Origin of the sequence: Burkholderia sp. MSHR3999 (genome assembly GCF_000833595.1) — a bacterium.
Taxonomy (GTDB): Bacteria; Pseudomonadota; Gammaproteobacteria; order Burkholderiales; family Burkholderiaceae; genus Burkholderia; species Burkholderia ubonensis.
In genome coordinates this window covers 622,550-677,597 of the sequence record NZ_JRFO01000006.1, presented here as the reverse complement: position 1 = coordinate 677,597, position 55,048 = coordinate 622,550, and the positions used below count along the sequence as shown (strand labels likewise).

The window sequence follows — 55,048 nt, the reverse complement described above, 5'->3', positions numbered from 1 at the left end:
GGATGCCGACGGCGAAGTGCTCGACGCGCTGCTGTCGGACAATGTGTTCTACGTGCACACCAACGGCAAACGGGAAACCAAGCAGCAGTTCATCGACGCCATCGCCGCCGGCCGCCGCCGCTATCGCCAGATCGAAATCCAGTCGCAGGACGTGCTGCCCGTGGGCGACGATACCTGCCTCGTCACCGGGCGCGCGCTGATCGAGATGGAAACGAACAACGGCGGCCTCGTGTTTCCGATTGCGTACACCGCGGTGCAGACGCAGGAGCAGGGGCGCTGGCGCCTGCTCGCGTGGCAGGCGACGCGGTGCGCGACCGAGACATGAACGCGCGTCGCGTTCCTTTTCGTGTCCCGTCCGAAGCGCCCTTCTGGGCCGCTTCCTGCTGGCCCGCGCAGCGCGGATCGCACGCTGCGCGGGCGGTTTCGCACCGCTCGCTGGCCTACTTCAAACCCTGATTCAAACCCTTATGCCGCCGCACGGCGGTCGGCGCAGTGCCACGCCGAGCGGTTGATCGCGCTGACGACCGCGTCGAGCGCGGCGCTCGCCGCATCGGCGTGTACGCCGACGCCGTGCCGCGGCGGCGCGTCGCCGACCCGGCAGCCGACCGATACCGCGATTCGTCCGTCGACCGTGCGCGCGTGTTCGCACGATGCGACGTCGATCGTGACGCCGGCCGCGGCCGCGAAGGCTGCCGCCGCGCGCCGCGCCGCCTCGTCGGGCGTCGCGCCGGCCGCGCTGGCGCCCGCGACGTCGCGGTTCCGCCAGCGTGCGCTGCCGCCGCTGCGCGCGGCCGGGCCCTCGGTTTCGAAGAATTCGCGTGCGAACAGCGCGCAGATTGCGTCACCCGTCACTTCCTCGCCGGATGCGTCGGCGAGCGTCTGCACCGCGTGGCTGAACTCGATCTGCACGCGGCGCGGCGGCGTGAAGCCCATCCCGCGTTCGAGCAGGAACGTCGCGCCGCCCTTGCCGGACTGGCTGTTCACGCGGATCACCGCGTCGTAGCTGCGGCCGAGATCGGCCGGATCGATCGGCAGGTACGGCACCTCCCAGATCGCGTCGGGCCGTTGCTGCGCGAAGCCCTTGCGGATCGCATCCTGGTGCGAGCCGGAGAATGCGGTGAACACGAGGTCGCCCGCGTACGGGTGGCGCGGATGCACGGGAATCTGGTTGCAGCGCTCGACGACGCGGCGCACCGCGTCGATGTCGGAGAAGTCGAGGCCCGGATCGATGCCCTGCGTGTAGAGGTTCAGCGCGAGCGTGACGAGATCGACGTTGCCGGTGCGCTCGCCGTTGCCGAACAGGCAGCCTTCGATGCGCTCGGCGCCCGCGAGCAGCGCGAGCTCGGCAGCGGCGACGGCGGTGCCGCGGTCGTTGTGCGGATGCACGGACAGCACGATGCTGTCGCGATAGCCGAGGTTGCGGTCCATCCATTCGATCTGGTCGGCGAACACGTTCGGCGTCGCGGCTTCGACGGTCGCCGGCAGGTTGACGATCATCTTGTGGTCGCGGGTCGGCCGCCAGGTCTGCGCGACCGCGTCGCACACTTCGCGCGCGAACGACAGCTCGGTCATGCTGAAGGTTTCCGGCGAATACTGGTAGGTCCAGTGCGTGTCCGGGCGCGCCATCGCGTGTTCCTTGATCATTCGCGTGCCGTCGACCGCGAGCGCCTTCACGTCGTCCTTCGACATCCCGAACACGATGCGGCGGAACGACGGGCAGATCGCGTTGTACAGGTGCACGATCGCGCGCGGCGCGCCTTCGAGCGCGTCGAACGTGCGGGCGATCAGGTCTTCGCGCGATTGCACGAGCACTTCGATCGTCACGTCGTCGGGAATGCGCTTCTCGTCGATCAGCCTGCGCACGAAATCGAAGTCGGTTTGCGACGCCGACGGAAAACCGACTTCGATCTCCTTGAAGCCGATCGCGACGAGCATCTCGAAGAATTCGAGCTTCTGCTCGATGCTCATCGGCTCGATCAGCGACTGGTTGCCGTCGCGCAGATCGGTGCTCATCCAGACCGGCGCGCGCTCGATCGTACGGGTCGGCCACTTGCGGCCGTTGATGCGGACGGGTTCGAACGGTCGGTACTTTTCTTGCGGGTTGCGCTTCATCTTCGGGACCTCGGGTCTCAAGTCGCGAGCGAAGACGGGCGGCACGAGCGTCGGTTGACGCTGCCTCGCACCGTGGCGCCGGAACGCGCTGCGGATGCGGATGATCTTCGCGGATCGGCCGACGGATAGACGGACGAAAGCTGACGACTTCGGTTGTAAAAACTGCGAGAGGGGTACTGCGAGGAACTGCTGGGAGGGACCGTGCGGACAGCACACGGCGCTACGACAGCCTTAGGCTAGTCGTAGCGATAGCGGCCGCGCTAGGCGGCCGGAGGTAATTCGGAGGGTGTTCGGAAAGGAACGCATGGCGACAACTCTATGCCAGGATGCCCGCGCGTGTCAAATGGGGCGCGTCGGATGGCGTGCGTCGCGTGCGGCGGCGCCGGAACGGGTCCGGCGCGCCATTGCGTGCTCAGGCGCCGCGGCGGACGATGCGCACGATCGTCTCGACCTGGCGCGCGACCGTCTCCGGCACCGGCATCTCGCCGCGCAGCACGGCGTCCGTCCAGGCCGCGGTCGTGGCCGCGTCGCGCGATTCGGGCAGCGCGACGGGCGGCGCGTCGGCTGACGAGCGTTCCGCTTCGATCAGCGTGTCGCAGATGCCGTCATGCAGCCAGTCGACCTGCACCTGGCGCCGCGTGTCGGCGACCGCCTCGCCTTCGGTGCCGCGCGCGAGCAGCGCGCCGCCCAGCGCCGCGTCCGGATGATCGCGGAACAGCTGCGCGAGACTGTCGCGGTACGGCGGATGCGTGTAGTTGACGAGCCGCAGGCCGGCGGGCGCGAACGGCTGCAGGATCTTCACGAGCGTATGCGTAGAGTTGCGCACGCCGAGCACGCCCCGCATCGCCAGCAGGCGCGCGAGCTGCGGCGCGAGCGTGTCGATCGGCGCGAACGCGACGCGGCGTTCGGCGAGCATGTCCTCGATGGCGTCGTGCGACGGCGACGGCGCGATCGACAGCGCGTCGAAGATCTCGGCGCTCGTCACGCGGCCCGGGTCGTGCGTGACGCCGTGCACGAGCACCGGCACGCCTTCGCGCGCGAGCAGGAGCGCGAGCAGCGGCACGAGGTTCGGCTGCTTGCGCGCGCCGTTGTAGCTCGGGATCGACACCGGGCGGAACGCGCCGTCGCGCACGTGCACGGGCTCGAACGACGCGTGCGCGGCGGCCAGCATCGCGGCCAGCTCGTCGGCGGTCTCGCCCTTCAGTCGGTACGCGATCAGGATCGCGCCGAGTTCGAGGTCCGACACGCGCGCATCGAGCATCGCCCGATACAGCTCGAAGGTGTCTTCGGCGGACAGCGCGCGCGCGCCATGCGGGCCGCGCCCGATTTCCTTGATGAAGCGGGCGCTGTGGAACGGCTCGGCCGGGCGGGCGGCGGGATCGTGGGAAGCGGTCATCGAAGCGGGGTGGGGCGGCCGCCGTCGGGGCCGCGCATCTGATGTGAGGAACCTTCCCAGTATCGCATGTGCGCGGATCCGGCAAGCGCGCGGAGGCGCGGCGCCGCGCGCTACACTGATGCATCCGGCGACGCGTGCGTCGGCCTCGGCCCCCGGGGGCCGGCCCGCCGCGCGCTGCCCGTGCCGCGCACGCCGGCTTCCGGCCTGCGCGTTCGCCGGCCGATCACGACAACGAGAGACATCCGATGAAGCTTTACAGCTATTTCCGCAGTTCCGCGTCGTATCGCGTGCGGATCGCGCTGCACCTGAAGCAGCTGCCGTTCGACTACGTGCCGGTGCACCTGCTGCGCGACGGCGGCCAGCAACTGAAGGACGAATATCGTGCGCTGAGCCCGGATTCGCTGGTGCCGACGCTCGTCGACGGCGACGCGGCGCTGCAGCAGTCGCTCGCGATCGTCGAGTACCTGGACGAGACCCATCCCGAGCCGCCGCTGCTGCCGAAAGCGCCGCTCGACCGCGCGTACGTGCGGTCGATCGCGCTGCAGATCGCGTGCGAGATCCACCCGCTCAACAACCTGCGTGTGCTGAAGTACCTGAAGCACATGCTCCAGGTGCCGGAAGAGGCGAAGAACGACTGGTACCGCCACTGGATCGAGGCGGGTTTCGCGACGCTGGAAGCGCGCCTCGCGAACGATCCGCGCACCGGCAAGCTGTGCTTCGGCGACACGCCGACGCTCGCCGACATCTGCGTCGTGCCGCAGGTGTTCAACGCGAACCGCTTCGCGATCGACACGTCACGCTTCCCGACGATCCAGCGGATCTACGACCATGCAATGACGCTCGACGCGTTCAAGGCGGCCGCGCCCGGCGCGCAGCCCGACGCCGAGTGAGGCAGGCCAAGGACGGGTCAGCCGCATGAAAAAGGGCGCCCGCGGGCGCCCTGTGTGCGGCAGGATGCGCGGCGCTCAGCCGAGCAGCGCGTCCGCGAATTCCACTGCGCTGAACGGCTGCAGGTCCTCGACTTTCTCGCCGACGCCGATGAAGTAGACGGGCACCGGGCGCTGCCGCGCGATCGCGGCGAGGATGCCGCCCTTCGCGGTGCCGTCGAGCTTCGTGACGATGAGGCCGGTCAGGCCGAGCGCGTCGTCGAACGCCTTCACCTGCGTGAGTGCGTTCTGGCCCGTGTTCGCGTCGATCACGAGCAGCACTTCGTGCGGCGCGCCGTCGTGCGCCTTCGAGATCACGCGCTTCACCTTCTTCAGCTCTTCCATCAGGTGCAGCTGCGTCGGCAGGCGGCCTGCGGTGTCGGCCATCATCACGTCGATGCCGCGCGCGCGCGCGGCGCTGACCGCGTCGAAGATCACCGCGGCCGGATCGCCGCTTTCCTGCTGCACGACCGTCACGTTGTTGCGCTCGCCCCAGATCGTCAGCTGTTCGCGGGCGGCCGCGCGGAACGTGTCGCCCGCGGCCAGCAGCACCGACTGGTCGAAGCTCTGCAGGTGCTTTGCGAGCTTGCCGATGCTGGTTGTCTTGCCGGCGCCGTTGACGCCCGCGATCATCATCACGAGCGGCTGCGCGCGGCCGAGCATCAGCGATTTCTCGAGCGGCTTCAGCAGGTCGACGAGCAGGTCGTGCAGTGCGGCCTTGACCTGCTGCGGATCGGTGAGCCGGCCCGTGCGCACTTTCTCGCGCAGCGCGTCGAGCAGGTATTCGGTCGCGTCGACGCCCGCGTCGGACATCAGCAGCGCGGTCTCGAGCTCCTCGTACAGGTCCTCGTCGATCTTCGTGCTGACGAACACGCCGGTGATGCTCGAACTGGTCTTCGCGAGCCCGGACTTCAGGCGCGCGAGCCACGATTTCTTCGCGTTGGGCTCCACGGCGGGCGGCGGGACGATCTCGACCGTCTCGACGACCTCGCCGCGGCCGCCGTCGGCCGGGGTGACCGTCATCACGACGGCGGGCGCGGCCGGTTGCGGCGCCGCGCCGCCGGTCGGAGGCGCGGATTCGCGCGGGGCCGGCGCCGGCTGCGGCGCGGGCGCGTCGACGGACTGCGCGTCCGCCTGCGGCTCGGCGGCCGACGGCGCTTCCGCGGGCGTCGGCTCCTGCGTTTTCTTGAATCGTTTGAAGAAACTGAACATGGTCTGGCGTCGGGAAGAGGGCGGTCCGTCGCCGTGGAAGGCGCGGACTGCGTGCGGGCTGCCGCGCGCGACAGCCGAAACCTCGCATTTTATCAGGCGCAGCGCGGCGCTCGCGCCAGCGCGCGACGCCGCTGTGGTAACGTGCGCCTGTTTGGCGGCGCGCCCCGTTCGCGCCCGGTCCTCCGTTCGATATTCCTCCCGCATGTCCCGTTCATCCCGTTCATCCTCCGGCCGCCCCGCGGCCCCCACCAGCCGCGGCAAGCCGCACACGATCCGCATCATCGGCGGCGACTGGAAACGCACGCCGCTCGCGGTGCTGGATCTCGACGGCCTGCGCCCGACGCCCGACCGCGTCCGCGAGACGCTGTTCAACTGGCTCGGCCAGGACCTCGACGGGCAGCGCTGTCTCGACCTGTTCGCCGGCACCGGCGCGCTCGGCTTCGAGGCCGCATCGCGCGGCGCGGCGAGCGTCGTGATGGTCGAGCGCCATCCGCGCGCGGCGCAGCAGTTGCGCGCGATCCGGGACAAGCTCGGCGCGCGCACGGTCGAGGTCGCGGAGGCCGATGCGCTGCGGCTCGCGGCCGGCCTCGCGCCGGGCGCATTCGACGTCGTGTTCCTCGACCCGCCGTTCGGCGACGCGGCCGTGCTCGCGCGCGCGATCGCGCTCACTGCACCGCTGGTTGCGCCGGGCGGCGCGCTGTACGTCGAGACGGGCGCGGAACTCGACCCGGCCGGGCACGACGCGCTCGCCGGCTGGGAGATCGTGAAGCATGGCAAGGCCGGCGCGGTCCACTATCATTTGCTGCGACGCGAAAATGATGAATAATGCGCGTTCCAAAACGAGGCGACGTGCGACAGGCGACGTTTGCCCAGCTCGGCAGTGGCGTGCGCGTCGCACGGCTGCACCCCCATTTGCGTGATGACAGGAGGAGCGACATGGTAGTCGCCGTGTATCCGGGTACGTTCGATCCGCTGACGCGTGGCCACGAAGATCTCGTGCGGCGCGCGTCGAGCATTTTTGATACGCTGGTCGTCGGCGTCGCCGACAGCCGCGCGAAAAAGCCGTTCTTCTCGCTGGAGGAACGTCTGGAGATTGCGAACGAGGTGCTCGGCCATTACCCGAACGTGAAGGTGATGGGCTTCACCGGCCTGCTGAAGGATTTCGTCCGCACCAACAACGCGCGGGTGATCGTGCGCGGCCTGCGCGCGGTGTCCGATTTCGAATACGAGTTCCAGATGGCGGGGATGAACCGCTATCTGCTGCCGGACGTCGAGACGATGTTCATGACGCCGTCCGACCAGTACCAGTTCATTTCGGGGACGATCGTGCGCGAAATCGCCCAGTTGGGCGGAGATGTCAGCAAGTTCGTGTTCCCGTCGGTCGAGAAGTGGCTGACGGAAAAAGTGGCCGCAATGGGCCAGGGCCCGGCCGCGTGATGCGGCGCCGGCCGGTTTCTCCCCGAAGCCGGCCGCCGGCCTGAGCAAGTGAGATCAGTATGGCTTTGATGATTACCGACGAGTGCATCAATTGCGACGTGTGCGAGCCTGAGTGCCCGAACGGCGCGATTTCGATGGGCCCGGAAATCTACGTGATCGACCCCGGCAAGTGCACCGAGTGCGTCGGCCATTTCGACGAGCCGCAGTGCCAGCAGGTGTGTCCGGTCGAATGCATCCCGCGCGATCCGCAGCACGCGGAAACGCACGCGCAGTTGATGGAGAAGTACCACGCGCTGATCGCCGCGAAGGGCGACGACGTGCAGCAGTGACGCAATGAAGGGCCGGGCGGCGCGTGCCGCCCGCGCCGTTTTCAGCCCAGCAGGTCGCGCAGCGCCGCGACGAGCGCGTCGCACTCGGCATCGGTGCCGACGGTGATGCGCAGATGCTGGTCGATCCGCGGCAGCTTGAAGTGCCGCACGAAAATCTCCCGCTCCTTGAGCCGTGTCGCCAGCGTGGCCGCGTCGTGCGCCGGATGGCGCGCGAACACGAAATTCGCGGCCGACGGCACGACGTCGAATCCCAGTGCTTCCAGCGCCTGCGTGAGCCGCGTGCGGCTGTCGATCACGCGCCGGCACGTCGCGTCGAAGTACGCGTCGTCCTCGTAGGCGGCGCGCGCCGCGACCTGCGCGAGGCGGTCGAGCGGGTACGAGTTGAAGCTGTCCTTCACACGGTTGAGCGCGTCGATCAGGCCGGCATCGCCGAATGCGAAGCCGACCCGCATCCCCGCGAGCGAGCGGGCCTTCGACGTCGTATGGACGACCAGCAGGTTCGGATAGCGGTCGATCAGCGAGATTGCCGACTGCGCGCCGAAATCCACGTACGCCTCGTCGATGACGACCGCCGACGACGGATTCGCGGCGGCGATCCGCTCGATGTCCGCGAGCGGCAGCGCGCGGCCCGTCGGCGCGTTCGGGTTCGGAAACAGCACGCAGCCCGCGTCGTCGAGGTAGTCGTCGACACGGATCGAGAAATCGTCGGCGAGCGGCAGCGCCGTGTATGGCACGCCATACAGCCGCGCATAGGTCGGATAGAAGCTGTACGTGATGTCTGGGAAGCGCAGCGGCCGGTCGTGCTTGAGCAGCGCCTGGAACGTGTGCGCGAGCACTTCGTCGGAGCCGTTGCCGACGAACACCTGGTCCGGCGCGATGCGGTGATGGGCGGCGACCGTCTCGCGCAACTGGCGCGCGAGCGGATCGGGATAGCGGCGCAGCGTGTCGCCGGTTTCGCCGAGCTCGTGCGCGATCGCCGCGACGACGCGCGGCGACGGCGGATAGGGATTCTCGTTGGTGTTCAGCTTGACCGGATGCGCGAGCGCGGGCTGTTCGCCCGGCACATAGGGCACGAGTTGCTGAACGACTTCGCTCCAGTAACGGCTCACCGCACGACTCCTGACGGGTAAAACGACGAGATTACCTCATGCGCGGCATGCGGTGCGCGCGGCGGCTGCGCTCAGCCGTTGCGATGCAGCAGCATCGTCGCGCGGTCGAGCTCGCCCTTGACGACCATCGGCATCACGGCGAGCGCACGTTCGATCGACGCGTCGATCACGTCCTGCTCTTCGCGGCGCGGCGGCTTCAGCACGAAATTCGCGACGTCCGGCTTCGCGCCGGCGCGTGCGCTTTCGGGGATCAGGTCGCGCGGATGGCCGATGCCGATCCGCAGCCGCCAGTATTGCTGCGACGACAGGTGTGCGGAAATGTCCTTGAGGCCGTTGTGGCCGCCACTGCCGCCGCCGCGCTTCAGCTTGACGGTGCCGGGCGGCAGGTCGAGCTCGTCGTGCGCGACGAGGATCTGGTCCGGCAGGATCTTGAAGAATTGCGCGAGCGCGACGACCGACTGGCCGGAGCGGTTCATGTACGTCTGCGGCTCGAGCAGATGCACTTCCTCGCCGTGCAGGCGGGCCTTCGCGTAGAAGCCGTGGAAGCGGCGCTCGTCGCGCAGCGTGGCGCCTGCTTCGCGGGCCAGCTGGTCGATCAGCCAGAAGCCGGCGTTGTGGCGCGTCGCGGTGTATTCCGCCCCGGGATTGCCGAGGCCGACGATCAGTTTGATCATGACGTTTCGATGGCGGCGGCGAGCCGCCTGGGCGCAAAAAAGAAAAACCCGCCGGGGGCAAGCCGCGGCGGGTTGCGTCGACCGTTTCGGAAAACGGATCGAAAGGGCGCTTAGGCAGCCGGCGTTTCGCCTTCGGCCGCGTCCGACACGGCGCCAGCCGGCAGCGCTGCCGACGCGACGACCGGGTTTTCAGCGTCGACGTGCGAGGTCAGCGCAACGCCCTTCGGCAGCGTGATGTCCTTCGCGTGCAGCGACTGGCCCGCTTCGATCTTCGACAGGTCGATTTCGAGGAATTCCGGCAGGTCGGCCGGCAGGCACTCGACTTCGATTTCCGTCGCGACGTGCGAGACGATCGCGCTCGACAGCTTCACGGCCGGGCTGACTTCAGCGTTCAGGAAGTGCAGCGGCACCTTCGTGTGCAGCTTCTTCTTCGCGTCGACGCGCTGGAAGTCCACGTGCAGCACGAGTTGCTTGAACGGGTGGTACTGAACGTCACGCAGCAGGACTTGCTGCGATGCGCCGGCCACTTCGAGGTCGAGGATCGACGAGTGGAAGGCTTCCTTCTTCAGCGCGTGCCACAGCGCGTTGTGATCGAGTTCGATCATTTGCGGGGCGGCTTCGCCACCGTAGACGATACCCGTGGTCTTACCAGCGTTGCGCAGGCGGCGGCTCGCACCCGTACCTTGCTGTTGGCGCTCGAAAGCGACGACTTTCATGTGATTCTCCATATGCTGCCCGCGACCAGGCAGTAAGACGGGCCGTCATAACGGCGGCCCCTGACGAAACGGCCGGGGTTTCGTACGTCCCGGCCGATTGTGCAAAAAGCGAAGCGTTGCCGCTTCGCTTTTCGCGCATGCTTTGCTTGTCGGTATCCCGATCAGGATTCCGCGAACAGCGACATCACCGAATCGCCGCGGCGGATCCGCGAGAACGTCTCGGCCAGGAGGCTCGCGCTCGTCAGCGAGCGGATCTTCGAGCAGGCCAGCGATTCTGCGGACAGCGGGATCGTGTCGGTGACGACCAGTTCGTCGAGCGCCGATGCGGCGATGCGCTCGGCGGCGCCACCCGACAGCACCGGGTGCGTCGCATATGCGAACACCTGCTTCGCGCCGCGATCCTTCAGCACTTGCGCGGCCTTGCAAAGCGTGCCCGCGGTGTCGACCATGTCGTCCATGATCACGCAGGTGCGGCCTTCGACTTCACCGATGATGTTCATCACTTCGGCGACGTTCGCCTTCGGGCGACGCTTGTCGATGATCGCGAGATCACAATTGAGCTGCTTCGCGAGCGCACGGGCGCGGACCACGCCGCCGACGTCCGGCGACACGACGAGCAGATCCGAGTAGTTCTGCTTGCGCAGGTCGCCCAGCAGGATCGGCGTCGCGTAGATGTTGTCGACCGGAATGTCGAAGAAGCCCTGAATCTGGTCGGCGTGCAGATCCATCGTGATGATCCGCTCGACGCCGGCGATTTCCAGCATGTTCGCGACGATCTTCGCCGAGATCGCGACGCGCGCCGAACGCGGGCGGCGATCCTGGCGGGCGTAGCCGAAGTAGGGGATGGCTGCGGTGATCCGGCCGGCGGATGCGCGCTTGAGCGCATCGACCATGATCATCAGTTCCATCAGGTTGTCGTTGGTCGGCGCGCACGTGGATTGCAGGACGAAGACGTCCTTGCCGCGCACGTTTTCCTGGATCTCGACCTGGATCTCGCCGTCGGAGAAACGGCTGACCATTGCCTTGCCGAGGGGAATACCAAGGATATTGACGACTTCCTGGGCAAGCGCGGGATTCGCGTTGCCAGTAAAGACCATCAAGCCATCATGGCTGTGGCTGCTCATCGTGCACCTGCTTCGGGCTTTGGGCGGGAAATGCGGGAAAATTTTTGGCAGGGGAGGAAGGACTCGAACCCTCGCATGCCGGAATCAAAATCCGGTGCCTTGACCAACTTGGCGACTCCCCTACACTTAACTGACAACTCCGCCGGACTGTAGGTCATCCGACAAAGTAAAACTTCATGACGCGAAAGCGAAGAGCGGATGCTCGTTCAGGCTCTCGGCAACTGCGCCGTTCCAACCGGCGGGCAGTTTGGCTTTCACCGCTTCTGCCTCGTGCTTGCTGCGAAATACTGCAAACACGCTTGCTCCGGATCCGGTCATCCTTGCAGGGGCCACATCATACAACCATTTGACCACCTGTGCAACTTCCGCGTACTTACTTGTCACAACTTGCTGCATGTCATTCCGACCGAAACTATCTGGCCATCCTGCGTCGCTGCTTTGTCGTGCAAGAAAGTCTGTAATTGTGACTGGCTTTGAATCTCTTGTCAACAACTCATCTGAAAAAATTTCAGCGGTCGGGACATGAACGCTTGGCGTCACAACCAGGAACCAGCGAGTCGGCAATTCTACCTCAGCTAATTCTTCTCCGATACCCTCTGCGAACGCATTTTTTCCAAAAATAAAAAACGGCACGTCCGCGCCGAGTTTCACCGCGAGCGACTGCAATTCCGCGCGCGGCAGATTCAGCTGCCACAGACGGTTCAGCGCGAGCAGCGTGGTCGCCGCGTCGGAGCTGCCGCCGCCGAGGCCCGCGCCCATCGGCAGGCGCTTGTCGATCTCGATGTCGACGCCGGCCGTCGCGCCCGTGTGCGCCTTCAGCAGGTTGGCGGCGCGCACGACGAGGTCGCTTTCCTCGGGCACGCCCGGCACGTCGGTCGCGCGCGCAACCTTGCCGTCGTCGCGCAGCGTGAAGTGCAGCGTGTCGCCCCAGTTCAGCAGCTGGAACACGCTCTGCAGGTCGTGATAACCGTTCGGGCGGCGGCCGGTGATGTGCAGGAACAGGTTGAGTTTCGCGGGCGCAAGGCAATTGCGCAGCGAGCGGGTCGAGTCGGTCATGCTGGTGTCGTGTCAGGCTAGGCGCGCGTGCTCACTGGTCGAGCACGAGCTTGATGTCGAGCGGCGGCGTCGCGCGCACGAGGTTCACGCGCTTGACGCCGGTGGCCGGCGCATCCGCGTACGAGAGGTAATCGATCGTCCAGCCGTCCTGGCGGATCTGCTTGATGCGCGCGCCGTCTTCGGCGTCACGCACGGTCGCGGCCGGCGACGCGGGCGCGGGCGTCGGCTGCAGCCAGTAGCGCAGCCCGGCGAGCGGCAGCGAAAAGCCGAGCGTGTTCTGCATCAGCTGGTCGACGTCCGTCGCGAACTGCGGCTGGCGGTTCGGCAATTCGAGCGACGCGGTGCGCGGCGACGACTTCACGACCGCGAGCGTCTGGCCGAGCGGGCTGCGCAATTCGAGCGATACGTCGTCGCCGTATTCCTGCCAGTCGAAGTTGCCGTACACGTTCTGCTGCCTGCCGAGGCGGTCGTTGTACTGCACCGCGAAGCGGCCGTGATACGCGTGCGTCGCGGCCGTCTGCAGCACGCCGCCGGGTGTGCTCGCCGACGGCGGCGTGCTCGCGCAGCCGGCGAGCGCAAGTGCCGCGCCGGCCGCGGCGATGCCGCGCACCGCACGTGAGGACAGGGAAAACATCCGGGCCATGCGCATCACAGGCCGTTGATCTGGAGGCGCTTGAGCGTCTGCACGAGCGTGTCGTTGTCCGGCTCGAGCTTCTGCGCCGCGCGCCACGCGGTGCGTGCTTCTTCCTGCGCGCCGCTCTTCCACAGCACCTCGCCGAGATGCGCGCCGATTTCGGCGTTCGGCTGCAGGTCGTATGCGCGCCGCAGGACCTTCGTCGCGCCGGCGGTGTCGCCCATCCGGAATTTCACCCAGCCGAGGCTGTCCATGATGTACGCGTCGTTCGGCGCGAGCGCGTTGGCCTTCTCGATCAGCTTGCTGGCTTCCGGCAGGCGCTGGTTGCGGTCGGCGAGCGAATAGCCGAGCGCGTTGTATGCCTGCGGGTTGTCGGGCTGCGTGCGGATCAGTTCGCGCAGCTGCTGTTCCATCGTCGTGTAGTGGCCGGTCTTCTCGGCCGCCATCGCGTAGTCGTAGCGCAGGTCCGGATCGTCCGGGAAATCGGCGACGGCCCGCGACAGGCGCATCTCCGCTTCGCCGTAGCGCTTCGCGGTAAACAGGATCGACGCGTCGGTGCGCGCGATCACGGCGGCGTCGCGCGGATCGTTGACCGGCAGGTTGTCGAGCACCTTGCGCGCCTCGTCGGTCTTGCCCTGTTTCTGCAGCAACTGCGCGCGCGTGATCTGCGCGGGCAGGTAGTGCTGGCTCGTCTGGTCGACCTTGTCGAGCCATTGCGACGCGGTCGCGTCGTTGCCCTGGTCGATCGCGATCTGCGCGAGGTAGATGTAGCCCTGGCCGACGTCGGCGTTCGGCTGCTTCGCGCCGAGCTGCACGTACTGCTTCAGGTAGGCCGTCGCGTCGTCGAGCTTCTTCTGCTGAATCTTGATCAGCGCGAGCGCCATCAGCGGCGTCGGATCATTCGAGTCGAGCTTGCGCATCGTCTCGAACTGCTTCTGCGCGTCGTCGAGGCGTTCGTCCGCGAGATACAGCTGCGACAGCGCGAGCCGCGCGTCGCGCGACTTCGGATTCTGCTGAACATATTTCTCGAACGACGCGATGCCGGCCGCGCGCTCCGCGGGGCCCATCTGCGACAGCATCAGCGCCGCGGGTAGGTAGTCCGGCCGGATCTGCAGCGCCTGCTTCAGCGATTGCGCGGCGCCGTCCTTGTCGTCGACGGCGAGCTGCTGGCGGGCGATCGCGAGTTGCGCCTCCGGGCGGTTCATGTCGTTCTTCAGCATGTCCCGCAGCACTGCGAGGCCGCCGACGCGGTCGGCGCCGCGCGCGAGCAGCGCCTGCAGCGCGAGGATCGCGGGGCCGCGCGTGTCGCCTGTCGCGCGCGCAAGTTCGCGCGCGAGCATCGGCTGCGCGTCGGCCGGCTTGCCGGCGAGCACCAGCAGCGCGGCGTCGACCTGCGATGCGCGGTTCGAATCCGGCGCGTACTGGCGCCACAGGTTCGCGGCCGACAACGCATCGGCCGGGCTCTGCGCGGCGAGCGCGATTTCGGTCGCGCGCTGCGCCATGCGCGGGTCGCGCGTGTCGCGCGCGAGCGCGAGATACGTCTGGAACGCTGGCGCGGGCTGGTTGCGCTGGAGCGCCACTTCGGCGGCCAGCACCTGATAGACGATCTGGCTCGTCAGCGGCACGCTCGGGAGATTCTTTTTCTCGTCCGGCAACACATGGTCGAACGCGCCCTGCGGCTCGTCGTCGTCCGGCGCAGGCATCTGCGCGTGGGCCGGAACGGCGGCGAAGGTCCATGCGGCGATCAGCGCGGCGCCAAGCACGCGGCGGACCGGGAAGGCGCGCAAGCCGCGCGCGGCGGCGGGGCGCTTCTGAAGCAGCTTCAAGGGCAGGGTCATGGAAATCCGTTCGATGTTTCGGTCGATTGTAACGCGCTCGCTACAATACACGCACAATCACGACAATCAGTTTGAGACTCGCAGAACATGCCAGAGTTGCCAGAAGTCGAAGTGACGCGCCGGGGTATCGAACCCTTTGTCGCGGGGCGGCGCGTCGAGCGCGTCGACGTCCGTACCGCAATGCTGCGCTGGCCGGTGCCGGCCGGGCTCGCGGAACAGTTGCGCGCGCGCGAGGTGCTCGGCGTCGAGCGGCGCGGCAAGTACCTGCTGTTCGAGGTCGACGCCGGCTGGTTCATCGTGCATCTCGGCATGACGGGCACGCTGCGCGTGCTGCCGACCGCCGGCGCGCCGCCCGCCGCCGCGAAGCACGATCACATCGACTGGATCTTCGACGAATTCGTGCTGCGCTACCGCGATCCGCGCCGCTTCGGCGCCGTGCTGTGGCATCCGCGCGAGGCAGGCGACGTGCACGCGCATCCGCTGCTCGCGAGCCTCGGCGTCGAACCGTTCTCGCCGGCCTTCAGCGGCGCGCTGCTCCATGCGCGCACGCGCGGGCGCTCGGTGTCGGTGAAGCAGGCGCTGCTCGCGGGCGACATCGTCGTCGGCGTCGGCAACATCTATGCGTCGGAGAGCCTGTTCCGCGCCGGCATCCGGCCGACCACCGCCGCCGGGAAGGTGTCGCTGCCGCGTTACGAGCGGCTGGCCGATGCCGTGCGCGCGACGCTCGCCGACGCGATCGAGCGCGGCGGCAGCACGTTGCGCGATTTCGTCGGCAGCAACGGCGAGAGCGGCTACTTCCAGCTCGACTGCTTCGTCTACGATCGCGCGGGCCTGCCTTGCCGCGTGTGCGGCGCGCCGATCAGGCAGATCGTGCAGGGCCAGCGGTCGACCTATTTCTGTCCGACGTGCCAGCGTTGAAACCTTTCTCCATTTTCTCGTCATCTTGAAGCCGCCCCGTATCGCTCCCGCTCCGTTTCCCGTCACGCCGCTGCACCGCACGTTCGCCACGCGCCTGATCACGTGGCAGCGCGCGCACGGACGCCACGACCTGCCGTGGCAGAACACACGCGATCCCTATCGCATCTGGCTGTCGGAAATCATGCTGCAGCAGACCCAGGTGTCGACCGTCGTGCCGTACTATCTGCGCTTTCTCGAGCGCTTCCCGGACGTCGCCGCGCTCGCCGCCGCGCCGGCCGACGACGTGATGGCGCTATGGGCGGGCCTCGGCTACTACTCGCGCGCGCGCAACCTGCACCGCTGCGCGCAGGTGGTGGCCGCCGAGCACGGCGGCGCGTTCCCGGCGACGCCGGACGCGCTCGCCGAACTGCCCGGCATCGGCCGCTCGACCGCGGCGGCGATCGCGTCGTTCGCGTTCGGCGCGCACGCGACGATTCTCGACGGCAACGTGAAGCGCGTGCTCGCGCGGGTGTTCGGCGTCGAAGGCTTCCCCGGCGAGAAGCGCGTCGAGAACGACATGTGGGCGCTGGCCGAATCACTGCTGCCCGATGCCGCGAATGCAGCCGACGTGAGCGCGTATACGCAGGGCTTGATGGATCTCGGCGCGACGCTGTGCGTGCGCGGCAAGCCGGATTGCGCGCGCTGCCCGTTCGCCGGCGATTGCGTCGCGCAGTCCACCGGCCGGCAGCGCGAATTGCCGGCCGCGCGTCCGAAGAAGAAGGTGCCGACGCGCAAGACCTGGATGCTCGTGCTGCGCGACGGCGATGCGGTGCTGCTCGAGCGGCGGCCGCCGGCGGGCATCTGGGGCGGGTTGTGGAGCCTGCCGGAAGCCGACGGCGACGCCGCGCTCGCCGACCGCGCGCGCGGTCTGGGCGGCGGCGGGCCGGTGCCGCTCGCGCCGCTCACGCACACGTTCACGCATTTCAAGCTTGAGATCGAGCCGCGGCTGAGCGAGATGGGCGAGCACGGCGGCAGTGACGTCGTCGCGCAGGACGCGCAAACCGCATGGGTGCCGCTGAGCGGACTCGACGCGTACGGCGTGCCCGCGCCGGTGCGCAAGCTGCTCGATGCGTTGAGCGGACCGCTGCTGTAACTCGCGGGGAACGCGCGCGGCGGGCGCTCAGAGCCAGCCGTGCCGGTTCAGCACATGATGCACGGCGTCGATGCGCGCGCCGACGTCGGGAAACTCCATCAGCTTCTGCCGCGCGCGCAGATCGAGCGGCAGCAGTTCGGCGAGACGGTTCGACACCCAGCTCGGATCGTCGAGCCGGAACGGCTCGCAGAACGGCAGCTTGTCCGGCTCGTTCTTCTGCTTCAGCGCATCGATGATGCGCTCCAGCACCTCCGCGCACGCGCCGAACTGCGCGAGCGCCTGCTCGCCTTCGAGCGGAATGTCGTCGGGCAGCGGCTCGGCGATGCCGACGAGCAGCCCGTTCGCCTCGACGCGGTACGACAGCAGTTCGAAGCGCTGCGTGCCGATCGCCTGCAGAAACAGCATCCCGAATTCGCCGGTGTCGCATTCGACGATGCGCGCCATGCAGCCGATCGTTTCCGGCACCGACACCGCGCCTTCCTGCGCGACTTCCGGTCCGCTTTTCAGCAGGCAGACGCCGAACGGCGCGTTGTCGCGCAGACACGCACGCGACATGTCGAGATAGCGCGCCTCGAACACCTTGAGCGGCAGCAGCCCTCCGGGAAACAGCACGGTATGCAGCGGAAACAGCGGCAGGTCGAGCAGGGTGGTGGAGAGAGAGGACATGGCGCGCTGACGGGGAAGCGGCGTCGCTAGGGTCTTGCGACCGCGGTCACGAGCCGCGACGACGCGCCGACATCCACCGGTGCGTCACGATGCCGCACGATCACGTTCGCCTCGGCCGCGAGGCGCGTGGCGAGCGTTTCCGCGATGAAGACCGAGCGATGCTGCCCGCCCGTGCAGCCGATGGCGACGGTCAGGTAGCTGCGATTGTCTTCGCGGAAGTGCGGCAGCCATTTGATGAGAAACGCATGGATGTCGTCGATCATCTGGTGGACGATCGGCAGTGCGTCGAGAAACGCGATGACCGGCTGGTCGAGCCCGGTGAGCGGGCGCAGCTCATGGTCGTAGTACGGATTCGGCAGCGCGCGCACGTCGAACATCAGGTCCGCGTCGAGCGGCACGCCGCGCTTGAAGCCGAACGATTCGAACGTCAGCATCAGGTCGTGGTTCTTCTGCTCGATGAACCGCTTGACCCAACTGCGCAGCGCGTTCGCGCGCAGGTTGCTGGTGTCGATCTGATGGCCGAATTCGGCGAGCGGCGCGACCAGGTCGCGCTCGCGCTCGATCGCCTCCTCGAGCGACGACAGCAGGCCGACGTCGGCGTCGTGCGACGGCGAGCCGGACAGCGGATGGCGGCGGCGCGTCTCGGAAAAGCGCTGGATCAGCGCCTGGGTGCTCGCGTTGAGGAACAGCACGCGCACGTCGTGCTCGCGCGACAGCGCGCGGATCAGGCCGGGCATTTCGTCGAGCGACGCGCTCGAACGCGCGTCGATCGCGACGGCGAGCCGCCGCTGGCCTTCCTCGGCCAGGTAGCGGGCCAGCTCGGGCAGCACGTGCGGCGGCAGGTTGTCGACGCAGTAGAAGCCCGCGTCCTCCAGCGCGTTCAGCGCGACGGACTTGCCGGAGCCGGAAATGCCGGTGATGAGAACTATGCGCATGGGAAGCAGAAAATCCTGACGTTTCATCATAGCACCGGCACGACGCGCCCGCGCCGCGCGCCTGCACCGGTGCCGGTTATACGAGCTTGCCGGGGAACTGGCTATCGGGATCCTGCATCGCGAGTCGTTGCCGATCCATGAAATCGCGCAGCGTGTCGATGCCGCGCAACTGCAGGATCGTGTTGCGGACCGCCGCCTCGACCAGCACCGCGAGGTTGCGGCCGGCCGCAACCTGGATCGTGACCTTGCTGATCGGCAGGCCGAGCACGTCGACCGTCTGGCTTTCGAGCGGCAGGCGCTGGAACTCGCCGTCGGGGCGCCGCACCAGCTGCACGATCAGCTTCAGCTTCATTTTCCGCCGCACGGCCGTTTCGCCGAAGATCGTCTTGATGTCGAGCAGGCCGAGGCCGCGCACTTCGAGCAGGTTCTGCAGCAGCGGCGGGCAGCGCCCTTCGACGAAATCCGGACCGAGACGCACGAAATCGACCGCGTCGTCGGCGACGAGGCCGTGGCCGCGGCTGATCAGCTCGAGGCCGAGTTCGCTCTTGCCGAGGCCCGAGTCGCCCGTCAGCAGCACGCCCATCCCGAGGATGTCGAGGAACACGCCGTGCAGCGTGGCGCGCGGCGCGAGGATGCGCGACATGTAGAGGCGCAGGCTGTCGATCACCGCGGCGGCGGACATCGGCGTCGTGAACAGCGGCGTCGATGAGCGCGTGCACCGCAGCACCAGTTCGGGCGGCGCCGCGGCGCCGCCGGCGACGACGAGGAACGGCGGTTCGAGGGCGATCAGTTCGGCCATGTGGCGCGAGCGGTCTTCGTCGGTCTGCCGCTGGTAGTAGTCGATCTCGGCTTCGCCGAGCACCTGGATCCGGTTCGGGTGGATCAGGTTCAGGTGGCCGACGAGGTCGGCGCTCGACGTCGCATTGGCGACGGTATCCGCGGAAAAGCCGCGCTCCCAGCCTTCATGCCCCGTCAGCCAGCTGAGCTTCAGCGTGGCGGCGTTGTCGTCGAAGATGCTCTGGGCGTTGATGCTGGACGTATCCATGAGTCCGTCACTCCATTGAGCCGGTCAATGAGCCGGTGCGCGCAGCGACGGCCGTCGCCACGCCGGGCCGGCGCCGGGCGGCCCGGGCCGGCGGCGCGTGCCGCCTGGTTCGGGAAAATGTACCGCCCGGATCAACTCAAGGTTGCCACTGAGTGAGCAGGCTGTGCAACTCCGCGCGATCCGGTTCGTTGTGCAGACGCTCGCGCGCATCGCGGTCGGACAGCAGCTGCGCGATTTCCGACAGGATCTCGAGATGCTGCTGGGTGGCTTGCTCGGGAACGAGCAGGAAGATCAGGAGCGAAACGGGCTGGCCGTCGGGCGCCTCGAACGGAATCGGATCGGCGAGCCGCACGAACGCGGCGAGCGGATGCTTGAGGCCCTTGATGCGCCCGTGCGGAATCGCGACGCCTTCGCCGAGCCCGGTCGAGCCGAGGCGCTCGCGCGCGAACAGGTTGTCCGTGACGGTGCTGCGGGCGATGCCGTTCTGATTCTCGAAGATCAGCCCGGCTTGTTCGAAGACGCGTTTCTTGCTGGTGACGGAGAGGTCGATGACGACGTTCTCTAGGGGCAGGATTTTGGCTAGGCGATTCATGTTGGCAGGCGATAGGGCGGCCTGGGGTCTCCTCGCGGCGGCAGACTGATTTTCCATGTTTGGCAATATCAAGGCGTTAGGCGATGGAGACCTGCAAGGCACGGTGACCGTACCCAACGCCCCCCGGCAATAACCGAAGCATTATAGAACACGGGCGCGAGCGTGGCGCGGATGCGGGCGGCGCTGCGCCGGACACAAAAAAAACCGCCCGGCGAACCGGGCGGCGTGGCGATGCGGGTATCGCAGGTCATTGCGGCGGCACTTCGATCTGTTCGAACTGCTCGACCGCCGGCTGAAGCTTGATCGGATCGTGCGCGTGCGTTTGCAGGCGCTCCATGTGCTTCACGACCTGACGGTCCAGCTTGTCGATCAGCAGGTCGATTGCCGCGTACAGGTTGCCGTTTGCGCTTTCGACGAAGATGTCCTTGCCCTTCAGATGCAGATTGATTTCCGCGCGTTGCTGCTTGTCCTTTTCCTTGTGGTTGTCGACCGAGAGGATCACAGTGCCATCGATCACCTGATCGCTATGCCGTAGCACCCGGTCCAGCTTGGTGATCACGTATTCGCGAATTGCAGGCGTGACTTCGAGATGATGTCCACTGATCTTCAGGTTCATAGTGCTTCTCCAAGCGAGTGACCACGCGGCCGCATCGAGGCGGCGCTCCGGTCGACATGCCCGTGCCGCACGGTGCGGCAGTTGGCGGACAAGTCGCCCGGCCTGTTCCCCGTATGCGCGGTGGCCGGAACACGCCTGCCGCCGGGCAGGCAGCAGGCTTAAAGAGACTTGCGCAGATTCACTGCCGGGATCTTGAGGGCTTCGCGATACTTGGCAACCGTGCGGCGCGCGACCACGAAGCCTTGTTCTGCCAGCAGTTCGGCAATGCGGCTGTCCGAAAGAGGCGATTTGGTGTCTTCGGCTCCTATCAGTTGCTTGATCAGGGCACGGATGGCGGTCGACGATGCGGCGCCACCGGTGTCGGTCGAGACGTGAGATCCGAAGAAGTACTTAAATTCAAGCGTCCCGAACGGGGTCAGCATGTACTTCCCGGTTGTCACACGGCTGACAGTCGACTCGTGTAGGCCCAGCGTATCAGCTATTTCCCGCAAAACCAAGGGGCGCATGGCAATTTCGCCGTGCGCAAAGAAATTCTTCTGACGTTCGACAATAGCCTGCGCAACTCGCAGGATCGTGTCGAACCGCTGCTGGATATTCTTGATCAGCCAGCGCGCTTCCTGCAGCTGCTGCTTGAGCGAACCCGCGGACGGATCGCCGCGGCTGTTGCGCAGGATGTTCGCGTAGAGATTGTTGATCCGCAGGCGCGGCACGACTTCGGGATTCAGCTCCGCCTGCCAGCCCTGGCCGACCTTCTTCACGATGATGTCGGGCACGACGTAGTCCGCTTCGGCCTTGCCGTACGCGGCGCCGGGGAACGGCTCCAGCGAGCGGATCAGTGCGTGCGCGTCGCGCAGCGCGTCGTCGTTCGCCTTCAGGTGCTTGCGCAACCGCGTGAAGTCGCGCGCGGCGAGCAGCTCGAGATATTGCGACACGATCTCGAGCGCGAGCGTGCGCGTCGGGGACGGATCGAGCCGCAGCAATTGCAGCTTCAGGCACTCGGATGCCGAGCGGGCCCCGACCCCGGCCGGGTCGAAGCTGTGCAGCAGCGCGAGCGCGGCGTTCAGTTCGTCGCAATCGACTTCGAGTTCGGGCGGCAGGTCGGCGAGCACCTCGTCGAGCGTGGCGGTCAGGTAGCCGTCGTCGTCGAGCGATTCGATCAGGAACATCACGAGCGCACGGTCGCGCGGCCCGGCCTGCGTGACGCGCAGCTGCGCGGACAGGTGGTCGCGCAGCGACGTCGCCGCTTCCTGGACCTGCAGCGGCGGCAGGTCGTCGTCATCCGACGCGCCGCTCGCGCGGCCGAATTCGTCGAGGTTCCATTGCGGGCCGTCGCTGTCGCCGGACGCGTAGCCGTCGTAGTCGTCGGCCGCGGCAGGCTCGTCGCGTTCGGTGCGCTCGCCGGTCTGGCCGGCGCCGTTCGTGGCCGCCATCGGCTCGGCGTTCGACGCGGGCGGCGTCTGCGCGATCAGCGAACCGTCCGCGGCAACGCGCAGCGGGCTCGCGATCCATTCGTCGTCGCTCTCGAGCAGCGGATTCTGGGCGACCGCCATCGCCACTTCCTGCTGCAGTTCGAGCGTCGACAGCTGCAGGAGCCGGATCGACTGCTGCAGTTGCGGCGTCAGCGCCAGGTGTTGCGACAGGCGGAGTTGAAGGCTGGCTTTCATGGCAAGGAGGGAGTCATACCGGAAGTTTGCCACGACCCAGGCGCCTTGAGCCATCCGCGATTACGCGCGGCGCCCGTTCGGCCTCGAACGGGCCGCAAACGGGGCGGTGAAACAGCGCGCAGCCCCGCGCGGCGTGACCGGGCGGGGCGCGTCCTCGACGACGGGTTACATGCGGAAATGTTCGCCGAGATAGACGCGGCGCACGCTTTCGTTCTCGATGATTTCGCTCGGCGCGCCGGCGGCGAGCACGGTGCCGTCGCTGATGATGTACGCGTGATCGCAGATGCCCAGCGTTTCGCGGACGTTGTGGTCCGTGATCAGCACGCCGATGTTGCGCTGCTTCAGGAACTTGACGATCTTCTGGATCTCGAGCACCGCGATCGGGTCGACGCCCGCGAACGGCTCGTCGAGCAGGATGAAGCTCGGGTTGGTCGCGAGCGCGCGCGCGATCTCGACGCGGCGGCGTTCGCCGCCGGACAGCGACAGCGCCGGATTCTCGCGCAGGTGGCCGATCTGCAGCTCGTCGAGCAGCGCCTCGGTGCGCGACGCGATCGCGTCCTTCGACAGGCGCTTGCCGCCGTCGTCGTGCTGCAGCTCGAGCACCGCGCGGATGTTTTCCTCGACGGTCAGCTTGCGGAACACCGACGCTTCCTGCGGCAGGTACGACAGCCCCAGCGACGCGCGCTTGTGGATCGGCAGCAGGCTGATCGAGCTGCCGTTCAGCGAGATTTCGCCCGCATCCAGCGGCACGAGCCCGACGATCATGTAGAACGACGTGGTCTTGCCGGCGCCGTTCGGGCCGAGCAGGCCGACGACTTCGCCGCTCTTCACGTCGAGCGACACATCCTTGACCACCGTGCGCGAGCCGTAGCGCTTCTTCAGGTTGCGCACGACGAGCGAGCTGCTGGTGCCGGCCGGCTGGCGGTTCGGTAACGCGTTCATTGGCCCGGCGCCCCCTGGATCGAGGTCGACGGCGCCAGCTTGGCCGGCGCGCCGTTCAGCGGGGCGGGGCCGCCGTTGCGCGGCGACAGCATCGCGCGCACGCGGCCGTTCGGGTTGCCCGGCGCCGCGACGTCCTTGCCGCCGCGCGCGGTGTAGAAGTCGCGCTGGCCGTCGTAGGTGATCACGCTGCCGTGCACGGTGTCGGCGATCGTCGACGTGCCCTGCAGGCGGCGCACGGTCGCGGCGGTCGTGAGCGTCGTCAGGTCCTGCTTGCCGTCGTAGTCGATGCGTTCCGAGTCGCCGTCGATGTACTCGTCGAGCCCTTCGCGCTTCTGGCGGAACGACGCGTGCTTCTTGCCGCTGCCGTACGACGTCGCGTACTGATAGCCTTCCGGATCCTGCCGCACTTCGACGCGATCACCCTTGATGACGATCGTGCCCTTCGTGATCACGACGTTGCCGGTCGCGATGGTGACCTGCTTCAGGTCGTCGTAGGTCAGGTTGTCCGCTTCGACGTTGATCGGCTTGCCCTGATCGGCCTTTTCGGCGTGGGCGAGCGGCGCCAGCCCGGCCAGCGGGAGCGCCACGAGCGTCGCGGCGAGCGCGGCGCGGGCAGCGCGCCGGGCGCCGCCGTAAATCTGACACGGGAACGATTCGTTCATGCAGTCACGCGTGGGATGAGTTACTTGGGTTGACCTTTCGAGCCGCCGGACGCGTCCGACGCGGCGATCGTGCCGCGCACGTTGCCGTAAAGCTCGATGACCCGGGTGACGTTGTTGTACTTCATGCCGTCGGTCGCGTTGACGAGCGACAGGCCGCGCTGAAGTTTAACCGGCTTTTCGGTCTGGATCACATCATCATTGACGAAGATCCGGAAATGCTGGGAATCCGCCTGCATCTGCGGATCGCCGCCGCCTGCGGCGCGCAGGATGCGCGCGTCGTCGTACAGGTCGACGATCGACACGTCGCCGTTGACGGTGCCGCGCTTCGCGGTGGTCGTCACGACCGGCTTGCCGGGCTGGAACGCGCGCATCGCCGGGGTGGTCAGGTCGCTCGACTCGGTGTCCTCGTAGTGGATCAGCTTCGCCGCGGTCAGCCGGTACTGGGTCGTGCCCGACTGGTCGAGCTCGGTCACCGAGAAGTTGTCCGCGAAATAATCGGGCGTGTGCTGCTTCTGCTGCGCGGGGCCTTCGCCGGGCGGCGGCAGCGTCGCCTGCAGCAGCCACCAGGTGATGCCCGCGAGCGCCGCGACCGCGGCGAGCGGCAGCAGCTGGGTCCAGCGGAATTGAGGATTCATCCGTCAGGCCCCGCAGGCTTGCGCGAGCAGCGCATCGTAGCGGCGCTGCGCGCGCAGGATCGTGTCGCAGACCTCGCGCACCGCGCCTTGGCCGCCGCGGGCCTCGGCGACCCAGTGCGCGCGGGCGATCACCTCGGGGTGCGCGTTCGCCGGCGCGGCAGCGAAGCCGCAGCGCAGCATCACCGGCAGGTCGGGCCAGTCGTCGCCCATGTAGCCGCATGCGTGCGGCGCGATGCCCAGCGACGCGGCCAGCTCGCCGAACACCGCGAGCTTGTTCTCGGCGCCCTGGAACAGGTGCGCGATCTTCATTTCCTTCGCGCGCGCGGCGACGATCTCGGACTTGCGGCCCGTGATGATCGCGGTTGCGATGCCGGCCTCGCCGAGCAGCTTCACGCCGTGCCCGTCGAGCGAATTGAACGACTTCATCGCGTCGCCGGCGGCCGTGAACAGCAGGCCGCCGTCGGTCAGCACGCCGTCGACGTCGAAAATCATCAGCTTCACACGGCTCGCGCGCTCGGCTGCGGTCAGCGCAGCGGTCATCAGATCACCTTCTTCGAGAACAGGTCGTGCATGTTCAGCGCGCCGATCAGCGCACCGTCGGCATCGACCACCAGCATCTGGTTGATCCGGTGGCGCTCCATCAGTTCCACCGCCTCGACCGCCAGGTGATCCGGCCCGATCGTGCGCGGCTGGCGCGTCATCACGTCGGCGATCGGCAGCCGGCGGAAATCGCCGTCGCGCTCGAGCACGCGGCGCAGGTCGCCGTCCGTGAAGATCCCGGCGACCTTGCCGTCGGCGCCGACCACGGCCGTCATCCCCATCCGCTTCGCGGTGATCTGGAACAGCGCGTCGGACAGCGTCGCGTCGAGCCCGACGGACGGAATCTCGTCGCCGGTGCGCATCACGTCGCGCACGTAGGTGAGCAGGCGCCGGCCGAGCGCGCCGCCCGGGTGCGAGCGCGCGAAATCCTCGGAGCCGAAGCCGCGCGCGTCGAGCACCGCGACCGCGAGCGCGTCTCCGAGCGCGAGCGCGGCGGTCGTGCTCGCGGTGGGCGCGAGGTTGAGCGGGCACGCTTCCTTCGCGACCGCGGCGTTCAGGTTGACGTCGGCGAGCTGGCCGAGGCTGGATTCGGCGCGGCCCGTGATCGCGATCAGCTTCGCGCCGATCCGCTTCACGAGCGGCAGGATCGCGACGAGCTCTTCCGACTCGCCGGAGTACGAGATGCCGATGAACACGTCGTCGGCCGTGACCATCCCGAGGTCGCCGTGGCTGGCCTCGGCCGGATGGACGAAGAACGCGGGCGTGCCGGTGCTGGCCAGCGTGGCCGCGATCTTGCGGGCGATGTGCCCCGATTTGCCGATTCCGGAGACCACCACGCGGCCGCCGCAGCCGAGCAGCAGCGCGACGGCCTTGACGAAGTCGCCGTCGAGCTGCTCGCTCAGTGCGCGCACGGCGTCCGCCTCGATGTCGAGCACGTCGCGGGCGAGCGCGAGCGCCCGATCATCATTGATTTTCGCTATCATGCGCGGAGTATAGCAAAGGCGTTTGTTCGCCGCGCCGGCCGTTCGGACTCGTCCGATGTCGCCTGTCTCCCGCCACCATGCCGCGCCTGCTTTGCCGTGGCCCCGACGACCGAGGACGCTTCGCCCGTGATTTCCCCGCTCGAAATGACGCTCCTGCTGCTGCTGGCTTCGGTGGTGGGCGTCGTCGTATTCCGTTCGCTGAACCTGCCACCGATGCTCGGCTACCTGACCGTCGGCATCCTGGTCGGCCCGCACGCGTTCGGCATCGCGGCGGACCTCGAGCGGGCCGAGCATCTCGCGGAATTCGGCGTGGTGTTCCTGATGTTCTCGATCGGCCTCGAGTTCTCGCTCGCGAAGCTGCGGGCGATGCAGCGGCTCGTGTTCGGCCTCGGGCTGCTGCAGGTGGTCGCGACGCTCGTGCTCGCGCTCGTGCTCGGCGCGCTGTTCGAGCGCTGGATGCACATCACGTGGCAGGGCTGCATCGCGCTCGGCGGCGCGCTCGCGATGTCGTCGACGGCGATCGTGTCGAAGATGCTCGCCGAGCGCCTCGAGATCGAGACCGAGCACGGCCGCAACATCTTCGGCGTGCTGCTGTTCCAGGATCTGGCCGTCGTGCCGCTCCTGATCGTGATCGCCGCGTTCGGCGCCGAGTCGTCGAAGGACCTGATGCTCACGCTCGGGTTCGCGGCCGTGAAGATCGTGATCGCGCTCGCGCTGCTGCTGATCGTCGGGCAGCGCTTCATGACCCGCTGGCTCAACGTCGTCGCGCGGCGCCGCTCGCAGGAGCTGTTCGTGCTGAACCTGCTGCTCGTCACGCTCGGCGCCGCGTTCTTCACCGACAAGTTCGGGCTGTCGCTCGCGCTCGGCGCGTTCATCGCGGGGATGCTGATTGCCGAGACGCCGTTCCGCCATCAGGTCGAGGAAGACATCAAGCCGTTCCGCGACGTGCTGCTCGGCCTGTTCTTCGTGACGACCGGGATGCTGCTCGATCCGCGGGTGATCTGGGAGCATCCGCTCCTCGTGTTCGGCTTCTTCGTCGGGCAGATCCTGTTCAAGGGCACGATGATCACGGGGCTCGCACGGCTGTTCGGCGCGACGCCGGGCGTCGCGATGCGCACCGGCATCGGCCTCGCGCAGGCCGGCGAGTTCGGCTTCGTGCTGCTGAACCTGATCCTCGACCGGCACCTCGTCGATGCGACGCTGCTGCAGGCGATCCTCGCGTCGATGCTGCTGTCGATGCTCGCCGCGCCGTTCCTGATCCAGAACGCCGACCGGATCGTGATGCGGCTGTCGTCGACCGAATGGATGCAGCAGTCGCTGCAGATGACCCGGATCGCGACGCAGAGCCTCAAGCAGCGCGGCCACGTGATCATTTGCGGCTACGGCCGCGCGGGCCAGAACCTTGCGCGGATGCTCGAGCAGGAAGGGATTCCGTACGTCGCGCTCGACCTCGACCCCGATCGCGTGAGCGCGGCCGCGGCCGCGGGCGAGTCGGTCGTGTTCGGCGACGCGGCGCGCCGCGAGTCGCTGCTCGCGGCCGGCATCCATCGCGCGGCGGCGGTCGCGATCACCTATGCGAACACGCCGTCGGCGCTGCGCGTGCTGCACCACGTGCACGAGCTCGAGCCGACGCTGCCGGCGATCGTGCGCACCGTCGACGACGCCGACCTGGAAAAGCTGCTCGCCGCCGGCGCGACCGAGGTGATCCCGGAAATCGTCGAGGGCAGCCTGATGCTCGCGTCGCATACGCTGGTGCTGGTCGGCGTGCCGATGCGCAAGGTCGTGCGGCGCGTCGAGGAGATGCGCGACGAGCGCTACAGCCTGCTGCGCGGCTACTTCCGCGGCGCCGACGACGCGGACGACGACGACCACGAGCAGGTGCGGCTACAATCGGTGCCGGTCGACGCGCGCGCGGACGCGGTCGGGCGCTCGCTGGAGGAGATCGGGCTGTTCGCGCTCGGGCTCGAGGTGACGGCGATCCGCCGGCACGGGATTCGCGGCGTCGAGCCGGATCCGCAGACCAAGCTGCGCGCGAGCGACATCGTCGTGCTGCGCGGGCTGCCCGAAGCGCTGGCGCTTGCTGAGGAGCGCCTGTCGCGCCATCGGCGCGAGCCGCCAGCCACGGCCGCGTGAGCGGCGATCCAGATCCATAACCTGACCCGTATTTTCTGAACGGTGCCCGAAACGTCGCGCACCGTTTTTTTCGGAGAGCTTCATGCCGCATTCGTCGTCGGGGGCGCCGGTCGATCCGGCCGCCTTCATCCACAGCCAGATCCGCACGGTGCCCGACTGGCCGCAGCCGGGCGTGCAGTTCCGCGACATCACGACGCTGCTGCAAAGCCCGAAGGCGCTGCGCGTGCTGGTCGACCTGTTCGTCGAGCGCTATGTCGACGCGAAGCTCGACTACGTCGCGGGCCTCGACGCGCGCGGCTTCATCATCGCGCCGATCGTCGCGTATGAGCTGAGCGTCGGCTTCGTGCCGATCCGCAAGGTCGGCAAGCTGCCGTACAAGACCCAGCGCGAATCGTACGACCTCGAATACGGCAGCGCGACCGTCGAGATCCACGAGGATGCGTGCCGGCCCGGCGACCGCGTGATCATCATGGACGACCTGATCGCGACCGGCGGCACGATGATGGCGGGGCGCAACCTGCTGCAGCGGCTCGGCGCGGTCGTCGTCGAGGGCGCGGCGATCATCGACCTGCCGGATCTCGGCGGCTCGGCGCTGCTGCGCAACGCAGGGCTGCCCGTCTATACCGTCACCGAATTCGCCGGACACTGAGCGCCGGCTTACGCAGCGAGGTCACGATGCCGAACTTCATGCTGTTTCTCGCCACGTCGATCGCGATCACGTTCGCGCCCGGCCCGGACAACCTTCAGGTGCTCGCGCGCGGCATCTCGCAGGGCCGCGCGGCCGGCCTCGTCGCGGCGCTCGGCTTCGCCGCCGGCGTGACGTTCCACACGACGCTCGCCGCGCTCGGCGTCGCGGCGGTGCTGCGTTCGTCGCCGGTCGCGTTCCAGATCCTGAAGCTCGCGGGCGCCGCGTACCTGATCTGGATCGGCATCAAGGCGCTGCGCAGCCAGGGCCTCGCGACCGCGCACGAGCGCGCGCCGCAGCCGCTGTGGTCGATCTTCCGCCAGAGCGTGATCGGCAACCTGATGAACCCGAAGGTGACGCTGTTCTTCGTCGTGTTCCTGCCGCAGTTCGTCGATGCCCACGGCGCGCAGAGCGTGACGCTGCAGATGTTCGAGCTCGGCGCGCTGTTCATGCTGCAGACGGCCGCGATCTTCTCGCTGTTCGGCGTGTGCGCCGGCGCGATCGGCACGTGGCTGAAGCGCCGGCCGAAGGCAGGCGTGTGGCTCGACCGGATCGCCGGCGCGACGTTCATCGCGATCGGCATCCGCGTCGCGCTGAAGGACTGAAGGGGGCTGCATGACGTTTCCGTGCATTGCGGCCGCGCGCCGCTTCGACCCGGCCGCGCACCTGCGTTTCGTGATCGCCGGCCTGGCCGTGGGCTGGGTGCGGCGTTCCGACGCAGCGCGGCTCGCCCGCTGGCCCGACGTGTTCGATCTGACGGACGACCGCGTCACGCTGTCCGACCGTTACGACACGGTCGACGCGCGCAGCATGGCGCTCGCGAGCGCGATCGGCGCGCTCGCGGCCGAAGGCGCGATTCCCGGCTGGCGCGACGAGATCTATGCGATCCGCAACCGCTTCGACGATCCGCCGCTCGCGTACATCGAGCGGGCCGCGTCGCGGTTCTTCGGCACGCAGACTTATGCGGTGCATTTGAACGGCATCGTAGAATATGCGGTTCGCCCAGGGGCGCCGGCTGCGCCGCAGATGTGGCTCGGCCGCCGCAGCGCGACCAAGGCAACCGACCCCGGCATGCTCGACAACGTCGTCGCGGGCGGCATCGGCTGGGGCTTGAGCGTTCACGAGACGCTGGCCAAGGAGTGCTGGGAGGAAGCCGGCATTCCGCCCGAACTGGCGGCGCGCGCGATCGCGGGCCGCGCGGTGCAGGTGCTCTGCTCGCTGCCGGAAGGCACGCAGTCCGAACTGCTGTTCGTCTACGACCTGCCGCTGCCGCGCGACTTCGCGCCGCACAACCAGGACGGCGAAGTCGCCGAGCACCTGCTGGCCGGCGTGCCCGAGGTGATCGGGTGGCTGCGGGACGGCCGGGCGACGCTCGATGCGAGCCTCGCGACGCTCGACACGCTGCTGCGCCACCGCTGGCTCGCGCCGCAAGACGCGGCGGGCATCGACGCGCTGTTCGCGCCGGCGGCCTGACGCGCGGCGCCGGCCGCGCGTGGCCGTTGCGCGCGCCAGCATTTTCACGAATACGGAAACGAAGGGAGTACGGTCATGTCGGCCGATCACAGCTTTATCCTGAAACTGTCGTGCCCCGACCGGCACGGCATCGTCCACGCGGTCTCGGGCTTCCTGTTCGAGCGCGGCAGCAACATCCTCGACTCGGCGCAGTTCGGCGACAGCCGCACCGGCGAATTCTTCATGCGCGTGCACTTCGACCAGAACGGCAGCGGCGCGGACGTCGCGGCGACGCTCGACACGCTGCGCGCGCAGTTCGCGCCGCTCGCCGAGCAGTTCGCGATGCGCTGGGAGCTGCATGACGCGGCGGTGAAGCCGCGCGTCGTGATCATGGTGTCGAAGATCGGCCATTGCCTGAACGACCTGCTGTTCCGCTACCGCACGGGCCAGCTGCCGATCGAGATCCCGGCGATCGTGTCGAACCACAAGGACTTCTACCAGCTCGCCGCGAGCTACGACATCCCGTTCCATCACTTCCCGCTCGTCGGCGGCTCGTCCGACGCCGCGAAGGCCGCGCAGGAAGCGCGCGTGCTGGAAGTGATCGACGAGCACCAGGCCGACCTCGTCGTGCTGGCGCGCTACATGCAGATCCTGTCGCAGGACATGTGCGAGCGGCTCGCCGGGCGCGCGATCAACATCCACCATTCGTTCCTGCCGAGCTTCAAGGGCGCGAAGCCGTACTACCAGGCGTTCGACCGCGGCGTGAAGCTGATCGGCGCGACCGCGCACTACGTGACGACCGACCTGGACGAAGGCCCGATCATCGAGCAGGAAGTGGAGCGCGTCGATCACAGCATGACGCCGGACCAGCTGACCGCGATCGGCCGCGACGTCGAGTGCGTGACGCTCGCGCGCGCGCGGTGAAGTGGCACGTCGAGCACCGGATCGTGCTGAACGGGACGAAGACGGTCGTGTTCCGCTGAGCCGCGGTTCACCCGAGCAGAAAGCAAAACGCCGCGCCCTGCCAAGGGCGCGGCGTTTTTGCTTGCGGACGATTCCGGGCCGAGCGGATCAGATCAGCCGAAGCGTGTGCAATTCGCGCTTCAAATACGCATAGAAGATCGGCGCGGCGATCACGCCCGGCAGCCCGAACGCGGCTTCCATCACGAGCATCGCGAGCAGCAGCTCCCACGCGCGCGACTCGATCTGGCCGCCGATGATCTTCGCGTTCAGGAAGTACTCGAGCTTGTGGATGACCACGAGGAACGCGAGCGACGCGATCGCGGTGCCCATGCTCACCGACAGCGACACCGCGACGATCAGCGTGTTCGAGATCAGGTTGCCGATCACCGGCAGCAGGCCGACGATGAACGTGACGAGCACGAGCGTCTTCGACAGCGGCAGATGCTCGTGGAAGACCGGCAGCGCGACGAGCAGGTAGATGCCCGTGAAGAACGCGTTGATCGCCGAGATCTTGATCTGCGCGAACACGATCCGGCGGAACGCGTCGGCGAAGCGCGACACGCGCGTGACGAGCGCGGTCGACAGCGGCCGGCGCACCTTGCCGTGCTCGACGCCGATCGCGATCATCGCGCCGATGATCATCCCGAACAGCACGTGGCCGAAGCCGCGTGCGACGCTCTTGCCGCTCTGCTGGAGCTGGTCCATGTGCGTGTGCATCAGCAAGGCCGCCTTCGTCTTCATCTGCTCGACGTCGACGGGCAGCAGGTTCGCGATCCAGGCCGGCGTGCGCGCGCGGGTCTGCTCGACGATCTGCATCAGCTGGCCGAGCAGGCCCTGCAGGTTCGGCACCGCGTGCTCGAAGTGCTCGATGATGCCGATCGTGAGGCCCGTCAGCGCGCCGACGATCGCGACGGACAGCAGCACGACCGCGACCCAGCGTGCCCGCATGCTCGTCGTGTGCCGTTCGATCACGGGCGCGATCGTGTGGATGAGCTGGTAGACGAGCAGGCCGGCCAGCATGCCGCCGAGCAGCTTCAGCTCGAGGACGAGCCACATCGAGAGGAGCGCCAGCAGGTAGCTGCCGATCTCGATCGCCGACAGTTTCGGCAGGCTGAAGTCGCTCGTCAGCCGGACGCTGCGCAGGTGCGGCTCCTTGTTCTGCGCGTCGCGCGGCGACTCGTGTTGCTTCTCCGTCATGATTTCCTGGTGTCGTTCGTGCGCCCGGCCATGCGAGGTCCGGCCGGCGGCGTTCGCCCTTCGCTGCACCGGATTGGTGCGGATGGCGAACCTTACGACCGTAAAGTATAGCCGCCATTATGAGCCGCCACGGGACCATTTGGTGCGTGGTGCGAACGCAAAAAGGGAAAACGCCGACGGGCCGTCGAACGGCGGCCGGGGAGGGGGCGCGCGCAACCGTTCGGCCGCGCGCGGCGCGGCGGGATCAGCCCGCCGCGACTTTGCGGCTGGTGCGCCTGAGCAGCGGCGCGAGGTACTTGCCGGTGAAGCTCGCCTTCGTCTTCGCGACCTGCTCGGGCGTGCCCTGCGCGATGATCTGGCCGCCGCCCGCGCCGCCTTCCGGGCCGAGGTCGATCACCCAGTCGGCCGTCTTGATCACGTCGAGGTTGTGCTCGATGATCACGACCGTGTTGCCCTGGTCGCGCAGCCGGTGGATCACTTCGAGCAGCAGCGCGATGTCGTGGAAGTGCAGGCCGGTGGTCGGCTCGTCGAGGATGTACAGCGTGCGGCCCGTGTCGCGCTTGGAGAGCTCGAGCGACAGCTTCACGCGCTGCGCCTCGCCGCCCGACAGCGTCGTCGCCGACTGGCCGAGGCGGATGTAGCCGAGGCCGACGTCGAGCAGCGTCTTCAGCTTGCGCGCGACGACGGGCACCGCGTTGAAGAACTCGTACGCGTGCTCGACCGTCATGTCGAGCACTTCGCTGATGTTCTTGCCCTTGTACAGGACTTCGAGCGTCTCGCGGTTGTAGCGCTTGCCGTGGCAGACGTCGCACGGCACGTAGACGTCCGGCAGGAAGTGCATCTCGACCTTCAGCACGCCGTCGCCCTGGCACGACTCGCAGCGGCCGCCCTTCACGTTGAACGAGAAGCGGCCCGGATCGTAGCCGCGCTCCTTCGAGGTCGGCACGCCGGAGAACAGCTCGCGGATCGGCGTGAACAGGCCCGTATACGTGGCCGGGTTCGAGCGCGGCGTGCGGCCGATCGGCGACTGGTCGACGTTGATCACCTTGTCGAAATGCTCGAGGCCCTCGATCGCCTCGTGCGGCGCCGGCTCGGCCGACGAGCCGTACAGGTGGCGCGCGACCGCGTGATACAGCGTGTCGTTGATCAGCGTCGACTTGCCGGAGCCCGACACGCCGGTGATGCAGGTCAGCAGGCCGACCGGCAGCTCGAGGTCGACGTGCTTCAGGTTGTTGCCGTGCGCGTCGACGATGCGCAGCATCCGGTCCGGCTCGGGCGCGATCCGCTCGTCCGGATACTCGATCGTGCGCTTGCCGACGAGGTACTGGCCGGTCAGCGATGCCGCGTTCGCCTGCACCTGCTTCGGCGTGCCTTCGGCGACCACCACGCCGCCGTGCTCGCCCGCGCCGGGGCCCATGTCGACCACGTAGTCGGCGGTGCGGATCATGTCCTCGTCGTGCTCGACGACGATCACCGAGTTGCCGAGGTCGCGCAGGTGCTTGAGCGTCGCGATCAGGCGGTCGTTGTCGCGCTGGTGCAGGCCGATCGACGGCTCGTCGAGCACGTACATCACGCCGGTGAGGCCCGAGCCGATCTGCGACGCGAGCCGGATGCGCTGCGCCTCGCCGCCCGACAGCGTTTCCGCGCTGCGCTCGAGCGACAGGTAGTCGAGGCCGACGTTGTTCAGGAAGGTCAGCCGCGCGACGATTTCCTTGATCACCTTTTCGGCGATTTCGCCCTTCGCGCCTTCGAGCGTCAGGCCGTCGAAGTAGCCGAGCGCGTCGCGCAGCGGCCAGGCGCTGACTTCGTAGATCGCGCGCGCGTAGTCGCCCGCGCCGACCCGCACGTGGCGCGCCTCGCGGCGCAGGCGGGTGCCGTCGCACGACGGGCACGGCTGGTTGTTCTGGTACTTCGACAGCTCCTCGCGCACCGCGACCGAATCGGTCTCGCGGTAGCGACGCTCCAGGTTCGGGATGATCCCCTCGAACACGTGCTCGCGGATCGTCGTGCGGCCGCGCTCGTTGATGTACGAGAACGGGATCGTCTGCTTGCCGGAGCCGTACAGCAGCACCTTCCTGATCTTCTCGGGGAGATCCTCGAACGCGGCGTCGATGTCGAATTCGTAGAACGCCGCGAGGCTCTGCAGCATCTGGAAGTAGAATTGGTTGCGCCGGTCCCAGCCCTTCACCGCGCCCGCGGCGAGCGACAGCGACGGGTGCGCGACGACCCGCTTCGGATCGAAGAACGTGATCTGGCCGAGGCCGTCGCATTCCGGGCACGCGCCCATCGGGTTGTTGAACGAGAACAGGCGCGGCTCGAGCTCCTGCAGCGAGTACGAGCAGATCGGGCACGCGAACTTCGAGCTGAACAGGTGTTCCTTGTCGGTATCCATCTCGAGCGCGATCGCGCGGCCGTCCGCGAGGCGCAGCGCCGTCTCGAACGACTCGGCGAGGCGCTGCTTCATGTCCGGGCGCACCTTGAGACGATCGACGACGACGTCGATCGTGTGCTTGTCGTTCTTCTTGAGCTTCGGCAGCGCGTCGACCTCGTAGATCTTCGCGACGCCTTCGTTCGCGGTGCCGCCGCCCGAGCGCACGCGAAAGCGCACGAAGCCCTGCGCCTGCATGTCCTCGAACAGCTCGGCGTGCTCGCCCTTGCGGTTCGCGACGACGGGCGCGAGGATCATCAGCTTGGTGTCCTCGGGCAGCGCGAGCGCCGCGTCGACCATCTGCGACACGCTTTGCGCTTCGAGCGGGATCTCGTGGTCCGGGCAATACGGCGTGCCGACCCGTGCGTACAAAAGTCGCAGGTAGTCGTGGATTTCGGTGACCGTGCCGACGGTCGAACGCGGGTTGTGCGACGTCGCCTTCTGCTCGATCGAGATCGCGGGCGACAGGCCCTCGATCAGGTCGACGTCCGGTTTCTCCATCAGCTGCAGGAACTGGCGCGCGTACGCGGACAGGCTCTCGACGTAGCGGCGCTGCCCTTCCGCATAAAGGGTATCGAACGCGAGCGACGACTTGCCCGACCCGGACAGCCCGGTAATCACGATCAGCTTGTGGCGCGGCAGGTCGAGATTGACGTTTTTCAGGTTGTGGGTGCGCGCCCCACGGATACGAATCTGTTCCATGAACCTGGCGAAAAGGAGGGGGACCAAACCTGCTACTATAACGGCTTTTCGAGACCGTCGTTCGGGGCTCCCGACCTTTGCAGCAGCTGTCAGCAAGGCCGCCGCCCGCGCCGGGACGGCTGCCCGCCGCACGGCCTTGCGCGTGCCGGAGCGCGGCCTGCCGATGGCTCGCGTCGCACCCGGCCGCCCGCCCGGGCCGACGGCCGTGATCTTCCGCCGCCCGCTGCCGGGCGGACATTCCGATCATTCGAAATTCACTCCCGATGTCCAATCCGTCCGCCACGTCTTCCCGCATGACTGCGCCCGAATTGCGCGCGACCACGTCGCTCGCCGCGATCTTCGCGCTGCGCATGCTCGGCCTGTTCATGATCATGCCGGTGTTCTCGGTCTACGCGAAAACCATCCCGGGCGGCGACAACGTGCTGCTCGTCGGCATCGCGCTCGGGGCCTACGGCGTCACGCAGTCGCTGCTCTACATCTTCTACGGCTGGGCGTCCGACCGGTTCGGGCGCAAGCCGGTGATCGCGACCGGCCTGCTGATCTTCGCGATCGGCAGCTTCGTCGCCGCGTTCGCGCACGACATCACGTGGATCATCGTCGGCCGCGTGATCCAGGGGATGGGCGCCGTGTCGTCCGCGGTGCTCGCGTTCATCGCGGACCTGACGTCCGAGCAGAACCGCACCAAGGCGATGGCGATGGTCGGCGGCTCGATCGGCGTGTCGTTCGCGGTCGCGATCGTCGGCGCGCCGATCGTGTTCCACTGGGTCGGGATGAACGGGCTGTTCGCGCTCGTCGGCGTGCTGTCGATCCTCGCGATCGGCGTCGTGCTGTGGGTCGTGCCGAATGCGGCGAAGCCCGTGCACGTGCCCGCGCCGTTCTCCGAAGTGCTGCACAACGCCGAGCTGCTGCGCCTCAATTTCGGCGTGCTCGTGCTGCATGCGACGCAGACCGCGCTGTTCCTCGTCGTGCCGCGCCTGCTCGTCGACGGCGGGCTGCCGGTCGCGTCGCACTGGAAGGTCTACCTGCCGGTGATGGCGCTCGCGTTCGTGATGATGGTGCCGGCGATCATCGTCGCGGAAAAGCAGGGCAAGATGAAGCCCGTGCTGCTCGGCGGCATCCTCGCTATCCTGATCGGCCAATTGCTGCTGGGCAGCACGCCGCATACCATCCTGATTGTGGCCGCGGTGCTGTTCGTCTATTTCTTGGGATTCAACATCCTGGAAGCGTCGCAGCCGTCGCTGGTCTCGAAGCTCGCGCCGGGCTCGCGCAAGGGCGCGGCCACGGGCGTGTACAACACGACGCAATCGATCGGGCTCGCGCTCGGCGGCGTCGTGGGCGGGTGGCTGCTCAAGCATGGCGGCGCGAACACGGTGTTCTACGCGTGCTCGGGCCTCGTGGCCGCGTGGCTTATAATCGCGGCCAGCATGAAGGCGCCGCCGCGCAAGGCCTGATCCCTTATCCGGGCTCGCATCGGCGGGGCTTGCCGGGCAGCCCGGCGGGCCGGCTCGACGCGATTCGCGAGCGGCCCGGCATCGAATCTATTGGAGAAACACATGGCATCCGTCAACAAGGTCATCCTCGTCGGCAATCTCGGCGCCGATCCTGAAGTCCGTTACCTGCCGAGCGGCGACGCGGTTGCGAACATCCGTCTCGCGACGACCGACCGCTACAAGGACAAGGCGAGCGGCGAGTTCAAGGAAATGACCGAGTGGCATCGCGTCGCGTTCTTCGGCCGCCTCGCGGAAATCGTCAGCGAATACCTGAAGAAGGGTTCGTCGGTGTATATCGAAGGCCGCATCCGCACCCGCAAGTGGCAAGGCCAGGACGGCCAGGACCGTTACTCGACCGAAATCGTCGCCGACCAGATGCAGATGCTCGGCGGCCGCGGTGGTTCGGGCGGCGGCGGCGGTGGTGGTGGTGACGAAGGCGGTTACGGCGGCGGCTACGGCGGTGGCGGCGGCCGTGGCGAGCAGATGGAGCGTGGCGGTGGCGGCGGTCGTGCCGGCGGCGCGGCGCGTGGCGGTGGCGGCGGTGCGGCGCAGAGCCGTCCGAGCGCGCCGGCCGGCGGCGGGTTCGACGAGATGGATGACGATATTCCGTTCTGACGATCAGCTTCTGCATCACATAAACAAAAAGCCTGTAACCCTCGCGGTTACGGGCTTTTTGTTTGGTCTCGACCGTCTGGCAGGTCCAGACTCATGCGCCGCTTTCTTCGAACTGGACCCCGCCCGGCTCGTCGATTTGCTTTCTTGTCCGGGATCCAGGATTCCACCCGGCTTCACATCCCCTTCGCCACGTTCGTCCCTGCAACAGTCCTGCCGAAATTTCCGGCGAGACTTGTCGCGCATCCATACCGGGAGAACACCATGCGAGATGCACCGAATCGCGTCTGCGAAGCGGCTTCAGCGTTACGTCGCGTCAAACTCCGCAACCTGTCCGCATCGCTGCCGGCCGTCGCCGCCGGCGCACATCGAGGAGGAACGAGCCATGAGTAACGACGCGCTCGATCCTCTGCTGCGGCAGTTCGCCGAGAAACAATTGGGACGGGCTTTGGCGCCGGGGGAGGAGAAGGCGCTGCTGGAGCGGCTGTCGCGCCGGGCGGCCGACCAGCAGGCGCCGGCAGTCGCTCCGGGCTCGCAGCCTCCTCGGCAGTCGCCCGCCACGAACCCGCCGCTTGCCCCGCTGAAGACCCGCCAGGAAGTGCGGGAGCAGATCAAGCACTTCCTGCAGCTCAATCAGCAGAAAGCCTACGAGAAGATGCGCGGCATCCTGCAGTCGATCGACGCGCAGAACGAGGCGACGCTCGGCGTGCTGGCAACGGAGCAGAGAAAGCTCTCCGGCATGCTCGATGCACGCGAGCCGTCGGACGGACAACCCGCCGCGAATCCGCAGTCGGGCGCGGCCGACATCCAGGACAGTACGCGTCAGGCACTGATGCTGATCGGCGAGCAGCTGACCGGCCTCATCAAGCAGGAAATGCAAGCGTGCTTCCGGCAATACGTCGATCCGCTCGCCGAACGCGTGCAGGCCATCCACGAATGGCTGCAGAACCTCGACGCATGCCTGAAGGAGCCGGACATACCCGCACCCGCCGCGGCCCCGGCAGTGTTGCCGGATATCGCGTCGCCGCCCGTTCACGATACCTCCGACCAAGCGTCCTTGAAGTAGCACGCGGGCCAAGCGGAAAAGCGGACCAACGCCGAGTCAGCCAGCCTTCGACGTGCGACCTCGCAACCGTCACGTGAACCAAGGAGCAAGAGATGTCCGAACACTGCCATGTCTGCCACGTCAATCCTGCGATTACCGATGCCGTCACGCAGGCCAACGTCAAGGTGGTCGCCGAAGCGCCAGCGATGGCGATGGGCTCGCTTTATCAAGCCCAGAGCCATTCGCTGAGCATCCTGTTCGAGAACGCGGTGCAGCAGCAGTCGCAGGCGGCGATCCAGTCGCAGACCTCGACGAACGTGGGCACGATGCAGCTGTACACCATCGGGCCGGAAAGCGCGGGCGCCGCCGCCACGGAAATCGGGGCGAACGGGATTCTGTCCGTGCTGGCCGACGTGATCGCGATCGCGAAGGTGATTTAAGGCGCTGGCGCGACGCCGGGGTTGAGCGGCGGCTCAGTGGCGTGAGCCGTCGCCATCGCCGACGTCATGCCGTTCATCGTTCCGGATAACTGATCAACCGAGCTGCGCCGAGACTCCGTTGCGGCTGTCAGCCAACCAGGAGAAACAACCATGGCAGGACCAGGACCCGAAATCCCCGATCAGGACCCTTGCAATTGCAAGACCTGCATCGTCAACCCCGCGATTACCGATGCCGTCACGCAGGCCAACGTCAAGGTAGTCGCTGAAGCGCCAGCGATGGCGATGGGCTCGCTCTATCAGGCCCAGAGCCATTCGCTCAGCATCCTGTTCGAGAACGCCGTGCAGCAGCAGTCGCAATCCGCGGTGCAACTGCCGACCTCGACAAACGTGGGCACGATGCAGCTCTATACGCTCGGGCCGGCAAGCGCCGGCGCCGCCGCCACGGAAATCGGGTCGAACGGCGTGATTGCCGTGCTGGCCGACGTGATTGCGATCGCGGAGACGATCGGGAAGAAGAAGCAATCCTGACGCGCCGGCGCCGACGTCGACGGCGGCCTGGTCACCCCGGCCGCCGCCGACGCATGACGCCGCACCGATCCATGCAAAGGCAGCCGCCCGCGCCGCCATGACGACGCCGGCAGGCGCGCGCCGCCATCCGATCCACCGATGCTTGCGCCGCGCCTCGTCGGCGGCCGCAGGCAATCCAGGAGTAACGACATGCCGGAACAGGTTTCCCCTGCGATCACCGACGCCGTCACGCAGGTCAACACGAAGGTGGTCGGCGAGGCGCCCGCCATGGCGTCGGGCACGCTGTTGCAGTCGAACAGCCATGCGACGTCGATCCTGCTTCACAACGCGGTGCAGATGCAGGCGAACCAGGCCGCATCCAACCAGGCCGCGACGACCGTCGGCATCATGCAGCTCTACAGCACCTCGCCGGCCGCGATCGCCGCCGCGGCGCAGGCGGCGAACTCCTCCTTTACATCGCAGCTGGCCGCAGTTGCGCAACTCATGAATGCGCTCAGGCACTGGCGAGGATGACCTTCGCTGCGCGCCGGGTGTGAGGCAGGGGGATTGAAGGGAGCTTCACCCGGTGCGCACATCCGGCCGCGGAATCCGGGTTCGACGCGTTCCGCCGCGCCGAAGCGACGCCGCCGGGCGATGCGCCCTTGCGCCGGACGCCATCGTTCGCGCCGGCACGTCAGTTCGCGTCGACGATGCCCCGCAGCAACTCCGGCTTTTCGATCGTCACGCGTTGCCCGTGCAGCCGGATCACGCCTTCGCGCTGCAATTTCTGCAGGCTGCTGTTCAGCCGCGGGCGGCTGACATTGAGCATGGCCGCGAGGATGCTCTGATTCTCAGGCAGCGGCACCTCCTGATCGCCGCCCTGCATGCGGTTCAGCAGATGGCGCGCGAGCCTTGCCTCCAGCCGGTACAGGCACGCCGACTCCACGAAATCGCTCAGCTGATGGATGTGCCGGCACAACTGCTCGTAGATGCGGTCCATGAAATCGGCGTTCGCCAGCAACGGTGCGAAATGCTGCCGATGCAGCAGCGAAATGCGGCAGTCCGAACTGAGCTGGGCGGTAAAGCTGCGCCGCTGAGCGCGCAGCAGCGTGCTTTCGCCGATGAGCTCGCCCGGCAGCGAGTGGCCCAGGATGATTTCGCGGCCGCCGGGTTCGTGCAGCGTCTTGTAGACGCGGCCGCGATGCACGAATGCCACGAAATCCTCCGGGTCTCCCTTGAAGAACAGCAGGCGGTTGCCGTGCTCGGGCCAGGGCATGAGATGCCGCGCGATATGCGCGAGAAGGCTTTCAGGGAGCTCCGTGAGTATCGGTATATTGCGCAGCGCTTGAATGTTGGCGAAGGCAGACATGTTTCCCGTGCGCGGTTGTTTGTCAGTGCAGCCACCTAGCGGAAAACGTTGCCTCGTGAGCAGCGTGAAAGCGGAATAATCAAGATGACGTAATAGTCGGTCATGTCCCGGGCGGTCGCTCCCGGCGCACATTGAAGAGCGGCGGTCCTGCCGGGGTGGGAGATTAAGAATTTCCGTTCATAATAATCAAGAATATTCATTAAATCGAGCCGCTTAATTTCGTTGTTACGCGGGTAACAGCGTTATCCGCGGCTTCGAATCGATTCTGTGTTTTCCATAAAAAAGGAAGGCACGGGATGAAAACCTCAAACCAGCGCGAGACCCCAGCCAATGCCTCATTGACGCAACAGCTCGACAGCACCTGGCGGGAAATGGAGGGCAAATTGCGCCGCCGCGCGCGCCTCCTGTGCAAGGGCGATGTTCATCGCGCCGACGAGCTGCTTTCCGATACGGCGCTGAAGGTCCATATCTACCTGCAGCGTTCGCCCGACCGGGTGCAGAACCTCGCCGGCTTTCTGTTCCTGGCGCTGAACCACGCGTTTCTCGATTGCGCGCGGCGGCGTCGCCGCGAAAGCTGCGTGCTCGAATTCGATGCGGGCTGGGATGACGATCACGTCGTCGAGCTGGCGGGCCACACGCCGTCGGTCGAGCAGCAGCTCCTGCTCAGGCAGCAGCTGCTGCGTCTCGAGCACGCGCTGTCCCTGCTCCCGCCGCAGCAGCAGACGCTGTTCGCGCTGAAGTTCGAGGAAGACCGGCCGTACCTGCACATCGCCGCCACGCTCGGAATCAACGAAGCGCTGGCGAGAAAGCGCGTGGAACTGCTGCGCAAGAAGTTGCGCGAGGAACTGGCCTGAGTGCGTTCACAAACGCAGGCCCGCAGCGTCCGTAACGGCAGATGCGGCGTCGACGCCATTGCGGCCTGCGCGTTTCTTCCACCGTATGCGGGACCCGAGATCCAAGGAGGCCTCGTGGCAGACAAAGTCAATGAACAGATCACCGACGCCGTGACGCAGTCCAACGTCAACGTCGTCGCGGGATCTCCCGCTCAGGCGCTGGGCACGCTCTACCAGATGTTCAGCCAGGCCGTCGGCATCTCGGCGCAGAACATGACGCAGCAGCAGGCGGCGTTGAACCAGATCTCGAACGCGGTCGTGTCCAAGGCGGTGGCGATGATTCTGGCCGTCGAGGTGTCGCCCAAGAGCGCGCAGGGTGGCACGCCACCGGGCACGCCGCCAGGTGGAGACGTGCAGCGCGGCGTGCTGCCGCCTGGTTTGTCGCAGTAGCGCCGTGCCGATTTTCAGGACTCTTGAACTATGAATACGATAGGAAACGAGGGCGGGCAGGACGACGACGCGGCGGCAACGCACGACGTCGCGCAACACGGAGCCGGCGCGGCGGCGCCGGCAGTGGCCGATCCGCGCGCGGGCGCGTCGAAGGCGGGCGCACGATCGTGGCCGGTCAGTCGTCTGCGACGGCTCACCGATACGCTGAAGGCGCCGAACCAGATCCGCGAGCCGGAATGGCCCGGCCATGCGTCGATGCAGTCGGTGCAGGCGATCAATGCGGAGGCGGCGTCCTACGCGACGACCCAGATCGCCGTCGGCCCGAACATGATGATCACGCAGGCCGGCGGCCTGGTGGCGCAGGCGGCGGCGAACTACTTCGAGGCGTCCACGTCGCTGGCGATCGCCGGCAAGAGCGTGCTGATGAAGGACCTGGCGCAGAAGACCGTCGATGAAGACGTCAAGGGGATGGCGATGGACGCGATGGGGCTGCTGTTGACGGACCTGTTCGTCGCGACCGCGGCGATGGTGGCGGGCGCGGCGGAAGCGATCGAAGGCGAGGCGGCGAGCATCGCGCTCGACAAGATCGACGAAAGCCTGCAGAAGTATCAGGCGCTGCTGGACAAGAAGGGCGGCTAGGCTCGTTTGGCGATGGTTCGGTGGTGACGTGCCGGTCGCGGCTGCTTTCCGGTTTCAACACCCTGCACGAGCGCGAGGAGGCGTCGATGAATTGCCTGATTCGTATTGGCGCAAGCTGTGGCGGTACGCCCGCCCGGAGGGCGAGCGATCTGCAGCGATCGAAGGCCCGGCGCCGGGCGGCGCTGGGCGCGCGTCCGGCCTTCGAGCCCGGGCGCCGCGTGCCGCCGGCGATGCGGACCGGTTCGCCGACGCAGGCACGCTGCCGGTTGACCCGGCGCGTCGCGTGCCGCAGCGGAGGCAGGCCTCGCACCGTCGTCCGATGAGACGCGTGCGGCGCGCGAGATGCCGACGTCCGCACTGCTTCGCACGAGCGAATGGGTATTCTGGATGACGAACGTTCCGGGAAATGACGCCCGTGAAAACGAGTCGATTGACGCTGACTCGGCCGGCGACAACACTCCATCAACGGCGCCGTCGATTCGTTCGATTCCAAGGTCCATTCAACTTACGCGAGGAAAACATGCCCTACATCCTTCAGCACGTACAAGGTCCCGCGCCGCTGCCGGTAGGCGAGCGCGTCTGGGGAGACGCGCCCGAGATCGATTTCGGCGCGATGACGAGCTGCATCGCGCTGGTCGAGGAAACGCCGGGCCAGGCGCTTTCGGTGCGCGCGATCCACCTGTCGATCGTCAGCGCCGACGGCACGCCCGTCTACGATCCGGCGTCGAACGTCGCAGGACAGGTCGGCGCGATCATGCAGGCGAACGGCAACCTGCGCGCGTGTCTCGGGCGCATCGACATCTGGCAGAACAACGCGTCGGCCCAGGTGCGAAACTTCTTCGTCGCGCTGATGCAGCAGCTGAATATCCTGGACTGGGTGCAGTTGCCCGACGGCAATCTGCAGGCGAGGATGCACAACGGGGGCATCCAGTATCGGCAGGTCGGCGCGTGGGTCGACGTGTAAGCCCGACGTGCGCGATGATCGAGCACCGTTTTTCCCGCATCGGCCGCGCTTTGCCGCGGCCGATGCATTTATGGCGCGTCACGACGCAGCCACGAATGTTCGGCTATGCTGCACCCTTTGGCGCTTCGATCGAGAGGGGACCATGCGGCGTGTCGTGTTCAACCAGAAGGGCGGCGTAGGCAAGTCGACGATCGTCTGCAATCTCGCCGCGATCAGCGCGAGCGAAGGGCTGCGCACGCTGGTGATCGACCTGGACGCGCAGGCGAACTCGACCCAGTACCTGCTCGGCGAGCGCGCCGCCGGCACTGCGCCGACCGTCGCCGACTTCTTCGAAACCGCGCTGACGTTCAACTTCCGGCCGGTCGACGCCGCGTCGTACATTCATCCGACCCCGTTCGAGAATCTCGACGTGATGCCCGCGCATCCGGATCTCGATGCGCTGCACGGCAAGCTCGAGTCCCGCTACAAGATCTACAAGCTGCGCGACGCGCTGAACGAGCTCGACGCGTACGATGCGGTCTACATCGACACGCCGCCCGCGCTCAATTTCTACACGCGGTCCGCGCTGATCGCGGTCGAGCGCTGCCTGATCCCGTTCGACTGCGACGACTTCTCGCGCCGCGCGCTGTACACGCTGCTCGAGAACGTGAAGGAGATCCAGCAGGACCACAACGCGGGGCTCGAGGTCGAAGGGATCGTGATCAACCAGTTCCAGCCGCGCGCGAGCCTGCCGCAGCAGCTCGTCGACGAACTCGTCGGCGAAGGGCTGCCCGTGCTCGCGTCGCGGCTGTCGTCGTCGGTGAAGATCCGCGAATCGCATCAGCGTGCGACCCCCGTCATTCATCTCGAACCGGGGCACAAGCTCGCGCAGGAATTCCGCGCACTGCACCAGGAACTGGCCGGCTGACGCCGCCGCCGCGCTACCCGAATCACCGCCATCCCACGCCCGCGCATGCATGCGCGGCGCCCGCTCTCGCCATGTCTCGTTGCCGGCCTGCGCCCGGCCTTATTCCCGTTTTTTGAAAATAATCGTGAAAACGATTTTGATGAAAATCAGCAAAAACGTTTTCAGTGGGTGCGATTCATCTATAAATGATTTGTCTATAAGCGCGCACCAATTTTTCATTAATCATAATAATCGGTGTGTAAAGCTTGCCTGCTGATTCGGTCAGAAAGTAGTCAAAATGTGAAAATCGTTTCCAGGCGGGTGTTTGCGACATGGCCCTGAAATTAATTACCGCCAGACCCGATTGGTGCGGGTGTTGACGAATTAGGGTTTATACCGAGTATTGATGCCAATCGATTGACAATTAATGCAACTAGAATGGACACTCTAAACGTCGCGCAAACAATGTATGATGTGCGATAAATAAGAAACCGAACGAAATGTTCGGCATCCGTATTTCCTATACAAACTGTCGAATTGTAAACAGGAGCGTTCCGATGTCCTTTTTCGCCCCCGAAAAACTTGTCGCCGATTACCAATCCGGCGTCGCTGCCTGGTTCGCTGTCGCCCATCCGGCGCTGCGCGGTTTCGAGGCCGTGGTCGACCTCAACCTGCAGGCGACCAAGACGGCGCTGACGGAATACGAAGACAGCCTGAAGGGCGCCTTCAGCGGCAACAGCCCGGCCGAATTCATCACGCACCAACTGGGCGCGTCGCAGCAGACGGTCACCAAGGCGGCGTCGTATGGCCGCCATCTGCTCGACATCGCGACGGCGACCCAGGCCGAGTGGGCGAAAGTCGCGCAAGCGCAGTACGAGCAGAACGACAAGCGCCTGAAGGACGTGATCGGCGAGCTGACGAAGCACGCGCCGGCCGGCACGGCTCCGGTGGTCGCTGCCTTCAACACGGCGCTGTCCGCGGCCACCGCGGCGGCGGAATCGGTGCGTGCGGCAACGGGCCAGGTGATCGAGGCGGCGCAGAGCGGCCTCGACGCGGTCGGCGCGTCCGCGCGCAACGGCAAGCAGGCGGCGGGCGCCGCCCGCAGGGACGCGGGCGCGCGCGAATCGGCGGCCTGAGCGCGCGTCGCGCGATCGCGCGACGCATCGATCGACGCGACCCGCCGCCGGACGCCGCGTGTGCCACGCGACGTTTGGCCGCGATGTTCGCGAGCCGCCGTGCCGCGTAGCGGTCGCGCGGCAACCGATGCCGGACCGGCGCCGGCCGGCGGCACAACAGCAATGTGACTCTGATGCAGGAATCGAACATGACGGACGTAGTGATCGTATCGGCCGCGCGGACCGCGGTCGGCAAATTCGGCGGCACGCTCGCGAAGATCGCGGCGCCGGAGCTGGGCGCGACGGTGATCCGCGCGGTGCTGGAGCGCGCCGGCGTGAAGCCGGAGCAGGTGAGCGAAGTGATCATGGGCCAGGTGCTGGCGGCCGGCTCGGGCCAGAACCCGGCGCGGCAGTCGCTGATCAAGGCCGGGCTGCCGAGCGCGGTGCCGGGGATGACGATCAACAAGGTGTGCGGCTCGGGCCTGAAGGCGGTGATGCTGGCGGCGAACGCGATCATCGCCGGCGACGCGGAGATCGTGGTCGCGGGCGGGCAGGAGAACATGAGCGCGGCGCCGCACGTGCTGCCGGGCTCGCGCGACGGGTTCCGGATGGGCGACGCGAAGCTGGTCGACACGATGATCGTCGACGGGCTGTGGGACGTGTACAACCAGTACCACATGGGGATCACGGCGGAGAACGTCGCGAAGGAATACGGGATCACGCGCGCGGAGCAGGACGCCTTCGCGGCGCTGTCGCAGAACAAGGCGGAAGCGGCGCAGAAGGCGGGGCGCTTCGACGCCGAGATCGTGCCGGTGGCGATCCCGCAGAAGAAGGGCGAGCCGCTGCAGTTCGCGACCGACGAGTTCGTGCGTCACGGCGTGACGGCGGACGCGCTGGCAGGGCTGAAGCCGGCGTTCGCGAAGGACGGCACGGTGACGGCGGCGAACGCGTCGGGGATCAACGACGGCGCGGCGGCGGTGCTGGTGATGTCGGCGCAGAAGGCGGCGGCGCTGGGTCTGACGCCGCTGGCGCGGATCAAGGCGTACGCGAACGCGGGGGTGGACCCGAGCGTGATGGGGATGGGTCCGGTGCCGGCGTCGCGCCGGTGCCTGGAGCGCGCGGGCTGGACGCCGGGCGACCTGGACCTGATGGAGATCAACGAGGCGTTCGCGGCGCAGGCGCTGGCGGTGCACAAGCAGATGGGCTGGGACACGTCGAAGGTGAACGTGAACGGCGGGGCGATCGCGATCGGTCATCCGATCGGGGCGTCGGGCTGCCGGATCCTGGTGACGCTGCTGCACGAGATGGTCAAGCGCGACGCGAAGCGCGGGCTGGCGTCGCTGTGCATCGGCGGCGGGATGGGGGTTGCGCTCGCGGTCGAGCGCGGTTGAGCGGTTTCTGACAGCAGTTTGTGAGATTGGGCGCCGTCGCGGTGCAGGCATGCACCACGACGGTGGCCCGTGACGGCTTGCGCGCCGGACAAGCGGTACACAACAAAAACGCGCGATTCGACGATGCGCCCGGCGCATCGAAGCGGTGTGGGCGGCAAGCGGTGCCCAGGCAGCGCTAATGGATTGCCACATCATCGATTAATCTTTTTGTCGGTACTTTATAGGATGACTAAGCGAATTGCAGTTGTGACAGGTGGAATGGGCGGTCTCGGCGAGGCGATCAGCATCCGGTTGCACGACGCGGGCTACCGGGTCGTCGTCACGTATTCGCCGAACAACAATGGCGTCGACCGCTGGTTGACCGAGATGCACGCCGCGGGCCGCGAATTCCACGCGTATCCGGTGGACGTGGCCGATCACGACTCGTGCCAGCAATGCGTGGCGAAGATCGTGCAGGACGTCGGGCCGATCGACGTGCTGGTGAACAACGCGGGCATCACGCGCGACATGACGTTCCGCAAGCTCGACAAGGTCAACTGGGACGCGGTGCTCCGCACCAACCTCGATTCCGTGTTCAACATGACCAAGCCGGTGTGCGAAGGGATGGTCGAGCGCGGCTGGGGGCGGATCGTCAACATCTCGTCGGTCAACGGCTCGAAGGGTTCGGTCGGCCAGACCAACTACGCGGCCGCGAAGGCCGGCATGCACGGCTTCACGAAATCGCTCGCGCTGGAAGTCGCGCGCAAGGGTGTGACGGTGAACACCGTGTCGCCCGGCTATCTCGCGACGAAGATGGTGACGGCGATTCCGCAGGACGTCCTCGACAGCAAGATCCTGCCGCAGATTCCGGCCGGCCGGCTCGGCAAGCCCGAGGAGGTCGCGGCGCTCGTCGCGTACCTGTGCTCCGACGAGGCGGGCTTCGTGACCGGCTCCAACATCGCGATCAACGGCGGGCAGCACATGCATTGACGCGCGGCGGCCCGGGCTGCGCGCCTCGCGCGCCCGGGACGTGCTCCAGCCATTCAGCGCCGGGGCAGCGCGCGTGCGCGATGACGATGACGGACGCGGGCCTCTTCTCGTTCTGCCCGCCCCGCTCGCCGTCGCCCGCCGTGCCGCCGCGGCTTCACATTCCGGAGCAGGCATGGGTGACACTTCGATGGGCCTCGCGATCGGCGGGGCAGCGCTCGCCGTCGCGTTGACGGCGGCGATCGTTCACTACTGGCTCGAGCGGCGCCGCGCGCGCTTGCTGCGCGACTTCGATCATCGCGACTGCTGGCGTGCGGCATACGGCAAGGCGGCCTTGCACGGCGTCAGGGCGAAGCGGCGGGCCGGTTGAGCGGTCGGGTGGCGGCGCAGCGTCCCGCTGCGCCGCCGCGGACTGCGCTCAGTCGCTGCCGTCCTTGTGGAAGATCCGCTTCGTCGTGCGCTTGGTCGCATCCCAGCCTTCGCGCGATGCGTGCTTGGTCGCATCCCAGCCTTCGCGCGATGCGTGCTTGGTCGCGTCCCAACCCTCGCGCGACGCATGCGCGACGCCGTGGCCGACCGCCTTCGCGGCGCTCGCGGTCGCATGGCCGAAGCTGCGCGCGGCCTCGCCGGTCTTGTGCGCGGCTTCCTTCGAATCGCGCTTGATGTCCTGCTTCACCTCGGACAGGTCCGCGTGCGCGGCCGGGCAAACCGTCGCGAACACGAGTGCGGCAAAAATGAACTGACGACCTTTCACAAGCAGATTCCTCCCAACGTTGTCATCGAATCTCCGCGCCGCCGCCAGGCGGGCGAAGCGCGCCGGCCGCGGACGCATCGAGCATCACCGCGGCGCGGCCGCTCAGCAGCACGCGCCCGCCGCAGCGAAGCGTGAAGCCGTACAGCACCGTGACGTCGTCGCCGCCGACACGTTCGGCTTCGACGGTCAGCGGTGCGTCGCACGTGTCGAGGCGCTCGACGAACGCGTCGACGCCGCGCACGCTTGCCAGAAAGCCGGCGCGCGGCCGCTCGCGCGGCGCGCCGACGAGCGCGCCGTGCACGGCCATCGCCTGCGCCGCGTATTCGATCCCGCAGACCGACGCGAGCCGGCCGTGCGCGCGCAGCGGGTTGCGCGGATCGCGGTGGCTCGTCGCCGTGCAGCGGATTCGCGCGTCGTCCCAGAAGTCCACCGAGTCGAGCAGGCACATCGCGCCGTCGTGCGGAATGTGCGCGGCGATCCACGCGCGGTCGCGCATCGTGCCGGCGGTCGTCATCGCGCACGCTCCGCGAATGCGTCCGGCAGCGCGACGTCGACCTGCACGCGCCGGTCCGCCAGATAGTCGAGCACGACGCGCGCGGCGCGCGGCGCGGCGAGCGCATCGAGCAGAGGCAGCGCGCGCGCGCGGCGGGATTGCCGATGCGCAACGCTTCGAGCGCGGGCGACGCGAGCGTCGTCGCGCTCGCGTCGGTGAGCTGCACGTCGATGCGCGCGAGCGTGGCCGCGCCGGCCTCGGGCGCGAGCACGAGCGCGACGCCGAACGCATCGACGATCGGCCGCACCGCGCGCAGCGGCTCCGGATAGTCGGTGTCGTATGCGATCAGCAGGCACGGCACGCGATCGACCGCGACCTGGCAGACGCTTTCGAGCAGCCCGGCGGCGAAGCTGCCGTCATGCGCGCACAGCACGTTCGACGCGGCCGTCGCGCCCGTCGCGATGCTCCAGTAGCCGGCCGGCGCGTTGTGCACGGAGTTGTGAAAGCGCGTTGGCGACAGCAGCCGGTCGTCGCCCGCGAGCGTCTCGCAGATCGCATGGCAGTTCTGGCTGTCGCCGCCGGATGCGCTGAATACGGTTGCGAGCGTCGCGGCGTCGCGTCCGCTGGCGGCGACCGCTTCGCGGCCGACCGCGAGCGCGGCCCGCACGACGGGGCCGGTGCGCCGCCGCTCGGCGCTCGGCAGGCCGGCCGGCGGCGGCAGCACGGTGCGCGCGCCCGCATAGGCCGCGCGGCCGGCGAGCACGTCGGCCGCGTGCGGCCAGTCGTTCAATCCCGGCCCGATGAGGCCGATGCTCTCGATGTAGGCGCTGAGTGTCATGTCGGTGGTCAGCGGCGCGCGTAGCCGGCGCGGCCGAGGATCAGGCTGCAGTTCGTGCCGCCGAAGCCGAACGCATTGCTGAGCACGGCGCGCACGCGCGCGTCGCGGCTCGCGAGCACGTAGTCGGTGGCGAGGGCCGGGTCCGGGTGCGTCGTGTTGACGCCGGCCGGCACGAACTGGCCGCGCAGCGCGACGGCGGCGACGACCGCCTCGAGCGCGCCGGCCGCGCCGAGCGTGTGGCCGGTCGCGCCCTTGGTCGAGCTGCACGGCGTCTGCGGGAACAGCGCGCCGATCGCGCGGCCTTCGGCGGCGTCGTTGCTCGGCGTCGCGGTGCCGTGCAGGTTGATGTAGTCGATGTCGGCCGCGCCGAGGCCGGCCGACGCCAGCGCCTGCTCGATCGCGGCGCGCGCGCCGCGCCCGTCCGGATGCGGCGACGACATGTGATGCGCGTCGCTCGATTCGCCGATGCCGAGCAGCAGCACCGCGCTGTCGTCGAGCGCGTCAGACGCGGGCACGCGCTCGACGAGCGCGAACGCCGCGGCCTCGCCGATCGAGATCCCGTCGCGCGCGACGTCGAACGGCCGGCACGGCCGGCGCGACAGCAGTTCGAGCGAATTGAAGCCGTACAGCGTCGTGAGGCACAGCGAATCGACGCCGCCGACGACCGCCGCATCGATCAGGCCCGCTTCGAGCATGCGGCGCGCGGAGCCGAACACCTTCGCGCCGGACGAGCATGCGGACGACACCGCCAGCGCCGGGCCGCGCAGCGCGAAGTATGCGCGCACGAACGCGGCGGGCGAGTACGGGTTATGGGTTTGCGCGTAGTGGAAGCCGGCCGGCAGCGCGCCGCTTTGCGGGTCGCGGCGCCGGTACGCGTGCTCGGTCTCGAGGATGCCGGCCGTGCTGGTGCCGACGAACACGCCGACACGTTCGGCGCCGTAGCGCGACACGGCGGCCGCGACGCGTTCGGCGAACCCGTCCTGCGTGAGGCCGAGCTGCGCGAGACGGTTGTTGCGGCACTCGAAGTCGCTCAGGTCGGCGCGCACCGGCTGCGCGTCGACGCCGTCCACCGCGCCGATCCAGGTGTCGAGGTCCGCGCGCTCGAAGTCGCATCGCGTGAGTCCGCCGCGCGCGCCGCGCAGCGCGGCGACGGTCGCGTCGAGCCCGCGCCCGATGCAGCTGGTGGCCGTGAAATGCGAAAGCAGGAGAGGGTTCACGAGGGTCGAATCCGGTTGCCGGTTCGGGCGCCGCGGTGCGTGGTGAGGCCGCGCGGCGCGCCGATAGCCATTGAATTTTATCAAACGGGCGCCGTCGGGCCGGCCGCCGCCGGCGGTTCCGGCGCGAGCGCGGCGCGCAGCGTCGTCCAGCGCAATTGCGCGTCGGCGGCCGCGCGCAGCACGGCCGGCAGCACGTCGAGCACGACCGGCTCGCCGCGCGCGTCACGCGCCGCATGGCCGTCGTGGACGAGCAGGATGTCGCGCGGCGCGAGCCCGTGCAGCAGGCGGCGCGTGACCACGCCGGCATCCCGCTCGCGCGTGTCGAAGCCGCGCCGCGTCCAGCTCGCGAGCTGCAGGCCGAGCTCGCACAGCACCGGTTCGAGGAACGGATTGCGCAGGCCCGCGGGCGCGCGGAAGAACAGCGGGCGCGTGCCGGTGAGCTCGGTCAGCGTACGCTGCGCGGCGTCGATCTCGCGCCGCAGCGCGCGCGGGCCCGACAGCGAGAACGTGTGCCGGTGCCGCTGGCTGTGATTCTCGACCGCATGGCCGCGCGCGACGAGCGCCTCGATCCACCGCGGATGGCGGCGCGCAAGGTCGCCGATGCAGAAGAACGTCGCCTGCGCGTCGTAGCGGTCGAGCAGGTCGAGCACGCGCGGCGTGACGTCCGGGTCGGGGCCGTCGTCGATCGTCAGCGCGATCCGGCGGCTGGCGCCGTCCGGCAGGCGCGTCCAGTTCGGGCCGAGCAGCGCGCTTTTCGGCCACAGGCCCGCCGCCGTCAGTGCGAGGTGCGACGCGATCACGCCGCCGGCCGCCCATGGCCAGCTCGCCGGCTGCGCGACGACGGCCGCCGCCGCGCCCGCATGCAGCGCGGCCGCGCCCGCGACGAGCGGCGTCGGCGTCCAGCGGCGCGCGTCGCCGGGACGCGGTGCGGATGACGGTGTGGATGTCGGCGCGTTCATGTGCGTCCTCCCTGCAGCGGTGCGGCGGCCGGCGGCGCCAGGATCGCGGCGAACGCGAGCGCGAGCATCGCGCCGGGGCCGACGGTCAGGCCGAAGGTTTCGAGCAGCGGCACGTGCGACAGCGCGAGCAGCCCGAACCCGGCGACCGTCGCGAGATTGGCGACCAGCAGCGACACGAGCGTGTGGGGCGTGACGGGTTGCGCGTCGTCGCGCTTGCAGAAGAACAGCGCGTAGTTCGAGCCGACCGCGACGATCAGCAGCATTCCGATCAGGTGCAGGATCGTCAGCGGCACGCCGGCGGCCGCGAAGCCCGCGGCCACGACCAGCACCGCCGCGACGAGCGGCGCGAGCGCGCGCACGACGCGCCGCGGCGAGCGCAGCGCGATCAGCAGCAGCACCGCGATCGCCGCGAAGCCCGCGAGCGACAGGCGGAGGTCTTCCCGCACGTAGTCCACGTACAGGCGGTCGGCCTCGGCCTTCATGTCGACGAACAGCGCGCCGGGCACGCCGGCGCGCGCGACTGCCGCGCGGATCGGCGCGGCGTCGAGGCTTGGCGCCGCGTCGAGGCCTGGCGCGGCTTGCGCCGCGTGCGCCGTGTGCGCCGCGCGTGCGGCGTCCGGCGCGCGCAGCGGCAGCATCGCGCTCCAGCGGCCCGCGCGCTCGGTCAGCAGCGCATCGACCGCGAGCGCCATCGACGTGCCGCGCAAGTCCGCGCGCGTCAGGAGCGGCGCGTGGCGCGCGGCGTCGACGTCGGCGACGAACGGCGCGAACAGCTCCGGCTTGACGGTGATCGGCTGGTGCGCGACGGCTGCGCGCAGCCGCGCGGCGAGCGTGCCGGCGTCCGGCAGGCTCGCCTGCCGCGCACGTTGCGCGGCGTCGCTCGGCAGGTAGCGCGCGGGGTTCTCGAAGCCGGCGAGCGCGCCGTGCTCGACGAGCGGCTGCAATTGCGCGGCGACGCGCTCCGCGCCTTCGAGCGCGGCTTGCTCGCTGTCGGCCGGAATCACCACCAGATAGCGGACGTCGGGCGCGCCGACGTCGGCGCGCAGGCGCGCGTCGAGCGCCTGCGCGCGCGCGGGCACCGGGCTCAGCGCGGCGAGCTCGCGGCTCCACAGGTCGTCGCGATGCAGCGCGAGCGCCACGCTCGCGGCGAGCACCAGCGCGGCCAGCGGCCAGCGCAGGCGCGGCGCGGCGGCGGCCGCGCGCGCGAGCGCCGTGCCTGCGCGCGACACGTCGCGGATCGCGACATGGTCGCCGCGCAGCGGCGGCAGCACGAAGCGCGTGACGAGCGCGGCGGCCGCCAGGCCCGCGATCGAATACAGCCCGAGCTGCACGAGGCCCGGGAAGCCGGAGAACAGCATCGACGCGAAGCCGCAGACGGACGTCAGCACGCCGAGCCGGATCGTCGGCCAATACGCGGCGAGCCACGCGCGCGTCGCGTCGGCCGGGCGGGTCGCGTCGCGCGGGCCGGCCTGCGCGGACTGCACGAACAGGTAGATCGAGTAGTCGACCGCCTCGCCGATCAGCGTGGTGCCGAAGCCGAGCGTCAGCCCGTGGACCGTGCCGAACGCGACGCTGACCGCCGCGAGCCCGGCCGCGATGCCCGACAGCACCGGCAGCAGCCCGAGCGCGAGCGTGCGCGGCGAGCGGTACAGCGTCAGCAGCAGCGCGACGATCAGCAGCAGGCTCAGCGTCGACAGGCGCTCGACGTCGCGCCGGATCGTGTCGCGCGTGTCGACCGCGAACACGCCGGGCCCGGCCATCGCGAGCGTGCAGGACGACGCGCCCGGGGTCGCCTGCCGCGCCGTATCGAACGCGCGGCGCACGGCATCGATCGCGCGCGCCTGCGCATCGGTGTCGGAGCCGGCGGCGGCCGTCTGCACGACGAGCACCGCGCGCGCGCCGTCGCGCGACGCCCACACGCCGTTGCGCGACGCCGGCAGCGCGCCGCTGTCGAGCTGGCCGACGAGCGCGGCGACTTCGCCGGTTGGGTCGCGCGGCAGCAGCGCCTTCGCGACGAGACCGGCCGACGAGCCCAGCAGGTCGAGGCTGTCGCCGAGCGCCTGGTGCAGGCCGTCGGCGGTGAAGCGCTGCGGCGTCACGGCCGGGCTCAGCAGGTAGCGATGCGCGACGATGAACTGCTGGTCGCGCGCGTCGTTGACCGGCTCGCCGTTGTTGACCGCCGCGAACTGCGGATCGTCGCGCAGCGCCGCGGCCATGCGCCGCGACAGCACCGCGCGCGCGGCGGCGGTGTCGCCGTCGATCGCGACGAGGATCAGCCGCGACACGAGGCCGTCGCGCAACTGGTCGACGAGCACGCGCTGCCCGGCGCTCGGCGAGCGCGGCAGGAACGCGGACAGGTCCGCCGTGAAGCTCGCGCGGCTGATCGCGAACCCGCAGGCGAGCAGGCCCAGCAGCCACGCGAGCACCGCGCGCTGCCGCAGCACGCGCAGGCCGCGGGCGACGGGCGAAGGCCGGGTGCGGTCGTCCATCAGTTCGCCGGAACGGGTTGCAGCCGCATCAGCGAATGGTCGCCGTCGGCCTGCCGGATCGCGACGCTGCGCAATACGTCGCGCGTGCCGTCGAGCGTGATCGTGCTGACGACCTTCAGCATCCGCGCGTCGAGCGGC

Annotated in this window: 56 protein-coding genes, 1 tRNA gene and 2 pseudogenes (2 of these 59 cut by a window edge); 27 read left to right on the top strand and 32 right to left on the bottom strand. The window is 68.1% G+C overall.

All coding sequences use genetic code 11. The features are described from left to right. Positions 1-325, top strand: the 3' portion of a protein-coding gene (locus KY49_RS20370; protein ID WP_042586356.1) for a nuclear transport factor 2 family protein. 59 nt of this gene lie to the left of the window's left edge; the window shows 325 of its 384 coding nt (coding positions 60-384); the start codon falls outside the window, past its left edge; its stop codon occupies positions 323-325. A gap of 140 nt (positions 326-465) precedes the next feature. On the opposite strand, the gene leuA is transcribed toward KY49_RS20370, so the two are convergent. Then, positions 466-2,112, bottom strand: coding sequence for a 2-isopropylmalate synthase (gene leuA / locus KY49_RS20365; RefSeq protein ID WP_042586355.1), 1,647 nt, complete (start codon positions 2,110-2,112; stop codon positions 466-468). Positions 2,113-2,524: 412 nt separating this feature from the next. Continuing rightward, complete coding sequence (gene ybiB, locus KY49_RS20360) at positions 2,525-3,508, bottom strand: DNA-binding protein YbiB (protein ID WP_042586354.1); 984 nt, start codon at positions 3,506-3,508, stop codon at positions 2,525-2,527. Positions 3,509-3,753: 245 nt separating this feature from the next. Between ybiB and maiA the strand changes: the two genes are divergently transcribed. After that, positions 3,754-4,398 (top strand): maleylacetoacetate isomerase, encoded by a 645-nt coding sequence (gene maiA / locus KY49_RS20355; RefSeq protein ID WP_042586353.1) that lies wholly within the window; start codon positions 3,754-3,756, stop codon positions 4,396-4,398. 75 nt (positions 4,399-4,473) lie between these two features. On the opposite strand, the gene ftsY is transcribed toward maiA, so the two are convergent. Further along, positions 4,474-5,646 carry a signal recognition particle-docking protein FtsY gene (gene ftsY, locus KY49_RS20350; RefSeq protein ID WP_042586352.1) on the bottom strand — a complete coding sequence of 391 codons (1,173 nt, stop codon included), beginning with the start codon at positions 5,644-5,646 and terminating at the stop codon, positions 4,474-4,476. A 202-nt stretch (positions 5,647-5,848) separates the two neighbouring features. Here ftsY and rsmD point away from each other — a divergent pair, with 202 nt between their 5' ends. The 3 genes from rsmD to KY49_RS20335 all read left to right on the top strand — a co-directional run bounded on the left by rsmD (position 5,849) and on the right by KY49_RS20335 (position 7,412). Then, positions 5,849-6,472 carry a 16S rRNA (guanine(966)-N(2))-methyltransferase RsmD gene (gene rsmD, locus KY49_RS20345; RefSeq protein ID WP_042586351.1) on the top strand — a complete coding sequence of 208 codons (624 nt, stop codon included), beginning with the start codon at positions 5,849-5,851 and terminating at the stop codon, positions 6,470-6,472. Between the two features lie 110 nt (positions 6,473-6,582). Further along, positions 6,583-7,083, top strand: a complete 501-nt coding sequence (gene coaD / locus KY49_RS20340; protein WP_010090649.1) for a pantetheine-phosphate adenylyltransferase — start codon at positions 6,583-6,585, stop codon at positions 7,081-7,083. A gap of 59 nt (positions 7,084-7,142) precedes the next feature. Beyond that, entirely contained in the window at positions 7,143-7,412 is a 270-nt protein-coding gene (locus KY49_RS20335) for a YfhL family 4Fe-4S dicluster ferredoxin (protein WP_042586350.1), read from the top strand. A 41-nt stretch (positions 7,413-7,453) separates the two neighbouring features. On the opposite strand, the gene hisC is transcribed toward KY49_RS20335, so the two are convergent. From hisC to KY49_RS20295, 8 genes are all read right to left on the bottom strand, one after another. Beyond that, the gene (gene hisC, locus KY49_RS20330) at positions 7,454-8,521 is read right to left on the bottom strand and encodes a histidinol-phosphate transaminase (protein WP_042586349.1); all 1,068 of its coding nucleotides are present in this window, start codon (positions 8,519-8,521) and stop codon (positions 7,454-7,456) included. Between the two features lie 71 nt (positions 8,522-8,592). Then, positions 8,593-9,195, bottom strand: coding sequence for an aminoacyl-tRNA hydrolase (pth, locus tag KY49_RS20325; protein WP_042586348.1), 603 nt, complete (start codon positions 9,193-9,195; stop codon positions 8,593-8,595). Positions 9,196-9,305: 110 nt separating this feature from the next. Beyond that, a complete protein-coding gene (locus KY49_RS20320; protein ID WP_042586347.1) occupies positions 9,306-9,911 on the bottom strand; it encodes a 50S ribosomal protein L25/general stress protein Ctc in 606 nt (201 codons plus the stop codon). 161 nt (positions 9,912-10,072) lie between these two features. Continuing rightward, complete coding sequence (locus tag KY49_RS20315; RefSeq protein WP_010090655.1) at positions 10,073-11,035, bottom strand: ribose-phosphate pyrophosphokinase; 963 nt, start codon at positions 11,033-11,035, stop codon at positions 10,073-10,075. A 45-nt stretch (positions 11,036-11,080) separates the two neighbouring features. Next, positions 11,081-11,157: transfer RNA gene (locus KY49_RS20310), tRNA-Gln, on the bottom strand. 52 nt (positions 11,158-11,209) lie between these two features. Next, positions 11,210-12,091: a 4-(cytidine 5'-diphospho)-2-C-methyl-D-erythritol kinase gene (gene ispE, locus KY49_RS20305; protein WP_042586346.1), complete on the bottom strand. Its 882-nt coding sequence runs from the start codon at positions 12,089-12,091 to the stop codon at positions 11,210-11,212. A 31-nt stretch (positions 12,092-12,122) separates the two neighbouring features. After that, positions 12,123-12,740 carry a lipoprotein insertase outer membrane protein LolB gene (gene lolB / locus KY49_RS20300; RefSeq protein WP_042586345.1) on the bottom strand — a complete coding sequence of 206 codons (618 nt, stop codon included), beginning with the start codon at positions 12,738-12,740 and terminating at the stop codon, positions 12,123-12,125. After that, the gene (locus tag KY49_RS20295) at positions 12,740-14,563 is read right to left on the bottom strand and encodes a tetratricopeptide repeat protein (protein ID WP_042586344.1); all 1,824 of its coding nucleotides are present in this window, start codon (positions 14,561-14,563) and stop codon (positions 12,740-12,742) included. The genes lolB and KY49_RS20295 overlap by 1 nt, the downstream gene beginning before the upstream one ends. 87 nt (positions 14,564-14,650) lie before the next feature. On the opposite strand from KY49_RS20295, the gene mutM reads away from it, so the two are divergent. Beyond that, positions 14,651-15,481: a bifunctional DNA-formamidopyrimidine glycosylase/DNA-(apurinic or apyrimidinic site) lyase gene (gene mutM / locus KY49_RS20290; protein WP_042586343.1), complete on the top strand. Its 831-nt coding sequence runs from the start codon at positions 14,651-14,653 to the stop codon at positions 15,479-15,481. Positions 15,482-15,506: 25 nt separating this feature from the next. Beyond that, positions 15,507-16,613, top strand: a complete 1,107-nt coding sequence (mutY, locus tag KY49_RS20285; RefSeq protein WP_042586342.1) for an A/G-specific adenine glycosylase — start codon at positions 15,507-15,509, stop codon at positions 16,611-16,613. Positions 16,614-16,640: 27 nt separating this feature from the next. On the opposite strand, the gene KY49_RS20280 is transcribed toward mutY, so the two are convergent. From KY49_RS20280 to kdsD, 11 genes are all read right to left on the bottom strand, one after another. After that, a complete protein-coding gene (locus tag KY49_RS20280; protein WP_042586341.1) occupies positions 16,641-17,279 on the bottom strand; it encodes an LON peptidase substrate-binding domain-containing protein in 639 nt (212 codons plus the stop codon). A gap of 26 nt (positions 17,280-17,305) precedes the next feature. Then, the gene (rapZ, locus tag KY49_RS20275; RefSeq protein ID WP_042586340.1) at positions 17,306-18,214 is read right to left on the bottom strand and encodes an RNase adapter RapZ; all 909 of its coding nucleotides are present in this window, start codon (positions 18,212-18,214) and stop codon (positions 17,306-17,308) included. A 76-nt stretch (positions 18,215-18,290) separates the two neighbouring features. Next, the gene (gene hprK, locus KY49_RS20270; RefSeq protein ID WP_010090664.1) at positions 18,291-19,259 is read right to left on the bottom strand and encodes an HPr(Ser) kinase/phosphatase; all 969 of its coding nucleotides are present in this window, start codon (positions 19,257-19,259) and stop codon (positions 18,291-18,293) included. A 136-nt stretch (positions 19,260-19,395) separates the two neighbouring features. Then, a complete protein-coding gene (locus KY49_RS20265) occupies positions 19,396-19,908 on the bottom strand; it encodes a PTS sugar transporter subunit IIA (protein WP_029226338.1) in 513 nt (170 codons plus the stop codon). A 190-nt stretch (positions 19,909-20,098) separates the two neighbouring features. Then, entirely contained in the window at positions 20,099-20,467 is a 369-nt protein-coding gene (gene hpf, locus KY49_RS20260; protein WP_010090666.1) for a ribosome hibernation-promoting factor, HPF/YfiA family, read from the bottom strand. A gap of 158 nt (positions 20,468-20,625) precedes the next feature. Continuing rightward, on the bottom strand, positions 20,626-22,131 hold the full coding sequence (locus tag KY49_RS20255; protein WP_042586339.1) for an RNA polymerase factor sigma-54: 1,506 nt from the start codon (positions 22,129-22,131) through the stop codon (positions 20,626-20,628). A 165-nt stretch (positions 22,132-22,296) separates the two neighbouring features. Beyond that, positions 22,297-23,073 carry an LPS export ABC transporter ATP-binding protein gene (lptB, locus tag KY49_RS20250; RefSeq protein ID WP_010090668.1) on the bottom strand — a complete coding sequence of 259 codons (777 nt, stop codon included), beginning with the start codon at positions 23,071-23,073 and terminating at the stop codon, positions 22,297-22,299. Beyond that, complete coding sequence (lptA, locus tag KY49_RS20245; protein ID WP_042586338.1) at positions 23,070-23,735, bottom strand: lipopolysaccharide transport periplasmic protein LptA; 666 nt, start codon at positions 23,733-23,735, stop codon at positions 23,070-23,072. The genes lptB and lptA overlap by 4 nt, the downstream gene beginning before the upstream one ends. A 20-nt stretch (positions 23,736-23,755) precedes the next feature. After that, positions 23,756-24,370, bottom strand: coding sequence for an LPS export ABC transporter periplasmic protein LptC (gene lptC, locus KY49_RS20240; protein WP_042586337.1), 615 nt, complete (start codon positions 24,368-24,370; stop codon positions 23,756-23,758). Positions 24,371-24,373: 3 nt separating this feature from the next. Beyond that, positions 24,374-24,910 (bottom strand): KdsC family phosphatase, encoded by a 537-nt coding sequence (locus tag KY49_RS20235; protein ID WP_042586336.1) that lies wholly within the window; start codon positions 24,908-24,910, stop codon positions 24,374-24,376. Continuing rightward, entirely contained in the window at positions 24,910-25,893 is a 984-nt protein-coding gene (gene kdsD, locus KY49_RS20230; protein WP_042586335.1) for an arabinose 5-phosphate isomerase KdsD, read from the bottom strand. Before kdsD ends, KY49_RS20235 begins: the two co-directional genes overlap by 1 nt. A gap of 126 nt (positions 25,894-26,019) precedes the next feature. Here kdsD and KY49_RS20225 point away from each other — a divergent pair, with 126 nt between their 5' ends. The 5 genes and pseudogenes from KY49_RS20225 to purU all read left to right on the top strand — a co-directional run bounded on the left by KY49_RS20225 (position 26,020) and on the right by purU (position 31,146). Then, the gene (locus KY49_RS20225) at positions 26,020-28,026 is read left to right on the top strand and encodes a monovalent cation:proton antiporter family protein (RefSeq protein ID WP_042586881.1); all 2,007 of its coding nucleotides are present in this window, start codon (positions 26,020-26,022) and stop codon (positions 28,024-28,026) included. Positions 28,027-28,108: 82 nt separating this feature from the next. Then, positions 28,109-28,675 (top strand): adenine phosphoribosyltransferase, encoded by a 567-nt coding sequence (locus KY49_RS20220; RefSeq protein WP_010090674.1) that lies wholly within the window; start codon positions 28,109-28,111, stop codon positions 28,673-28,675. 26 nt (positions 28,676-28,701) lie between these two features. Further along, positions 28,702-29,316, top strand: coding sequence for a LysE family translocator (locus tag KY49_RS20215; RefSeq protein WP_042586334.1), 615 nt, complete (start codon positions 28,702-28,704; stop codon positions 29,314-29,316). Between the two features lie 10 nt (positions 29,317-29,326). Then, positions 29,327-30,184 (top strand): NUDIX hydrolase, encoded by an 858-nt coding sequence (locus KY49_RS20210; protein ID WP_042586333.1) that lies wholly within the window; start codon positions 29,327-29,329, stop codon positions 30,182-30,184. A gap of 75 nt (positions 30,185-30,259) precedes the next feature. Beyond that, a pseudogene (gene purU, locus KY49_RS20205) lies at positions 30,260-31,146 on the top strand (formyltetrahydrofolate deformylase). Positions 31,147-31,234: 88 nt separating this feature from the next. Here the strand turns inward: purU and KY49_RS20200 are convergent. Together KY49_RS20200 and uvrA are read right to left on the bottom strand one after the other, a co-directional pair. After that, positions 31,235-32,323, bottom strand: coding sequence for an AI-2E family transporter (locus KY49_RS20200; protein ID WP_042586332.1), 1,089 nt, complete (start codon positions 32,321-32,323; stop codon positions 31,235-31,237). Positions 32,324-32,567: 244 nt separating this feature from the next. Continuing rightward, on the bottom strand, positions 32,568-35,453 hold the full coding sequence (gene uvrA / locus KY49_RS20195) for an excinuclease ABC subunit UvrA (protein WP_042586331.1): 2,886 nt from the start codon (positions 35,451-35,453) through the stop codon (positions 32,568-32,570). A 263-nt stretch (positions 35,454-35,716) separates the two neighbouring features. On the opposite strand from uvrA, the gene KY49_RS20190 reads away from it, so the two are divergent. The 6 genes from KY49_RS20190 (at position 35,717) to KY49_RS20165 (ending at position 40,081) form a co-directional block, all read left to right on the top strand. Beyond that, positions 35,717-36,904 carry an MFS transporter gene (locus KY49_RS20190; RefSeq protein WP_042586330.1) on the top strand — a complete coding sequence of 396 codons (1,188 nt, stop codon included), beginning with the start codon at positions 35,717-35,719 and terminating at the stop codon, positions 36,902-36,904. A gap of 102 nt (positions 36,905-37,006) precedes the next feature. Further along, positions 37,007-37,558 carry a single-stranded DNA-binding protein gene (locus KY49_RS20185; RefSeq protein WP_042586329.1) on the top strand — a complete coding sequence of 184 codons (552 nt, stop codon included), beginning with the start codon at positions 37,007-37,009 and terminating at the stop codon, positions 37,556-37,558. A 382-nt stretch (positions 37,559-37,940) separates the two neighbouring features. Continuing rightward, entirely contained in the window at positions 37,941-38,621 is a 681-nt protein-coding gene (locus KY49_RS20180; RefSeq protein WP_042586328.1) for a hypothetical protein, read from the top strand. 92 nt (positions 38,622-38,713) lie between these two features. Beyond that, complete coding sequence (locus KY49_RS20175; protein WP_010096375.1) at positions 38,714-39,040, top strand: RebB family R body protein; 327 nt, start codon at positions 38,714-38,716, stop codon at positions 39,038-39,040. 150 nt (positions 39,041-39,190) lie between these two features. Further along, complete coding sequence (locus KY49_RS20170; RefSeq protein ID WP_042586327.1) at positions 39,191-39,568, top strand: RebB family R body protein; 378 nt, start codon at positions 39,191-39,193, stop codon at positions 39,566-39,568. A 189-nt stretch (positions 39,569-39,757) separates the two neighbouring features. After that, positions 39,758-40,081, top strand: coding sequence for a RebB family R body protein (locus tag KY49_RS20165; RefSeq protein WP_042586880.1), 324 nt, complete (start codon positions 39,758-39,760; stop codon positions 40,079-40,081). Between the two features lie 160 nt (positions 40,082-40,241). On the opposite strand, the gene KY49_RS20160 is transcribed toward KY49_RS20165, so the two are convergent. Continuing rightward, complete coding sequence (locus KY49_RS20160; RefSeq protein WP_042586326.1) at positions 40,242-40,916, bottom strand: Crp/Fnr family transcriptional regulator; 675 nt, start codon at positions 40,914-40,916, stop codon at positions 40,242-40,244. 296 nt (positions 40,917-41,212) lie between these two features. Here KY49_RS20160 and KY49_RS20155 point away from each other — a divergent pair, with 296 nt between their 5' ends. The 9 genes from KY49_RS20155 (at position 41,213) to KY49_RS20115 (ending at position 48,530) form a co-directional block, all read left to right on the top strand. Further along, the gene (locus tag KY49_RS20155; RefSeq protein ID WP_042586325.1) at positions 41,213-41,770 is read left to right on the top strand and encodes an RNA polymerase sigma factor; all 558 of its coding nucleotides are present in this window, start codon (positions 41,213-41,215) and stop codon (positions 41,768-41,770) included. Between the two features lie 114 nt (positions 41,771-41,884). Further along, positions 41,885-42,199 carry a RebB family R body protein gene (locus KY49_RS20150; RefSeq protein ID WP_042586324.1) on the top strand — a complete coding sequence of 105 codons (315 nt, stop codon included), beginning with the start codon at positions 41,885-41,887 and terminating at the stop codon, positions 42,197-42,199. A 30-nt stretch (positions 42,200-42,229) separates the two neighbouring features. Beyond that, positions 42,230-42,838 (top strand): hypothetical protein, encoded by a 609-nt coding sequence (locus KY49_RS20145; protein WP_042586323.1) that lies wholly within the window; start codon positions 42,230-42,232, stop codon positions 42,836-42,838. A gap of 520 nt (positions 42,839-43,358) precedes the next feature. Further along, positions 43,359-43,802: a hypothetical protein gene (locus KY49_RS20140; RefSeq protein WP_042586322.1), complete on the top strand. Its 444-nt coding sequence runs from the start codon at positions 43,359-43,361 to the stop codon at positions 43,800-43,802. Positions 43,803-43,944: 142 nt separating this feature from the next. Then, positions 43,945-44,709, top strand: a complete 765-nt coding sequence (locus KY49_RS20135; protein ID WP_042586321.1) for a ParA family protein — start codon at positions 43,945-43,947, stop codon at positions 44,707-44,709. 536 nt (positions 44,710-45,245) lie between these two features. Beyond that, positions 45,246-45,824 carry a TIGR01841 family phasin gene (gene phaP / locus KY49_RS20130; RefSeq protein WP_042586320.1) on the top strand — a complete coding sequence of 193 codons (579 nt, stop codon included), beginning with the start codon at positions 45,246-45,248 and terminating at the stop codon, positions 45,822-45,824. Between the two features lie 188 nt (positions 45,825-46,012). Further along, positions 46,013-47,194: an acetyl-CoA C-acetyltransferase gene (locus tag KY49_RS20125; RefSeq protein WP_042586319.1), complete on the top strand. Its 1,182-nt coding sequence runs from the start codon at positions 46,013-46,015 to the stop codon at positions 47,192-47,194. Positions 47,195-47,419: 225 nt separating this feature from the next. Next, positions 47,420-48,163 carry an acetoacetyl-CoA reductase gene (gene phbB / locus KY49_RS20120; RefSeq protein ID WP_042586318.1) on the top strand — a complete coding sequence of 248 codons (744 nt, stop codon included), beginning with the start codon at positions 47,420-47,422 and terminating at the stop codon, positions 48,161-48,163. A 172-nt stretch (positions 48,164-48,335) separates the two neighbouring features. Continuing rightward, complete coding sequence (locus tag KY49_RS20115) at positions 48,336-48,530, top strand: hypothetical protein (RefSeq protein ID WP_042586317.1); 195 nt, start codon at positions 48,336-48,338, stop codon at positions 48,528-48,530. Positions 48,531-48,578: 48 nt separating this feature from the next. Here the strand turns inward: KY49_RS20115 and KY49_RS20110 are convergent, their stop codons facing one another. From KY49_RS20110 to KY49_RS20085, 7 genes and pseudogenes are all read right to left on the bottom strand, one after another. Next, positions 48,579-48,914 carry a hypothetical protein gene (locus KY49_RS20110; protein ID WP_042586316.1) on the bottom strand — a complete coding sequence of 112 codons (336 nt, stop codon included), beginning with the start codon at positions 48,912-48,914 and terminating at the stop codon, positions 48,579-48,581. Positions 48,915-48,936: 22 nt separating this feature from the next. Beyond that, positions 48,937-49,428, bottom strand: a complete 492-nt coding sequence (locus tag KY49_RS20105; protein WP_042586315.1) for a hotdog family protein — start codon at positions 49,426-49,428, stop codon at positions 48,937-48,939. Then, positions 49,425-50,245: pseudogene (locus tag KY49_RS35940) on the bottom strand (beta-ketoacyl synthase chain length factor). The gene KY49_RS20105 and the pseudogene KY49_RS35940 overlap by 4 nt, the downstream one beginning before the upstream one ends. An 8-nt stretch (positions 50,246-50,253) precedes the next feature. After that, the gene (locus tag KY49_RS20100; protein WP_042586314.1) at positions 50,254-51,462 is read right to left on the bottom strand and encodes a beta-ketoacyl-[acyl-carrier-protein] synthase family protein; all 1,209 of its coding nucleotides are present in this window, start codon (positions 51,460-51,462) and stop codon (positions 50,254-50,256) included. A gap of 80 nt (positions 51,463-51,542) precedes the next feature. Continuing rightward, the gene (locus KY49_RS20095) at positions 51,543-52,421 is read right to left on the bottom strand and encodes a polysaccharide deacetylase family protein (protein ID WP_042586313.1); all 879 of its coding nucleotides are present in this window, start codon (positions 52,419-52,421) and stop codon (positions 51,543-51,545) included. Further along, positions 52,418-54,910: an MMPL family transporter gene (locus tag KY49_RS20090; protein WP_042586312.1), complete on the bottom strand. Its 2,493-nt coding sequence runs from the start codon at positions 54,908-54,910 to the stop codon at positions 52,418-52,420. The genes KY49_RS20095 and KY49_RS20090 overlap by 4 nt, the downstream gene beginning before the upstream one ends. Then, positions 54,910-55,048 carry the final stretch of a LolA-related protein gene (locus tag KY49_RS20085; RefSeq protein WP_042586311.1) on the bottom strand. 470 nt of this gene lie beyond the right edge of the window, so the window shows 139 of its 609 coding nt (coding positions 471-609); the start codon falls outside the window, past its right edge; it ends in the stop codon at positions 54,910-54,912. The genes KY49_RS20090 and KY49_RS20085 overlap by 1 nt, the downstream gene beginning before the upstream one ends.

Excerpts from the sequence above, each read along its gene's own strand:
- rapZ (WP_042586340.1), bottom strand. The coding sequence starts at position 18,214 with ATGCGCATAGTTCTCATCACCGGCATTTCCGGCTCCGGCAAGTCCGTC.
- KY49_RS20105 (WP_042586315.1), bottom strand. The coding sequence starts at position 49,428 with ATGACGACCGCCGGCACGATGCGCGACCGCGCGTGGATCGCCGCGCAC.
- leuA (WP_042586355.1), bottom strand. The coding sequence starts at position 2,112 with ATGAAGCGCAACCCGCAAGAAAAGTACCGACCGTTCGAACCCGTCCGC.
- coaD (WP_010090649.1), top strand. The coding sequence starts at position 6,583 with ATGGTAGTCGCCGTGTATCCGGGTACGTTCGATCCGCTGACGCGTGGC.
- lptB (WP_010090668.1), bottom strand. The coding sequence starts at position 23,073 with ATGAACGCGTTACCGAACCGCCAGCCGGCCGGCACCAGCAGCTCGCTC.
- KY49_RS20125 (WP_042586319.1), top strand. The coding sequence starts at position 46,013 with ATGACGGACGTAGTGATCGTATCGGCCGCGCGGACCGCGGTCGGCAAA.
- KY49_RS20320 (WP_042586347.1), bottom strand. The coding sequence starts at position 9,911 with ATGAAAGTCGTCGCTTTCGAGCGCCAACAGCAAGGTACGGGTGCGAGC.
- maiA (WP_042586353.1), top strand. The coding sequence starts at position 3,754 with ATGAAGCTTTACAGCTATTTCCGCAGTTCCGCGTCGTATCGCGTGCGG.
- kdsD (WP_042586335.1), bottom strand. The coding sequence starts at position 25,893 with ATGATAGCGAAAATCAATGATGATCGGGCGCTCGCGCTCGCCCGCGAC.
- KY49_RS20090 (WP_042586312.1), bottom strand. The coding sequence starts at position 54,910 with ATGGACGACCGCACCCGGCCTTCGCCCGTCGCCCGCGGCCTGCGCGTG.
- pth (WP_042586348.1), bottom strand. The coding sequence starts at position 9,195 with ATGATCAAACTGATCGTCGGCCTCGGCAATCCCGGGGCGGAATACACC.
- ispE (WP_042586346.1), bottom strand. The coding sequence starts at position 12,091 with ATGACCGACTCGACCCGCTCGCTGCGCAATTGCCTTGCGCCCGCGAAA.
- lptC (WP_042586337.1), bottom strand. The coding sequence starts at position 24,370 with ATGAATCCTCAATTCCGCTGGACCCAGCTGCTGCCGCTCGCCGCGGTC.
- KY49_RS20170 (WP_042586327.1), top strand. The coding sequence starts at position 39,191 with ATGGCAGGACCAGGACCCGAAATCCCCGATCAGGACCCTTGCAATTGC.
- KY49_RS20155 (WP_042586325.1), top strand. The coding sequence starts at position 41,213 with ATGAAAACCTCAAACCAGCGCGAGACCCCAGCCAATGCCTCATTGACG.
- KY49_RS20095 (WP_042586313.1), bottom strand. The coding sequence starts at position 52,421 with ATGAACGCGCCGACATCCACACCGTCATCCGCACCGCGTCCCGGCGAC.
- KY49_RS20210 (WP_042586333.1), top strand. The coding sequence starts at position 29,327 with ATGACGTTTCCGTGCATTGCGGCCGCGCGCCGCTTCGACCCGGCCGCG.
- KY49_RS20220 (WP_010090674.1), top strand. The coding sequence starts at position 28,109 with ATGCCGCATTCGTCGTCGGGGGCGCCGGTCGATCCGGCCGCCTTCATC.
- KY49_RS20265 (WP_029226338.1), bottom strand. The coding sequence starts at position 19,908 with ATGGAAAATCAGTCTGCCGCCGCGAGGAGACCCCAGGCCGCCCTATCG.
- KY49_RS20215 (WP_042586334.1), top strand. The coding sequence starts at position 28,702 with ATGCCGAACTTCATGCTGTTTCTCGCCACGTCGATCGCGATCACGTTC.
- hpf (WP_010090666.1), bottom strand. The coding sequence starts at position 20,467 with ATGAACCTGAAGATCAGTGGACATCATCTCGAAGTCACGCCTGCAATT.
- KY49_RS20140 (WP_042586322.1), top strand. The coding sequence starts at position 43,359 with ATGCCCTACATCCTTCAGCACGTACAAGGTCCCGCGCCGCTGCCGGTA.
- KY49_RS20115 (WP_042586317.1), top strand. The coding sequence starts at position 48,336 with ATGGGTGACACTTCGATGGGCCTCGCGATCGGCGGGGCAGCGCTCGCC.
- KY49_RS20145 (WP_042586323.1), top strand. The coding sequence starts at position 42,230 with ATGAATACGATAGGAAACGAGGGCGGGCAGGACGACGACGCGGCGGCA.
- phbB (WP_042586318.1), top strand. The coding sequence starts at position 47,420 with ATGACTAAGCGAATTGCAGTTGTGACAGGTGGAATGGGCGGTCTCGGC.
- KY49_RS20255 (WP_042586339.1), bottom strand. The coding sequence starts at position 22,131 with ATGAAAGCCAGCCTTCAACTCCGCCTGTCGCAACACCTGGCGCTGACG.
- KY49_RS20280 (WP_042586341.1), bottom strand. The coding sequence starts at position 17,279 with ATGTCCTCTCTCTCCACCACCCTGCTCGACCTGCCGCTGTTTCCGCTG.
- KY49_RS20160 (WP_042586326.1), bottom strand. The coding sequence starts at position 40,916 with ATGTCTGCCTTCGCCAACATTCAAGCGCTGCGCAATATACCGATACTC.
- hprK (WP_010090664.1), bottom strand. The coding sequence starts at position 19,259 with ATGGATACGTCCAGCATCAACGCCCAGAGCATCTTCGACGACAACGCC.
- KY49_RS20165 (WP_042586880.1), top strand. The coding sequence starts at position 39,758 with ATGCCGGAACAGGTTTCCCCTGCGATCACCGACGCCGTCACGCAGGTC.
- lptA (WP_042586338.1), bottom strand. The coding sequence starts at position 23,735 with ATGAACGAATCGTTCCCGTGTCAGATTTACGGCGGCGCCCGGCGCGCT.
- rsmD (WP_042586351.1), top strand. The coding sequence starts at position 5,849 with ATGTCCCGTTCATCCCGTTCATCCTCCGGCCGCCCCGCGGCCCCCACC.
- KY49_RS20185 (WP_042586329.1), top strand. The coding sequence starts at position 37,007 with ATGGCATCCGTCAACAAGGTCATCCTCGTCGGCAATCTCGGCGCCGAT.
- mutM (WP_042586343.1), top strand. The coding sequence starts at position 14,651 with ATGCCAGAGTTGCCAGAAGTCGAAGTGACGCGCCGGGGTATCGAACCC.
- KY49_RS20135 (WP_042586321.1), top strand. The coding sequence starts at position 43,945 with ATGCGGCGTGTCGTGTTCAACCAGAAGGGCGGCGTAGGCAAGTCGACG.
- KY49_RS20175 (WP_010096375.1), top strand. The coding sequence starts at position 38,714 with ATGTCCGAACACTGCCATGTCTGCCACGTCAATCCTGCGATTACCGAT.
- ftsY (WP_042586352.1), bottom strand. The coding sequence starts at position 5,646 with ATGTTCAGTTTCTTCAAACGATTCAAGAAAACGCAGGAGCCGACGCCC.
- uvrA (WP_042586331.1), bottom strand. The coding sequence starts at position 35,453 with ATGGAACAGATTCGTATCCGTGGGGCGCGCACCCACAACCTGAAAAAC.
- KY49_RS20315 (WP_010090655.1), bottom strand. The coding sequence starts at position 11,035 with ATGAGCAGCCACAGCCATGATGGCTTGATGGTCTTTACTGGCAACGCG.
- ybiB (WP_042586354.1), bottom strand. The coding sequence starts at position 3,508 with ATGACCGCTTCCCACGATCCCGCCGCCCGCCCGGCCGAGCCGTTCCAC.
- lolB (WP_042586345.1), bottom strand. The coding sequence starts at position 12,740 with ATGCGCATGGCCCGGATGTTTTCCCTGTCCTCACGTGCGGTGCGCGGC.
- KY49_RS20180 (WP_042586328.1), top strand. The coding sequence starts at position 37,941 with ATGAGTAACGACGCGCTCGATCCTCTGCTGCGGCAGTTCGCCGAGAAA.
- KY49_RS20190 (WP_042586330.1), top strand. The coding sequence starts at position 35,717 with ATGTCCAATCCGTCCGCCACGTCTTCCCGCATGACTGCGCCCGAATTG.
- KY49_RS20235 (WP_042586336.1), bottom strand. The coding sequence starts at position 24,910 with ATGACCGCTGCGCTGACCGCAGCCGAGCGCGCGAGCCGTGTGAAGCTG.
- KY49_RS20335 (WP_042586350.1), top strand. The coding sequence starts at position 7,143 with ATGGCTTTGATGATTACCGACGAGTGCATCAATTGCGACGTGTGCGAG.
- KY49_RS20295 (WP_042586344.1), bottom strand. The coding sequence starts at position 14,563 with ATGACCCTGCCCTTGAAGCTGCTTCAGAAGCGCCCCGCCGCCGCGCGC.
- KY49_RS20200 (WP_042586332.1), bottom strand. The coding sequence starts at position 32,323 with ATGACGGAGAAGCAACACGAGTCGCCGCGCGACGCGCAGAACAAGGAG.
- phaP (WP_042586320.1), top strand. The coding sequence starts at position 45,246 with ATGTCCTTTTTCGCCCCCGAAAAACTTGTCGCCGATTACCAATCCGGC.